Origin of the sequence: Comamonas sp. CAH-2 (genome assembly GCF_009668305.1) — a bacterium.
GTDB classification, from domain to species: Bacteria; Pseudomonadota; Gammaproteobacteria; order Burkholderiales; family Burkholderiaceae_C; genus Comamonas; species Comamonas aquatica.
The window spans coordinates 1-56,707 of record NZ_VSWF01000014.1 but is presented as its reverse complement, the minus strand read 5'-3'; the positions used below and the strand labels follow the sequence as shown (position 1 = coordinate 56,707).

Below are 56,707 nucleotides of genomic sequence, written 5' to 3'. Positions count from 1 at the left end.
GCGGGCAATCGTCTCACCCAGCTTCTGCACTTCCTTGGGCGACAGGTGCTTGAAAACCTCGGCCGCCTCTTCCTCGCCCAGGGACATCAGCAAAATGGCGGCGTCGTTCAGACCTCGATCATCCATAGCAAACTCTTTGTGTTCTGTAGATAGTTAGGTGCCAGCGGTCAGGATCAGTGGCTGCCATCGCTGCCATTGACCCAGGTCTTGACGATGTTGGCCACGGCAATCGGGTTCTGCTTGGCCAGGGCACGCGCCTGCTCCAGGCGCAGCTCCTCGGGGGTGGGCTCGCCCGGCTTGGGCGGCGCGGCCAGTGCTGGGCGCTCCAGCTCTTCGGCCTCCAGCAGATCCAGCTGCTGGGCCAGCTCCTTCTTCTTGCGGGCCTTGAGGATCGGACGCACCACGCCGAACATCAGGATCAGGGCCGCCAGCACCAGGCCCACCGGCCAGGCGATGGAGCGCACCAGATCGATCGTTTCGGGCTGCTGCCAGATCGGCAGGTCCGAAGCCAGGCGCAGCTCCTGCTGGAAGGGCGTGTTCATCAGATTGACCGAATCCCCGCGCTCCGCGTTGAAACCGATGGTCTCGCGCACCAGGGCCAGCATCTGTGCCTGCTGCGCCTCGGTCATGGCCTGGGGCGTCACGGCCGCGCCGGCCTCGGTCGCTGTGCCGGGCAGGTAGTTCACCACCACCGCAGCCGTCATGCGCTTGATGGAGCCCGTGCTGTTGCGGGTCACGCGCACGGTCTTGTCCACTTCATAGTTGGTGACCGATTCGCGCTTGCTGCCGGGAATGGCCATGATGTTGGTCTGCTGGCCATTGGCCGCCTGCAGCGTGGGGGCCGCGCCGTTGATGGGCGCAGCCGCGTTCTGCGGGGGCTGGTTGCTGACGGCACCGGGCACGCCGGTCGGGGGCACGGGCTCTTTCTCGCCGGTGCTTTCCAGCACCTGCTGGCTGCGCACCGCGCTCGCGGCCTGGCCTTGGTTGGGGGCATGCAGCTCCGAGGTCGATTCGGTGCGCGAAAAGTCCAGCTCGGCCGTCACCTGCGCCTTCACATTACCCTTGCCGACCACCGGCTCCAGGATGTCCAGGATGCGCTGGGTGTACTGCTTTTCCAGCTGTTGCTGGTACATCAGCTGCTGGACGTTGACGGGGCTGTCTTCAGGGTTGCCCGTCTGCGACAGCAGCTTGCCCGAGTCGTCCAGCACGCTGACCGCGCTGGGCAGCATTTCCGGCACGCTGGAAGAAATCAGGTGCACGATGCCCGCGATCTGCGTGCGGTCCAGCATGCGACCGGGGTACAGGGTCAGCAGCACGGAGGCCGAAGGCTTTTGCTGCTCACGGAAAAAACCATTCTGGTTGGGCAGGGCCAGGTGCACGCGGGCGTTCTGCACGGCCGACAGGCCCATGATGGAGCGGGTCAGCTCACCCTCCAGGCCGCGCTGGTAGTTCACGCGCTCCTGGAACTGGGTGATGCCGAACTTGCTGTTCTCCATGATCTCGAAGCCGGAGACTGCGCCCTTGGGCAGCCCCTGGGTCGCCAGCTTCAGGCGCACATCGTGCACCCGGTCCGCGGGGATCATGATCGAACCACCACCTTCGGTGTACTTGTAGGGCACGTTCATGGCCGCCAGCTGCGTGACGATGGCGCCACCGTCCTTGTCGCTCAGATTGGAGAACAGCACGCGGTAATCGGGCTGTCGGCTGAACATCAAGGCCGCCACCAGACCGGCGACCACCAGCGCGCCCACAGCGCCGATCAGGATGCGCTGATTGCGATCAAGGCTTGCCACCCGCTGCTGCCAGTTCATCGGGCTTGCGGCAGGGGGGTTCTCAGCAACAGGAATTTCAGCAACTGCAGACATGTTCTTTTCCAAATGGGAGCTCAGGCCCGACACGGAGCCCAACGTGCTGCCGATTATTCGGACTTCCCTTGCCAGCGTTCCCCCGATAAGGCGGCCGTTTCCCCATTTATTCGCACAGATGCCAGGTTTGCATTTGCCTACGATTGCGCCATCAATCAAGAACAACCTAGGGATGAACACCATGGACCTGCGCCTGCAAAGCACCAACTCTGCGCTGACACCCATTTCCAGCGATATGGCCCAACGCCTGACCAAGCCTGTGCAGCAGGCCGAAGCAGACGGCCATGGTTTCAGCCACGCCCTGGAAAACGCGCTGCGCTCCGTCAGCGCCGCCCAGAACCACTCCAGCCACCTGCAGCAAGAAGTGCAGATGGAAAATCCCTCGGTCAGCCTGGAAGAAACCATGGTGGCCATGCAGAAGGCGCAAATCGGCTTCCAAGCCACCCTGCATGTGCGCAACCGCCTGGTGCAGGCCTATACCGATGTCATGAACATGCAAGTCTGAGCACCTGCCTGTGCAGGACGAGTGGCCACCCCGGCCTGCGCCCTGCCCTAACGCTCGCCCCTTCAAAAAATCTTGATGACCGCACCCCTCGGGTTGCGGTCTTTTTTGCGCGCGAACCTGGCCACTGCCCATCGCCACGCAAGCAGGTCCACAGGCCTTTCAGCTCAGAAAAAATGAGCGAACCGCGCACATCCATCGGTCCCTTCAGGTCATTAATACCTTGAAGTTCTTCATAGACCAGCGCTAGCAGCTATCAAAAACATTGGGACTCAGCTCCTGGCGGTTTCAACGGCACCAACCACACCAACACCCAGATCTGACTGCCCCGGACGAGGCATGAAAAAAGCCGCATGCCTTACAGCATGCGGCTTGTGTCCCCACCAAGGACCTAACCACCTAGCAGGACGCAGCGCCCACCTCAGTGCAACACCGAGCTGGCCGGCACCTTGCCCAGGTGCTCCAGCGTCGCCAGCCACGGCTCGGCCAGCACCCGAATCTGCGCGTCATTGCGCAAGATGCTCTGCATGATGCGCGTCTTTTCCTTGCGCTGCGCCGGCGTCAGCACCAGCTCCTGCGACTGCACGCGCAGCTCGCCAATCAGCACGGCGCACGATTTCTCACACTCCACCACGCAGCCCCAGTTTTGCTGCATCGCTGCTGCCAGCATTTCGGCACTCTTGGCCTCAATGGCCTTGTAGTAATCGAGCAATCTGTTCTCCTGCACAGCACCCCCTCACATCACAGGGTTGGCTGCGGTTCCAATCTCTTTCCAGCCTTGCGCCACGGGCTGCAAAACCTTGATGACGTCTTCCACCAATGCCACATCATTGTGGATGTTTGCCTTGGTCAATTGGGCCACAGAATAGTCATACAGCAGCTTCAAATTAGCCGCCAATTCACCACCTTTTTCAAGGTCCAGACCCATGACCAAACCCTCTTGCAAAATGCGTACGGATTTGGAAATGTGGCGACCTTTTTCCTCCACTTCGCCACGCTCGATGGCACCACGCGCTGCGTTCAGCGACTGGAACAAGCCATCAAACAGCATCTGGATCAGTTGGTGCGGGGAAGCGTTCTCGACACCCGAGTGGGCACCCACCTGACGATAGGCATTGGCTGCCCCGTAGCCTGTAGAAGAAAACATGTGTTGTTCCTTACTCTAATTCGGACGCGTTCTGCTTGGATTGCACAGCCACACGCACGAACTCAAAAAATCCGAAAAATAACCTGGTACCCGAATCAGCTCGAGGACTTGTTCCACGTCGTCACCATCTGCGAGACGTAGGAGTTCAGGGCATTCAGCGAGGACATTTTTACGTCCAGCGCCGAATACTGTTTGTACAGCCGCTCCTCCAAGGCCGTGGCGCGCTCGTTGACCTTGGTCTGCTCTGCCGCATTGCTCTTGAGTTTCTTCTCCAGCGCATCCGACGTGTTATTCAGCGTGCCTTCGTAGGCCAGCAGCTTGTCCGTAAAACCCTTGAAGTTCACGGCAATACCACCGTTCTGGCCCAAGCTGTCCGCCTTGTGCGCAAACAATCCCTTCAGATCGTCCACCGAGGTCAGCGCCTTGTCCAGCTTGGTCGCATCCACCGACAATTTACCGCCTTCCAGCATCTGAATACCGATCTCCGACAAGCGCTTGAATGCGCCATCGGAACCCGAGATCCCCATGGTCAACATACGCAAGGAATTTTGCAAGCTCACTGTCGCGCTGTCCCCTTGTAGCACCCCAGCACCACTGCTTTGCGCGGACTCGTCAACCTTGCCATCCGCCGTGCGCACCGCCTTGGTCGATTTGGCCAGCAGATCGTTCAAGGCGTTGTAAGCATCCACAAATTCCTGGATGTTCTTTTTCATGGACTCGGTGTCTTGCTTGACCGTCAAAGTCGCAGGATTCGTAGTCACCTCCGACACCGTGAACGACAGACCTGGCAAGGTGTTCGCGAACGTATTGCTGGCTGACTCCACAGTCACTCCGTTCAGCTTAATGACAGCGTTTTGAGCAGGTTGCGCCTCCACTTGCCCCAGTTTTGCCAAAGCAGGGGCAATGTCCACGCTAAAGCTGTTGCTGGTCCCACTGTCTTTGGAGCGCAGCATAAGGCGCTCCTTGCCATTCACATCAGTCACCACAGAGGCCTGAACTCCCATGCCTGCATCGTTGATCTTGACAGCAATTTTGGTCAACGTGTCAGCACTGGAAATATCCAGCTCTTTGACCACCTGACTCGCACCCGCACCCATTTTGAGGGTGATTTTTCCGGATGCGCCCATTGTTTCATCTTTGGCCAAAGCCGCAGCCGCAGCCCCCCCCCACGATCGTGGTCTGCGCCTGGGCCAAGTGCGTGACACTGATGTTGTAGGCCCCCGGTGTAGCAATCCCCGTCATGCTTCCAGAAATTGTGGAATTGCTGGTGGAAATATTCACCCCATTCCAGGCACTGTCCCGAGACAGTTTGGAAACAATGTCACCCAAAGTCGATGTCAGCGACTTGATTTCACCATACGCCGAAATCTGGGTCTGAATGCCTTCCGCACGCGCTTCCAGCTTCTTGAGCGGCGTTTTTTCAGCAGTCACCATCTGTTCGACGATCTTGGCAACATCCAACCCGCTACCGATACCAGCCGATGAAATTGCCATGGTGAAACCTCCTGAATAACGTGCTGCGCATTGTTTGATGGTTGCCCCCTGCAAATACAGGCAAGACACACCACAGCAGATTGTGACGCTGACTACACCAATGCAAAAGCTTGAAAAAAACCTGTAGTACCCGTCAATCCAGTTGACCCGAGTACAACAACGCAGCTCTTACATGCTCCATCGGCAGTCGAAGACAAAACTTTAGAACTTTGAACCTCAACCTGCTTGTCATACCCACGTGGATGCACAAGCTTCTGCAGACAAAAATACCCCAAACGCGCTGCGTATATAAAAAAGACAGCCCTGCTTGCACAAGGCTGTCATCAAAAGCAAAACGTTCATCCGATCGTCCCGACCACCAGCAAGGGCAGGCCAGGACGCAGCCGTCTTAACGCAACAGGCTCAGCACCTGTTGGGGCAGCTGGTTGGCCTGGGCCACCATGGCTGTGCCAGCTTGCTGCAGGATCTGCGTGCGGCTCAGGTTCGCAGTCTCCTTGGCAAAGTCAGCATCGGTGATGCGGCCGCGGGCTGTCGTGATGTTCTCGCTCTGGATGTCGATGTTCTCCACAGCTTTTTCGAAGCGCGTCTGAATCGCACCCAGTTCGCCACGGGCCGTGTTCACCTTGTCAATCGCCTGGTCAATGCGCTGCAGCGCTTCCCAGGCACCGGCCTGGGTATCGATCTTGATCGCGTCGATGCCTTTACCGCCAGCAGCGGTGAAACCAGCCGTCACATCGACCGCAGCGATGCTGCTGCTGGTGTCGATCCGGATGTCAGCAATATCTTCACCGTCGCCCTGGTTCTCGGTCGCACGCAGCTCAATCTTGGTCTTGTCTTCGCTCAGGAAGGCCGTCACACCGGTATCAGCGGTCTTGGAGTTGATCGCAGCAATCACCTTGCCCAGTGCTTCGTCTTCTGTAACGTTGACATCTTTTTCGATCTTGGCGTCGACAGATTTGCCATTTGCACCGGTGATCGAGATGGTCACAGACCCTTGAGAGATCGAAGCCTGCGCTTGGGTCTTGACCGTTGCAGCAGTGATATCCGCACCCTTGCCATACGTGGAGTTGCCCAGCTCAGCCACCTTGGTGTTGGCCAGCGCACCCACGGTGATGTTGTCGCCGGAGTTGGCACCCACCTGGAACATCGCACCGGTGAATTGGCCGTCCAGCAGTTTCTGGCCGTTGAAGCTGGTGGTCTTGGCCACACGGTCCACTTCATCGCGCAATTGCGACAGCTCGGCTTGCAGGGCTTCGCGGTCAGACTTGCTGTTGGTGGCGTTGCTGGACTGCACGGCCAGCTCACGCATGCGTTGCAGCATGTCGCCCACCTTGCCCAGCGCCCCTTCGGCGGTTTGCGCCAGCGAAATGCCATCGTTCGCATTGCGCGAGGCCACGGCCAAACCACGCACCTGGGTGCTCATGCGCTCGGCAATCGCCAAGCCCGCAGCGTCGTCCTTGGCGCTGTTGACGCGCAGACCGGAAGACAGGCGCTGCATCGAAGTTGCCAGCGAACTGCCTGACAACCCCAGATTGCGCTGGGCATTGATGGACACAACGTTGGTGTTAATTGACATACCCATTTTGATTCCCCTTCGTGATGGATCGATCTTCAGTGATACGCCTTTGCCCAAGCTCTGAAATATGACTCTTCAAATGCATGGGTTTGGGCTTTTGGTGCGGAGGTTTAGGCGCCCCCGTTTCTTGCTGCATCGGCGGGTTGCTGTTTGAAGAGGTAAACAACCCGACGCTGCATAACTTTTACGACCTGGCTTATTTCAGCAGGCTCAGCACTTGCTGAGGCAGTTGGTTGGCCTGTGCCACCATGGCTGTACCCGCTTGCTGCAGGATCTGCGTGCGGCTCAGGTTCGCAGTCTCCTTGGCAAAGTCAGCATCGGTGATGCGGCCGCGGGCTGTCGTGATGTTCTCGGCCATGATGTCGATGTTCTCGATCGACTTCTCAAAGCGCGTCTGAATGGCGCCCAGCTCGGCACGGGCGGAGCTGACCTTGTCCAAAGCACTGTCAATGCGTTGCAACGCTTCCCAGGCACCGGCCTGGGTATCGATCTTGATCGCGTCGATGCCTTTACCGCCAGCAGCGGTGAAACCAGCCGTCACATCGACCGCAGCGATGCTGCTGCTGGTGTCGATCCGGATGTCAGCAATATCTTCACCGTCGCCCTGGTTCTCGGTCGCACGCAGCTCAATCTTGGTCTTGTCTTCGCTCAGGAAGGCCGTCACACCGGTATCAGCGGTCTTGGAGTTGATCGCAGCAATCACCTTGCCCAGTGCTTCGTCTTCTGTAACGTTGACATCTTTTTCGATCTTGGCGTCGACAGATTTGCCATTTGCACCGGTGATCGAGATGGTCACAGACCCTTGAGAGATCGAAGCCTGCGCTTGGGTCTTGACCGTTGCAGCAGTGATATCCGCACCCTTGCCATACGTGGACTGACCCAACTGATCCACCTTGGTGTTGGCCAGCGCGCCCACGGTGATGTTGTCGCCCGCGTTGGCGCCCACCTGAAACACCCCGCCAGAGAATTGGCCGTCCAGCAACTTCTGGCCGTTGAAGGTAGTGGTCTTGGCGACGCGGTCCACTTCATCGCGCAGTTGCGACAACTCGGCCTGCAGAGCTTCGCGGTCAGACTTGCTGTTGGTGGCGTTGCTGGACTGCACGGCCAGCTCACGCATGCGCTGCAGCATGTCGCCCACCTTGCCCAGTGCACCTTCAGCAGTCTGCGCCAGCGAGATACCGTCGTTCGCATTGCGCGAGGCCACGGCCAAACCACGCACCTGGGTGCTCATTCGCTCGGCAATCGCCAAGCCCGCAGCGTCGTCCTTGGCGCTGTTGACGCGCAGGCCGGAAGACAGGCGCTGCATGGAGACACCCAAAGAACCACCTGACAAGCTCAGATTGCGCTGCGCGTTGATGGAGACGACGTTGGTGTTGATGGTCATGGCCATGGTGCGATTCCTTTACGTTTGCGTATCGACGGTTGAATGTTTGCTTTGTCGAAACAAGCTAGAGGCCTCTTTGTGCCTTGGTATGCAGCTCTTTGTTTAGAACCGCACGCCTGCTCCGTACAAAACTGTTATCGGAGTACTTTTTTTTTTCTTTAGACTTTTTTTGGCAACACCACACACCCATGCTCTAAATCACCACGCACCACACCTCATCCGAAACCCAAAGAAGCTGGGAAAAGCACGTGCTTATTCAAGGTATGCACACCCCAGAGCCAAGGAAGAATCCTTCCTATCGCTAGCGTTGCCTGCTGCTCATTCGTGCCCATGGTGCCTGCAGCGATGCACAGCAACCCGCTTTTCCAAAGGAAACACAGCAATGGCCGCAACTATCAACACGAACCTTGCCTCGATCAACGCGCAGCGGAACCTGACGCTGTCGGGGCAGTCTCTGAACACCACCATGCAGCGTTTGTCGTCGGGCCTGCGTGTCAATAGCGCCAAGGACGACGCTGCAGGCTTGGCCATTTCCGAGCGCATGAATACCCAGATCAAGGGTTTGACCGTGGCCTCGCGCAATGCCAACGACGGAGTCTCGCTGGCGCAAACCGCCGAAGGCGCGCTGGGCAAGGTGGGAGACATGCTGCAACGCATGCGTGAGCTGGCCGTGCAAGCCGGCAACGCCACCAACAGCAAAAGCGACCGCGAGGCCCTACAGGCCGAAGTGGGGCAGTTGGCGGCAGAAATTGATCGCGTAGCCAAGCAAACCAATTTCAACGGCACCAAAATTTTGGACGGCAGCTTTGCCGGTGCCGTGTTCCAGGTGGGCGCCAACTCCGGCGACAACATCACCTTGGGCGCCCTGGTGGATACGCGCTCGTCGCAGCTGTCGTCGGTGTCGTACGCCACCTCTGGCGAAACTGCCGTTGAAACAGCCCAGCCCCTGGCTGTAACTGACCCTCTAGGCACATTCAGCGTTGCATCTGCCTCTGTGAGCATCACCGTGAATGGCGGCACACCGGTTTCCCTGGGCACGCTGCCCAAAGCCGACAGCCCTCAGCAACGCCTGGGCCAAGTGGTGGAAGCCATCAACCAAAAAAGCGCTGACACTGGCGTGACCGCCTATCTGACCAAGATCGAAGGCACGGAACAATACAAGGTAGAAGTTCTGTCTGAAAAGCTGGATGCGAATGGTGAGCCAGTCTCTGTGGCATTCACAGGCTTCACACCAGAAGAGACCGGACTAGACCCGGCAAATGTTGATATTACCGGCGGCGCTGGGAGCACCGGCTCTGTGGACAATGCACGCGGCATTGAAGATATTGATGTCAGCACACAAGCCGGCGCATGGATTGCACTGAAAAAGATTGACAGCGCCGTAGACCAGGTCAACAGCGCTCGCGCCACCTTGGGTGCCGTGCAGGCACGTTTTGAGAACACGGTCAACAACATCGACATCCAGGTGGAAAACCTGTCTGCCGCTCGCGGGCGCATTGTAGATGCCGATTTTGCGATGGAAACCGCCAACCTCAGCCGCACCCAGATCCTGCAGCAAGCAGGCACGGCGATGGTGGCGCAAGCCAACCAGATTCCACAAAACGTGCTGAAACTGCTGCAAGGCTAAGCAAGGGCAGCAGCAATGCCGCACTCACCGAAGCTATAAAAATACTAGCTGTTAGCGCTTGTTATTATTGAATTTCAGCTATTTTTTTAGCTGAAATCAATATGCAACAAGCGGTAGCAGCTATTTTTTTATGGAAACGCCGTGATCTGAACACACTGCGCTACCGCCGGCACGTGTTGCCCAGCATCTATGATGACTGACAGTTTTCTTCACATCTTGCAATAACGACACACCATGACGATTTCCATCGACCAATTTATCGAAAGCTTTTTGACTGCCGTAGACTTCCAGGAGGCCGTGGAAGTCACGCCAGACACCGTGCTCAAAGACCTGCCAGAGTGGGACTCACTGGCCGCGCTGGGCGTGATCGTGATGTTCGACGTGGACTTTGGTAAAACCATCACTGGTGATGATCTGAAGCACTGCACCACATTGACCGATCTGTACAAATTGCTCGGCTAAACCCGGACAGGAAAGGCATCACCATGGCGCTGTCCACACTGCATAACGTCCGCTTTGCGGGTATGGCAAGTTGCGTGCCCCGGCGGATTCTCGACAACCTGCTGGATTGCCCACCGCAACTGAAATCAGAGCGTGAACGGCTGGTGCGCAATATCGGCATCCAGAACCGCCGCATTTGTCATGAGTGGCAGTGTTTTTCCGATTTAGCTTTCAATGCCACGCAAAAGCTGCTCGACAGCTTGCAATGGCAGCGCGAAGAGATTGATGCCCTGATCGTCATTACCCAATCCCCGGACTACTTATCCCCCTCCACAGCCATCATCCTGCAGGATCGGCTGGGCCTACCCCAGACCGCCGTTGCCTTCGACGTAAACCTGGGTTGCTCCGGCTACCCATTTGGCCTGCACCTGCTGGGCAGCATGATTGCTGCCGGTGGCATCAAGAAGGGGTTGATTCTTGTTGGGGACAAGTGCGCATCCGTGCAAGATCCTCTCTTTTCCGACGCAGGCACAGCGACAGCTCTGGAGTTCGATGCCAGCGCCCCTCCCATGTACTTCGACCTGAACAGCGACGGCAGCGGCTACAAAGCCATCATGATGCCCGCAGGCGGGCACCGCGAGCCGTTCGGCCCCGAACACCTGATTCCCACACGTGATGAAAATGGCCTGAAGCAATGGCCAGGGGCGTTTCAACTGGACGGCCCCGCCGTGCTGAGCTTTTCGACACAGCGCGTTCCGCCAGCAGTCAACCGGCTGCTGGAATATGCGAACACGCCCAAGGATGCTGTGGATTACTTCGTTTTCCACCAGGCCAACCGCATGATCAACGACACCATCCGCAAGAAGCTGGGACTGACAGTAGAAAAAGTGCCGTCCACCCTGCATGACTTTGGCAATACCAGCGGCGCCTCTTTGCCCATCACCATCACGGCGCGGCTGCGCGAGGCATTGCGCAGCCAATCCAAGCACTTGTTGCTCAGCGGCTTTGGTATTGGTCTGTCATGGGGCTCGTGCCTGCTGGAAGTTGACGAGCACGTGCGATTTCCCGAACTGGTGGTGTCATGACATCCGCATTCAGCCTCAACGACAAAACCATTCTGGTCACCGGTGCAAGCTCGGGCATTGGCCGGCAAATTGCATTGAGCTGCGCCCAGGCCGGCGCCCATGTCATCGCCTCAGGGCGCGATGCCCAAAGACTGGATGACACGCTGCAAGCCATGTCCGGCACCGGGCATCGGGCTCTACCACTGGATCTGTGCGATGACGCCGCTGTCAAATCTGCGGTGACTGCACTCGGCAAGATCGATGGCGTGGTACATGGTGCCGGCATCTCATTGCTAGCGCCGCTGCGACTGGCCACACGCCCGCATATCGAAAGCCAACTCGCTGCTAATCTGGTCGGCCCTATGCTGCTGACACAGCAATTGCTGCTCAGAAATGCCATTCCGCAAGGCGGTGCCGTTGTTTTCATCTCGTCCATTTCTGCCCATATCGGCGTGCACGGTGTCTCGTCCTATTCCGCCAGCAAAGGAGCAGTGGAAGCCATGGCACGCAGCCTGTCCATGGAAGTCGCGAAAAAAGGCATCCGCGTCAACTGCCTGGCACCAGGTCTTGTGCAAACGCCCATGTTCGAAGCAGCACTCAGCACCACGGGTGGCCTTGATGAAACCATCAAAAATTACCCACTGGGGCTGGGACTGCCCGAAGACGTCGCCAATGCGGCTATCTTTTTTCTCTCGCCAGCAAGCCGCTGGATCACAGGCACAACGCTGATTCTCGACGGCGGCCATACCGTAGGCTGATATGTCCCATGCAACCACGCAAGAAACTGATCATCGTCGGAGCCGGCGGCCTGGGCCGCATCGTCCATGATGTGCTGAGCCAAGACGAAGAAGTTGCCCGCGAATACACACTGGCGGGTTTTCTCGACACCCGCACCAACTTGGAACTGCCCGCTGACCTGCAAAACAGCGTACTTGGCTCTCCTCTGACCTACCAGCCACAGGACGATGAAATTTTTATCCCTGCGATAGGAGACCCACGGTGGCGCAAAAATCTGCTGGAGCCATTGATCCAGCAAGGCGCCAGCTTTTATAGCTATACACGTCAAGCCTCGATCGCAGCCCGGGCCCGCATAGGTCAAGGCGTTTTCCTGACACCTGGCGCGGTCATCTCCACCGATTGCGAAATTGGCGACTACAGCTATATCGACACCTACGTCGTCGTCGGCCATGACGTAAAAATCGGAACCCATTGCATGCTTGGCGCCATGAGTTTTCTTTCGGGCAGCGTACGCGTGCAAGATGGTGTAGCGATTCATCCGCGTGCAACCATCGCCAAGGGTGTCACTTTGGGCGAGGAAAGCACCATAGGCATTGGAACAGTCGTGCTTAAAAACGTGCCGCCTCGGGTCACGGTATTCGGCAATCCAGCCAGAGTTATCTCCACTTAATCTCGCTGGCAGATCAGCCATCTCGAATGCATTTCATATGCATGCATTAAGTTAAGCATGAAAAAACATTCCATCGCCTTTTTCTTTGATTTTTTGAATCCACAGGACCATATATCAGAAGGCTTGCTGGATATCATCTATGCTCCTTTGCACATCGGCTTAGGTCTGAAGAGTCCAATATTCAACCCCAAAAACTTGCTGATTAACCTAGATGGGTTCAATCCGACCGAATTCAAGAATCTCATAAAAAATGAGACTTCTCTCCAGGAGGATGCTGATATATGGAGAATGACTTACCATGAGATGCCGCTTCAGGCATCCGAATATTTTTTTAGCTTTCTTCATAATAAATTCCTTATTTCCGCAGGCACTCCACCATGGCTTTCAAAAGGACTGAAAGCCCACGACATCAGCTTCATGGACATCAGCCTTTCTCCCATAGAATTTCCGAGAGACCGTCTTATAGCAATTTATACGAATCATGAGAAAATAAAACAAAACATAATCAAACGTTCAGTATCCGACGAAGAAATCCGCCTGGAGGCCAGCTTGCTTGGGGCGAATTTAAGAATGCACCGAAAAAGATTCGAAACTGAATTACGATTAAAATTTGACGTTACTGATTCACTTATTATTGACTATCAATACCCCGGATCCAAAGAACTTACTTTACCCACGGGAGAAACGGCCTGCCTTGCTGATTTCTCCAAAGATATTCTTAAAATTGCAGCCGAAAGAAAAATACTTTTACTCAGAGACACCTCCAGAGAGTACGAAAATAATTTCTTCGCAAAAGAACGCAAAAAACTAGAGACCTCTCTCAGCCGATCAATTCAATATTGCCCGCAGAACAAATATCAGCTACTGGCATCCCATGATCGTTTTGAGTTTCTTAGCATCAACGCTGCATCTCATCAAGAAGCCTTTTATTTTAACAAGAAATCTCGCTCTTTGAGAGAGCGCTCAGTAGATGTTATCGGCATAACAAGCAGCGATCACCACCATCAATTTTATCTAGAAGACCTCATTTCCCCATCATTCTGGAACGAAATTTTTGAGATCAAAGATGAACCCAAAATTCACCACATCAGAAACATATCCAGAAATTATGCTCGAGATATGATGAACCAGTGGGGAGATTTTGAAAGGGTCGTCAATTGGGAGCGTGCGCAGCCGGCAATGGCATACCTCAGGTCAGGAGGAATTGTTGTCAATCATCGACTGAGTGCCTTAAACGAAAGAATTGGAAAATTAGAAAACGCATTGCAAAATAGCACACCACTCAATTCTTCAGAGAGCTCCCCAATAGAAAAAATAAAGAATACCAAGCTAGGCCAAAAGGCATTTATATTCGGAAATTCAGCTTCCATTTTGGATCTTGAGTTGAATACTCTGATGAAGATGGATACGTTCTGGTGTAACAACGCATACAGAATGGACGAGCTCAAAATTCCATTCCATCCAAAATATTATTTTTTGAGCGATGTTATCGGAATCCACAAAGCTGGAAATCGTATTCTTGACTTGGATTTTGAGGTTGGCTTTTTTTCAAGAGTTGTAAAAAAAGAAATAGATAATCAAAGACCTGATTTTTCAAAAAAAACCATCACCTATCCAGACAACATTATAAAATTCTTCGAAAATCCTACTGACGATATAAAAATCAATCCGTCTCTTTATTTGCTTGACGGAGGAACAACCACCTTTGTAATGATCCAATATGCCTATTGGATGGGATACAAGGAGGTTTATCTGGCTGGCGTTGATTTAGACTACACCAAGCCTTATTTCTACGGGGAATTCAACCCAACGTGGAATACATCTTCCGAATACTTATCAGAATCAATGAAAATATCCATCGCCACGGCAGAAAAAATCTTTCGACAAGAAGGAAGAACCCTTGGAAAGATAACCAAATCTCCCAATCTTCCTCTAGATTTTTTTAGAATGGAAGATGTGATTTAAATCACAAGGCGGCACCCTTATTTAAAAAATATAGCACAACCTCATTAACTCATGAAAATTCATAAAGCCTGCTTATGCATAATCTTGCCTTTGAATTCGAGAAGTTGAATATTATTAATATTCAACGTTTGCAATCTTTTTATCCTCGCGTGCGGGATCGCAACGATATTGCCGTCCTGCGTGATCCCGTAACTAACGTGATAATGCTCTCTAGTTCAGAGCACATGTCATCTCGCTACTACGAGGAAAAGCAGGAACAAGCAGGATATGTCGTACAGGAGAGCATCGTCGAGTCTCCCTGCCTCTCTGACGATCTCCGGCGCGCCGAGGAATTTGGCTCCCTGCTGCACGGCAAGCGTTGGCTGGATTTTGGCTGTGGTCTTGGCGGATTGCTGCATGCCATGCAAAGACACCCCATCTCGGCGCAGGGGCTGGAGCCTAGTAAAGAGCGCGCGGCCATTGCAGCATCTAAAGGCCACAGTATCGTCTGCAATCTGGATCAAGTGCCCGTGCAATCGCTCGACATAATCACGATGTTCCATGTCCTAGAGCATCTGACCACGCCACTACAAACCCTAATCCAAATCCGAGAACGTCTGCGCCCCGGTGGCACCCTGTTGATCGAAGTGCCGCACGCACGCGATGCTCTCTTCACCTTGTACGACTGTGAGGCATTCAAGCGTTTCACGTTCTGGAGCGAGCACTTGGTACTGCACACACGACAGAGCTTAGAAATTTTGCTTGCGCATGCGGGTTTTTCACAGATTCAGGTCAGCGGGAAGCAACGCTACCCACTGTCCAACCATCTGCACTGGCTAGTTCGGCAAAAGCCCGGAGGACATGACGCCTGGGCACTCCTAAATTCAGCAGGCCTACACAGCGAGTACGAGGCCATGCTGTCCCGCCTAGACAGGACAGATACGTTGATTGCAACAACCCGCGTGCCAGAAAAGCAGTGACAGTGAAAGCGCATGACCACCCATAGCTGTATTGCCTTGATCCCCCTGCGCGGCGGCTCCAAAAGCATCCCGATGAAAAACATCCGCCCACTGGGCGGGCAACCTTTGTGCGCCTGGGTGCTACGCGCCGCAGTGGCCTGCCCTTTGATTGATGCCGTGTACGTATCCACGGACTGTGACGCCATCCGGCGCACCGTGCAAGACTTGGGGTTGGGGGTGCGTCTCATCGACCGGCCCGCAGAACTGGCCACCGACGAGGCCTCCACGGAATCCGTGATGCTGCACTGCATGGACCAACTGCCCTTCGAGTGCTTGGTCACCATTCAGGCCACCTCACCACTGTTGACCAGCCAGCACCTGCAACAGGCCCTGGTGCAATTCGACGCCGAGGGACTGGATGCCATGCTGAGCGCCGTGCGCACCAAGCGCTTTTTCTGGCATGACGATGGCACGCCCATCAACTACGACCCTTTGCATCGCCCCCGACGCCAGAATTTCCCGGGCACGTTAATGGAAAACGGTGCCTTCTACATCACGCGGCGGGCCATGCTGCAATCGAGCCGTTGCCGCCTAGGCGGCAAGATCGGCATCTTTGAGATGCCGGAACATACGGCAGTAGAGATCGACGAACCGCAGGACTGGGAGACAGTCTCCCGTCTCCTTCGTGCCCCCCACTCGGCATAGCCACAGCACAATAGCGTATGCGCATCGTCCGAAATTTCTCCAAGTTTGTCGTGTTCTCCGAGGACACTTTGCTCAGCGCCCTGCACAAAATCAATAGCAACGAAGCGCGCCTGATTTTTGCAGTGTCAGAAAGCGGAATTCTGGAAGGCGTGCTGACCGACGGCGACCTGCGCCGCTGGCTGACCTGTTGCCCCCAAATCGATTTAAGCGTATCGATGGCCTGCGTCATGAACCGCCAGCCCACCTGGGCATCGGAGACGGATACGCCCCAGCATATCCACAGCCTGCTGAGCCACAAGGTGCAGGCCATTCCGCTGGTCGATGCGCACCAGCGCCTGAAAGCCGTGGCCCTGACCGGCAAGATGCGTCTGGATCTGGAAGGCCGCATCATTGACAAACATGCACCCGTATTCGTGATCGCGGAAATCGGCAACAACCACCAAGGCGATTTGGCACTGGCCTGCAAGCTGATCGACGAGGCCGCCGCCGCAGGTGCGGACTGCGCCAAGTTCCAAATGCGCGATATGCAATCGCTGTACCGCAATGCAGGCCGACACGACGATGCCAGCGCAGATCTTGGCGCGCAGTACACGCTGGACTTGCTCAGCCGCTTCCAGCTCAATGATGCCGATCTCTTGCGCGCTTTCGACCACTGCCGCAAACGAGGTTTGGTGCCTCTTTGCACCCCCTGGGACCATGCCAGTCTGGACAAGCTGCAGGCCTACGGCCTGCCAGGCTACAAGCTCGCCTCGGCGGACTTCACCAACCATGACCTGATGGCGGCCATTGCCGCGACAGGCAAGCCCATGATCTGCTCCACAGGCATGTCCACGGAGTCGGAGATCCGCGACGGCGCTCGCCATCTGCAGCATCTCGGCGCAAGCTTTGCGCTGCTGCATTGCAACTCCACCTACCCGGCTCCGTTCAAGGACGTCAATCTGCATTACCTGCGCAACTTGCAAGAAATCAGCGGCGGGCCGGTGGGCTATTCGGGCCACGAGCGCGACATTCACGTGGCAATTGCGGCTGTTGCCCTGGGCGCCAAGATCATCGAGAAACACTTCACACTGGACAAGTCGCTGGAAGGCAATGACCACAAGGTCAGTTTGCTACCTGCGGAATTTGCGCAAATGGTGGCGGGAATCCGTCAGGTCGAGGAAGCTCTGGGAACGCAGGACGAGCGGCAGCTGTCGCAGGGCGAGTTGATGAACCGCGAGAATCTGGCCAAAAGCCTGGTCGCCGCGCGGGATCTGCCAGCGGGAACCATCGTCACGGCCGGCATGGTGCAAGTTCGCAGCCCCGGCCAGGGCCTGCAACCCAACCGCAAGAGTGAATTGATCGGCAAAACCCTGTCTGCAGCAAAGAAAGCCGGCGATTTTTTCTTTCCCTCCGACCTGGGCGAAACCCAGGCACAAGCACGCAACTATCGCTTTGCCCTACCCTGGGGCGTGCCCGTGCGCTACCACGATCTGCACACCATGCGCGTGCAGTCCAACATGGATTTGCTGGAGATTCACCTCAGCTACAACGACATAGAGCAGGACTTCCGTCGCTTTATCCCCGAGCCGCTCGACATGGATTTCGTGGTACACGCCCCAGAGCTTTTTGCGGGCGACCATACGTTGGATCTTTGCGCACAGGACGGCGGCTATCGCCAGCACTCTATTGCGCAATTGCAGCGCGTCATTAATCTGACGCGGGAGCTGGCACCTTATTTTCCACGCACACAGCGGCCGCGCATTGTCACCAACGTCGGTGGCCACACGCACACCGCCCATTTACCGCCCGATGCCTTGCCGGCTTTATACGAGCGGCTGGCGCACAGCCTGGCGCAACTCGACACGCAAGGCGTGGAAATCATTCCCCAGACCATGCCCCCCTTTCCCTGGCACTTTGGGGGACAACAATTCCACAACCTGTTCGTCGATGCCGATTCCATCGCGGCGTTCTGCCGCCAGCAGGGCATGCGCGTTTGTCTGGATGTTTCGCACTCCAAGCTGGCCTGCAATCACCGCCGGGAGTCTTTTGTCGGCTTTCTGCGTGCCGTGCTGCCTTACACGGCGCACATGCACCTGGCGGATGCCCAGGGGGTAGATGGCGAAGGCTTGCAGATTGGCGCCGGCGACGTGGATTGGGGTGAGTTGTTCCGCCTCGTCTTGGAACGCCCTCAGCCACCCAGTTTCATTCCCGAAATCTGGCAAGGACACAAGAATCATGGCGAAGGCGCATGGCGAGCCTTGTCGCTTTTGGAAATAGCCGCTGCCACCACGCAGAAAAACTAAGCATTTTTATCTATTTCACACTTGTAGGCTATGAATACAGAAGTCAATATCCGGGGAATGTCGTCATCCCAATCATGGGACTTTGAGAATGCTTTTTACTGGTTTTCCCACCCGTCACGCATTCACAAAATGCTGGCGCAATACGATCTCTACCAAAAAATAGTGGGGATTCCGGGGGATGTCTTCGAACTGGGTGTCTACAAAGCGGCGTCGCTGGTTCGTCTCGCCACCTTCCGGCAAACACTTGAAAATGACAATGCCAGAAAAATATTCGGATTTGATGCATTCGGAGAATTTCCACGCGATCAAATATCACTATCATCCGACCATCAATTCATTGAAGCATTCGAGAAGAACGGAGGCCAAGGGCTTAGCCTCGCAGAGGTATCGGCCATATTTGAAGCCAAGGGCATCAAGAATATCGAATTGATTGCAGGAAATGTTTTACACACCCTGGATGCATTTCTGGCTTCACACCCGGCCACCCGTATTGCTCTGCTGCATCTTGATATGGATGTCAAAGAGCCAACACAATATGCCTTGCAGCGTTTGTATGCGCATATCGTGCCGCAGGGTTTGATCGTCATCGATGACTACGGCACTGTGGCGGGGGCGACCGAGGCCGTTGACCAGTTCGCAAGCACACATGGCTTGCACATTCAAAAGACTCCACATTACAAGATTCCCGCATATATCCAGAAGCCGGCCTGATTGCTTCTTAGAAGGTTTTCACGATCTTGATGCAGCTGTTAAAAACCTAGAAATCAACAAAAAATAGCTTAATGCACTTGCCATTGCTTGATTTCAGATACAAAACGACCTGAAATTCAATACAAACAAGCGCTATGCGCTTCTTTTATTGAATTTTCACTGAAAGTGGTGCCGAGCTCGTAAACACGTTGCTTACCGCTTATTTTTCCCATGTCTCTGTATACAACGCCCGACGCGTCACAAGTTCTCATGCAGCCTGTTTTTCCTGTCATTTTGTGCGGCGGCGTTGGCGCGCGGCTCTGGCCTCTTTCCCGGGAACAGCATCCCAAACCGTTTCTCCGTTTGGCCGACGGTCAAAGTCTATTGCAAAAATCCTTGCTGCGCTGCATGCAACTGCCGGGGGCCCAGACTGCATATGTCGTCACGAACCGGGATTTGCGACTCAAGGTAGAAGACGATTGGAATGAATTGGCTGACGCTGCACTACCTCTGCATTTCATCCTGGAACCGTGTCCGCGCAACACAGCCCCAGCCGTTACCGTGGCAGCCGCACAGATTGCACGCCAGCATGGCGAAGATGCGCTCATGCTGGTACAGGCAGCAGATCACATCATCACCAACCAGCAGGCTTTTGCGCAAGCAGTGGCCACGGCCATGACACTGGCCCAAACAGGCAAACTGGTGACTTTCGGCATTCACCCCACGGCCCCGGAAACCGGCTATGGCTATATCGAGGCACAAGGCAGCAAGGCCATCCGCTTCGTGGAAAAACCCTCCGAGGAGAAAGCGCGCGCTTATATTGAAGATGGGAATTTTCTATGGAATTCCGGCATGTTCTGCTTTACAGCAGGCCATTTTCTTTCCGAAATGCGACAGCACTGCCCAGACATTTTAGAAGATGCGCTACGCAGCATTCCCGCACAGCCTGAAAACCCTGCATCACTCGAACTTGATGCCTTGAAATTTTCCCATGTACGCGAGGAATCTCTGGATTATGCACTGATGGAAAAATCGCATAAAGTGGCCGTAGTACCATGCAATATTGGGTGGAGCGATATAGGTTCTTGGAATGCCCTAGGCAATTTACAGCCAGCAGACATGGACGGAAATCGCCTGCTTGGAGATATACTGACACACCAAGTCCAAAATTGCACAGTCTTGGGAGAAAATCGGGTAATTGGCGCTGTAGGCGTTGAGGATTTGGTGATCGTGGACACAGCAGATGCATTGCTCGTTGCCCATAAATCAAAAACTCAAGAGGTCAAGCAGATTTTTAATCAGCTCAAATCTCTGAATCATGAAGCCCATAAGTACCACTACTGCGTACGCCGCCCGTGGGGGGCCTACAGTATTTTGGAAGAAGGTATCGGATTTAAGATCAAACGTATCGAGGTTAATCCAAGCCAGAGCTTGAGCCTACAGATGCACCACCATCGCAGCGAACATTGGATTGTTGTTGCGGGCATTGCACAGGTAGTGAATGGCGATAAGCAATTCTTGGTAAGGACCAATGAATCCACTTATATTCCGGCTGGGCAAATACACAGACTATCTAACCCAGGAAAAATACCATTGATCATTATTGAAGTCCAGAGTGGTGCTTATCTGAACGAGGACGATATTCTGAGAATCGATGATTGCTATGGTCGCCATAACTGAATTCATTCATAGTAACCACCTCATCGATTCATTATTTATTCAATCAAATCCTTCTAAAGGAAACATTGATTTTATTGGGAAGTGATAACGGACAAGACCCGCTGACGCTGCGGTTGCGTCATCCCTAAAAAAAATGGCAACCCCAGCAACGTTTGCCCAAGTAATTGAGCATCAGGTGTATCGAGCACCAAGCACCGCTGCTGCAGCACAGCCATGTGCGGCAGCAGCGGCTGGTACCAGCGCCGCGTCATGACGCGGGCTTGCTGGCAAGCGTGTTCCACCGTAGCTCGAACACTTTCATCCGGCAGCCGCATACATAGCAGCGTAGGTGCCTGCAACGGGCCACCAGGCCCTTTCGCCTGCCAAGCAAGGGGATATCTACTGGCCTGCTGTAACTCCTGCATCAAATCAGCCTGCAATGCCTGTCTTTGCTGCGCATGCAGCTCCCATTTTTGCAGAGATGCCAAGCCTATGGCCGCATGGTATTCGCTCATCTTGGCGTTGGTACCCAGACTGGCCAACGTGCCCACCGGCAAGGTGGTTGCGGGGTCGAGGTTGATCCCAAAGTTGGAGAGCTGGCGCACCTTGGCAGCCAAGCCGGGGCGCGTGGAGACGACCAGGCCGCCCTCGCCCGCCGGCAGGCTTTTGGTCGCATGCAGGCTGAAGACCAGCGTGCCTTCAGCGCCTTGTAGCCATTGACTGCCGTAAGCCGCTGCCGCATCAATAATGACGGGCAAGCCCGTGACCTGCTCGAATTGCTGCCAGGCTTGCATACCGTGCGGCATGCCGAAGGTGGCTACGGGCAGCACAGCATTTATGCACATTCGTGTGCACGCGCTGCGAGCAATTTCCGGCGTCAGCAGCCAAGTTGCTGCATCCACATCCGCGAGCACGGGAACATGGCCTGCACGCACCACGGCTGTAGCCGTGGCGACAAAGGTCAAGGCTGGCACCAGTACCCTAGAGCCCGGAGGCAACTCCAACGCCTGCAAAGCCAATTCCAAGCCTTGCGTGGCGTTGGCCACCGTAGTGACTTGCTCTGGCTCCAGACCGAATTTCTGCGCAAACGAATACTCTAACTCCTGCACCAGCGGGCCAAAATTAGAGTAATGCCGGGCGGCATGCATGCGTTCTAGCCAGGGCAACAGAGTTTCCGGCGACGGCATGTCGGGTACTAATAACGGCACCCATGGCAGGTTCTGCGCCAACATCATGCGGAAAAATCCATCTCGGCCAATGCATGCCCTATATCTGCATTGACGGTCAAGTTTTTGCGGTCTCCACGCAGATGGTTGAGCCACATGAAACGATAAGCCTTCTCCAGCTCTGCGGTGCGTGCAGGGTAGTCCATGAGCGCACTCTTGCTGAGGCGGTCACGTGACTCATGGCGCAGTTGCTGCAAGCGCTGCACAGAATTCATCAACTCCAAGACGGCATCGATATAGTCTTGCTCACTGGCGGCGACTTCACCGCAAGGAGCCAGAATGCCGCGCAACATGCGTGCTGTTGATGCAGAGACTCCGCGCTGCCCATCCAGCGTAACAATGGGAATGCCCATCCACAAAGTATGCAAAGTCGTTGTGCCACCCGAGATGGGCGAGGTATCCAGTGCTATGTCTGCAATATGTCCCATCTCCATGAAATTGCACAGCGGCTGTTGGTGCACCACAGACACGCGGTCAACCGGCATCCCTGCGGCCTCCACACGCGGCTGCATGTGTGCCAGGGCTGATTCAGCACTGTCTTCCTTGACCATGATGATGAGGCGCGCGTCATCGCGCGCATGCAGGATGTGCGCCCAGATGCGTAGCATCTCATCGGTGATCTTGGCAGAGCTGTTCAGCGACACCAACGTAGGGTAGCCATTGCGCAGCATTGGAGGCTCCTTGCTCAAGGGCGCATAAGCCGGCGGCGCGTAACTGGCCATGCTCTTGAGATAAAAAAGGGTTTCGCTGTAATGGGGCGCATGGCTGGGCGGTGCAATCCCAGCATCTACCAACCGGTAATCCATCGCCTTCATGCCTAGCGTATGCATGTACCCCAGCCACGTCACCTGCACGGGCGCGGCGCGGCGCGCAAATACGCCCAGGCGATGACCCTGAGTAAAACCGGACAAATCCACCAACACATCGATGCCGTCTTGCCGGATCTTTTCGCACAGCGCTTCGTCACTCATGCCCATCACATCCAGCCAATACGGCACAAGCGTGCGCATCTGTGTAGTGGTTTCATCGGCATAGCCGTTGGAGTAAACATGCACTTCCACGTTGTCAGGGTTGTGGTGTGTCAGCACGGGTTGCATGAAAAATGCCACGGAGTGCTGCCGGAAGTCCGCAGTCACATAGCCAATCTTGAGTTTTTTGCGTGGGTTGCGATCTTGTACTTTCAGCGGTTTGGCCTTGCGCGTCAGTGGATCTGCAAAACGTTTTCCCCAATCACGCGCCACCTGCAGGGCATGCATGGGGTCGCGGTTAGTGTGGGCGTGCAGGTACGCTCGCAGCATCCATTGAGCGCTGTTAGCCCCTTTCTGTTTGCACACTTGGTCAATCAACTGGCAGGCTTGCTCTTTTTGCCCCACGCTGAACAAGGCCAACGACAGCAGCTGCTTAGCTTGGTTGTCCTTGGGGTTGAGCTGCAAGGCGGTTTCCAGCGCGCCAATCGCAGGCTTCCAATGTGCAATACGGGTGTAGACCAGACCAACTAGCAACCAAAGCTGGGCGTTGCCGGCATGCTCTACAGCCAACAGCATCAATTGCCGCAAAGCCTCCAAAAATTGACCACCAGCCACCAGTGAGGTGTTGATACGGTGCAGCTCTTGCTCCACAGGTGCCAGAGCCTTAGGCGCAACAGACGAAATGGTTTCACTCATAACAGTGCTAAAGAAAACAAAGGGCTTTGCCGATCAGCATACATACACTTACGACCCATCCGAGCTTGACTCAGATGGCTTGACTCAAATCCAAAAAGAAACGCTGGCTTTTGTGCCAGTTCATTCTTTTGATCGGCATTCAGTCTGACAAAATCACCGCCATGCTTGTACTTATTGGTTACATCATCGCCTTCGGCTGCATCTTCGGCGTGTATGCCCTGCATGGCGGCAACATGAGTGTGCTTGCCAAAGCTCTGCCGTTCGAAATGGCCACCATCGGCGGCTCCGCCCTGGGCGCGTTCATCGTGACCAACCCGCCCAAGGTGCTCAAGGCGACGGCATCGGCGCTGGGCAGCTGCATCAAAAGCGCCAAGCACAACAAAGGCCGCTTCATGAACCTGTTGGCCTTGCTGTACGACCTGCTGCAAAAGGCCCGCAAGGAAGGCTTGATGGCCATCGAAATGGATGTGGAAGAGCCCCAAAATTCGGAAATTTTTCAGAAATATCCCGAACTGCTGGCAGACCAGCATCTAGTGGAGTTCATCACCGACTACCTGCGCATGATGGTGTCGGGCAACCTGAACTCGCACGAAATCGAGTCCCTGATGGAAAACGAAATGGATGCCCACCACCAGGAGGAGCACCGTGTGGTCACGGCGCTGCAGCGCCTGGCCGGTGCTCTGCCGGCTTTCGGTATCGTGGCAGCGGTGCTGGGCGTGGTGAACACCATGGGCTCCGTTGGGCAACCGCCTTCGGTGCTGGGGGGCATGATCGCCTCGGCGCTGGTGGGTACGTTCCTGGGTATTTTGCTGGCGTATGGCCTGGTGGAGCCCCTGGCCGGGCTGATCGAGCAGCGCAACCAGGACGCCGCTAAGGAATACGAGTGCATCAAGTGCACGCTGATTGCGAGCATGCAGGGCTACAACCCGCCCACGGCGATTGAGTTTGGACGCAAGGTGCTGTACTCGACCGAGCGGCCTGGCTTCCTGGAGCTGGAAGAGCACGTCAAGAGGAAGTAATCCATGCCGCCACCCAACCAGCCCGGCGGCGCAGCCGCGGGCGCAGCGAATGACAAGAAGCTGCAGCCCATCATCATCAAGCGCGTCAAGAAGGGTGAACACGGTCACCACGGCGGTGCCTGGAAGATTGCCTATGCCGACTTCATGACGGCGATGATGGCCTTCTTCCTGCTGATGTGGCTGCTGGGCTCGACCTCCAAGGGGGACCTGCAGGGGATTGCCGCGTACTTCAACTCGCCCCTCAAGGTGGCGATGGCCGGGGGCGACGGCTCGGGCAACAGCTCCAGCGTCATCCCCGGGGGCGGTAACGACCTGACCAAGGTGTATGGCCAGGTCAAGCGCTCGGAAGCCGAGAGCGAAAGCCAGCGCCGCCAGATGGACACCAAGCGCCAGCGCGCCCAGCTGGACGCCCAGCGCATTCAGGCATTGCGCGCCAAGATTGACGCCATGATTTCCAGCAATGCCACGCTGAACGAATACCGCTCGCAGATCCGCATGGACGTGACACCCGATGGCCTGCAGATCCAGATCGTGGACGACCAGAACCGCCCGATGTTCGACATCGGCAGCGCCATGGTCAAGCCCTACATGCGCGACATCCTGCGCGAGGTCGGCTCGGCCCTGGGCGGGGTGGAAAACCGCATCAGCCTGGCGGGCCACACCGACGCTGCGCCCTATGGCATGGGCGAACGCGGCTACAGCAACTGGGAGCTGTCGACCGACCGGGCCAATGCCTCGCGCCGAGAACTGGTGGCGGCCGGCATGCCCAACGACAAACTGGCCCGCGTGGTGGGGCTGGCAGCCAGCAACCTGCTGCTGCCGAACGAGCCACGCGCACCGCAGAACCGGCGCATCACCATCACGGTGCTGACGCATGAGGCAGAGGAACGCTTGCTGGGCAAGCAAACCCCGACTGTCCACCCAGACAGCAAATTGGAAACGGAAAAGCAGGAGAATCCCCCACCTGCGCCCCAAACTCCGTGACAATTTGTGAAAACAGGACGAAGCCCGTGCACGGCACAGGTTTCATTCAGAGCTTTTTTGACCGAAAGGGTCCCCCGTGGCCAACGACCTTCGCTTTTTGATTGTTGACGACTTCTCGACCATGCGTCGCATCGTGCGCAACCTGCTCAAGGAGAGCGGCTTCACCGAGGCCGATGAGGCCGAAGACGGCGTGGCGGCACTGCACAAGCTGCGCAACGGCAAGTTCGACTTCGTGGTGTCCGACATCAACATGCCGAACATGAATGGCTTCCAGTTGCTGACGGAAATCAAGTCCGACGACAAGCTCAAGCACCTGCCCGTGCTGATGGTGACCGCCGAAGCCCGCAAGGAAGACATCGTCGCAGCCGCCCAGGGTGGTGCAGCCGGCTACATTGTCAAACCCTTCACCAAGGCCACGCTGGAAGAGAAGGTGAACCTGATCCTGAAGAAGGTGGGCCTGGGGTAAAGCCATGGAACACACACCGCCCAACGCCGGCCCACCCGCAGCAGGCTTCGACCATGGCGAGGTGCACAACAAGATCGGACTGCTGACACGCCAGCTGCACGACGCGTTGCGCGAGTTGGGCTATGCCGACCGCCTGCGCGGGACGGCCCAAGAGCTCCCGGATGCACAAAATCGCCTGTCCTACATTGCCCGCCTGACCGGGCAGGCGGCCGAGAAGGTGCTGACCCTGGTGGACGACGCCAAGGAGCGCCAGTCCAGTATCGTGGCGCGCACCAAGCAGATGCGCCAATCCATGATTGCCGACCCGGTGGCAGCCGTGGCCAAGGGCCACATCATGAATTACCTGGAAGACATGGAAAAGGCCACCGAGATCGTGGACAACCAGTTGACCGACATCATGATGGCGCAGGACTTCCACGACCTGACGGGACAGGTGATCGCCAAGGTGGTGACCCTGGCCGGCACCCTGGAGAACCAGCTGATCGAGCTGCTGCTGCAGACCGCGCCGCAAGCCGCCGGCCACCAGCCGCTGCTGGATGCTGGCGAGGTCAGCGCCGCCGCCGCCATGGCCACCGGTGCGGCCGTGGCCGCCGACCAGGCGGACGATCTGTGGGCGGCCGCCCTGGCCGAGGCCGCCCCCGAGGAAGCGGCGCAGGACCCCAGCACGGCCGCCGGCCAGCCAGCGCACCCGGCCTTGCAAGGCCCCGTGGTGGACCCCAACGCCCAGGACGTGGTCACCTCGCAGTCCCAGGTGGACGATTTGCTGGCCAGTTTGGGCTTTTAAAAAAAGTGAGCTGCCAGCGCTTGCATTTCAAGCACTTTAGATAGTTTTCTTTCTGAAGTAATTGAAAAATAAGCGCTGACAGCTCTGGTATTTAGAGCATTGCTCGGGCACCTAGCAGATTGCCCGCCGCCCGCCACCGCCGCGGGCGTTGAAATAGCGCCACCTGTGGCGCGCTTTTCCCGCTTTAGCGTTCTGGCCGCTTGCGGACAATGGCATGAGACCTTTCCCTCATGCCGTCATGGAATCGAGCCAAGATAAATCCCTACCAGCCACCGCCAGGAAGCTGCAGAAAACCCGCGCAGACGGACAGACGTCGCGCTCGCGGGATCTCGGCCACCTGGCCGTGCTGGGGGTGGGCTCGCTGGTCGTGATCGTGGGCGGCCCGACGCTGATGCACCACATGCGCATCGCCCTGGGCCGGCAGCTGTCGTTCAATGCCGAGACCGTGCTGTCGCCGCAACTGATGATGGAGCGCCTGGTGGACATGGCCTGGATCGGCATCCTGGGCTGCGTGATCTTTGCCCTGGTGATCAATGCGGCCTCGATAGCGGCCACGCTGATGTCTGGCGGCTGGATCTACAGCCTCAAGCCCATCATGCCGCAGTTCAGCCGCATCAACCCGATCTCGGGCCTGGGCAACGTCTTCTCCAAGCAGCAGATCGTCACGGCGCTGAAGAACGTACTGCTGATGCTCATCCTGGGCACGGTGGGCTGGTTCCACATCAAGTCCGGCATCCCGGACATGGCCTCCCTGCCGACTTTGGGCGGTGCGGCCGCACTGGCGCGCGTGGGCGACTGGATCGTGACCGGCCTGCTGCTGCTGCTGCTGGTGGTGTTTGCCGTGGCGCTGATCGATGTGCCACTGCAGAAGTTCCTGTTCCTGCAGCGCCTGAAGATGAGCCACCAGGAAGTCAAGCAGGAACACAAGGAGTCCGAGGGCAGCCCCGAAGTCAAAGGCAAGATCCGCCAGAAGCAGCGCGAGATCGCCCAGCGCGCCAGCGTCAATGCCGTGCCCAAGGCCGACTTCGTGGTGACCAACCCCACCCACTACGCGGTGGCCCTGCGCTACGACGAAAGCAATATGGCGGCACCCCAGGTCGTGGCCATGGGCGCCGACCTGGTGGCCCTGAAAATCCGTGAAGTGGCCAAGGCCCACGACATCCCCGTGCTGGAGTCCCCCATGCTGGCGCGTGCCCTGTACGCACACGCCGAAATCGACCAGTCCATCCCGTCCACGCTGTACACCGCCGTGGCCCAGGTGCTGGCCTATGTCTACCGCCTCAAGGCCGCGATGCGCGGCGAGGCCCCTGCCCCAGGCGAGCTGGTTCAGCCCCTGGTGCCCCCAGAACTGGACCCGCACACCCGACGTGCTGCGGCCGCACAGTCTTAAGCGTTAGAAAGCACTGCCACCATGAGCACCGCCTTGTTCAAAAACCTGCAAGCCTGGAACGCCAAGAACGGCATGGCCCTCCAGAGCCTGGGCGCCCCCCTGCTGGTGATTGCCATCCTGGCCCTGATGGTCCTGCCCATGCCGCCGTGGCTGCTGGACACCTTCTTCACGCTGAACATCGCCACCGCGCTGATGGTGATGATGATCGCCGCCTACATGGTGCGGCCGCTGGACTTTGCGGTCTTCCCCTCGGTGCTGCTGCTGACCACGCTGATGCGCCTGTCGCTGAACGTGGCCTCGACCCGCGTGGTGCTGCTGGAAGGCCACACCGGCCCTGGCGCCGCAGGCGCGGTGATCGAGGCCTTCGGCCACTTCCTGATCGGCGGCAACTTTGCCGTGGGTCTGATCGTGTTCGCGATCCTGGTGGTGATCAACTTCGTGGTGATCACCAAGGGAGCCGAGCGTATCGCCGAAGTCTCGGCCCGCTTCACCCTGGACGCCATGCCCGGCAAGCAGATGGCCGTGGACGCCGACCTGAACGCCGGCCTGATCGATGAGCCCGAAGCCAAGCGCCGCCGCCTGGAAGTGCAGGAGGAAGCCAACTTCTTCGGCTCCATGGACGGTGCCTCCAAGTTCGTGCGCGGCGACGCCATGGCCGGCATCCTGATTCTGATCATCACCATCATCGGTGGCTTCATCATCGGCATGGCCCAGCACGGCCTGAGCGCCGGCGATGCCGCCAACAGCTACGTCCTGCTGGCCGTGGGTGACGCGCTGGTGGCCCAGATCCCCGCCCTGCTGATCTCCGTGGCGTCGGCCATGGTCATCTCGCGCGTCGGCAAGGACAACGACACCGGCAAGCAGATCGCCGACCAGATGCTGGCCTCGCCCCGCGCCCTGGCCATCACCGGCGCCATCCTGATCATGCTGGGCCTGATCCCCAACATGCCCCACACCGTGTTCCTGCTGATGGGCAGCCTGTTTGGCTACGGCGCCTGGATGGTGCACCGCAAGAAGCAGCAAAAGAGCCAGGCCGCCGCCAGCGGTGCCGCCGGCGCCGACAGCAGCGCACCCAGCGGTGCACTGGCCGCACCCGCCCAGGACAGCGAGGCTACCTGGGACGACCTGCAGCCCGTGGACCTGCTGGGCCTGGAGCTGGGCTACCGCCTGATCGCACTGGTGGACAAGAAGCGCCAGGGTGACCTGCTGACCCGCATCAAGGGCGTGCGCCGCAAGTTTGCCCAGGAAGTCGGCTTCCTGCCGCCGGCCGTGCACGTGCGCGACAACCTGGAGCTCAAGCCCAGTGCCTACCGCATCACCCTGCGCGGCGTGATGGTGGGCGAAGGCGAGGCCTTCCCCGGCATGTACCTGGCCATCAACCCCGGTGGCATCAGCACGCCGCTGATCGGCACCCCCACCACCGATCCTGCCTTTGGTCTGCCCGCCCACTGGATCGACGAACGCCAGAAGGAAGCGGCACAAATGGCCGGTTTTACGGTCGTTGATTCGGAAACCGTGATGGCGACACATTTGTCACACTTGATGCAAATGCATGCTGCCAAGCTGTTGAGCCGTAACGAGGTGCAACAACTGGTGGAGCACGTGGCCAAGTCCGCGCCCAAGTTGATTGAAGAAGTTATTCCGAAGATGGTCACCGTCACAACGTTCCAGAAGGTCCTGCAGCTGCTGCTGGAGGATGCTGTGCACATCCGTGACATCCGCACCATCATCGAGACGCTGGCGGAGAACGCCGGCACGACCCAGGATGCCGCCGAACTGGCGCGCCGCGTGCGCATCGCCCTGTCGCCGGCCATCGTGCAACAAATCTACGGCCCCACCCGCGAACTCAACGTCATTGCGATCGAGCCCGGTCTGGAACGCTTGCTGGTGCAAGCCCTGTCCAACCCGCAAGCGCCTTCGCTGGACCCCGGTGTGGCCGACATGCTGACCCAACGCGCGGCCGAGGTCGCCAACAAGCAGGAAGAGCTGGGCATGCCCGCCTGCCTGCTGGTGCCCGACGCGATTCGCAACGCCATCGCACGCCTGGTACGCCGTGTGGCCCCACGCCTGCAAGTGCTGGCGCACAGCGAAATCCCCGAGACCCACACCATCCGCATCGGCCCCATTCTTAAAGGTGCAAACGCATGAACATCCAACGCTTCTTAGCCCCCACGTCCCGCGAGGCCCTGGACAAGGCGCGAGCCGCTTTTGGTGACAGCACCCTGATCCTGTCGAACCGCCCCACGGCCCATGGCGTGGAAGTCATGGCCACTGCGGAAGATGCACTGGGCAACCTGGACAAGGGCCGCACCACCAGCCCCGGCCTGATGGCCGCCATCCAGGCGCGCGAGGCCGAAGAGACCCGCGCTCCCAAGCAGGCGCCCAAGTCCCCGCTGCGCGTGGAGCCGCAGCTGCAGCAGGCCAAGCCCGTGATCAAGGCCAGCGCACGCCAGAGCGTGGCCGAAGACACCGAGCAGCTGGCCATGAGCACCCTGTCCTTCCAGGACTATGTGCGCGAACGCATGCTGCGCCGCCGCAACGAAGAGATGAGCGACAGCGTCACCACCGAAGCGCTGCCCACCTTCGCCCGCAAGAACCGCCTGGATGCCGTGCGCGACAGCGCCCCGCTGCCCACCGCCCCGTCGGTCATCAAGCACAACCCGCTGCGCGGTCTGGCGGTGGAACTGCCCGCCGAACCCCGCAAGGCCAGCGCACCGGCCGCCGCCCCCGCGCTGATGCACGAGCTGCAGTCCGTCAAGGAGCTGATTGAAGAGCGCTTCAACACCCTGACCTGGATGAACCAGACCCGCGCCAATCCGCTGCAGAGCAACCTGATGCTCAAGCTGATCCGCGCCGGCTACTCGCCCGCCCTGTCGCGCGCCATGATGGAGCGCCTGCCCCAGGACCACGGCCCCGCCGAGGCCCTGAAGTGGCTGATGCAGGTGCTGGAGCGCAACCTGCGCACCGACAGTGCCGAAGCCCCCCTGTGGGACAAGGGTGGCGTGTTCGCCCTGGTCGGCTCCACCGGCGTGGGCAAGACCACCACGGCCGCCAAGCTGGCTGCCCTGTGCGCGGCCAAGCACGGCCCCCACAACGTGGGCCTGATCACGCTGGACACCTACCGTGTCGGCGGCCACGAGCAGCTGCGCGCCTATGGCCGCATGCTGGGCGTGGTGGCCCACCTGGCACACGACAAGGCCGCCCTGCAGGATCTGCTGGGCCTGCTGGCCGGCAAGAAGATGGTCATCATCGACACCACCGGCGTGGCCCCGCGCGACCCGCGCAAGGACGACATCCTGGAAGTGCTGAACCTGCCCGGCGTGGAACGCCTGCTGGTGGCCAATGCCGGCGCCCACGGCGATACGCTGGACGAATCGCTGGCTGCCTTCAAGCGCGACGGCTGCAAGCAGACCATCCTGTCCAAGCTGGACGAGGCCGTGAAGCTGGCCCCCGCCCTGGACGCCCTGATCCGCCACCAGATGGTGCTGCGCGGCATCACCAACGGCCAGCGCGTGCCCGAAGATTTCGAGCGTGCGAATGCCAGCGAGCTGGTCGCCACCTCCATGCGTGCCCACACCAAGTCGGCCTTCGATCCCTCGTCGCTGGACATGGACTTCTACTTCACGGAATCCTCCATCGGCAACGCCCAAGGGGCCTTGCATGCTTGAGAGCGTGTGGCACCAAGGTACCGGCCTGCGCTGGCAGGGCGTGCAGTCCTCGCTGCGCGTGCTGCCCGTGGTGCCCTCCGGTGACAGCGCCGACGCGGCCGCCCTGTGGATGGCCTGCGCCCAGCTGCAGCAACAGGGCTACCCCGTCGTGGTGCTGGATGGCACCGAACAGGAAACCCCCGCACTGCCCGGGCTGCAGGATCTGCTGCAGCCGCGCCTGGGCTATGCGCACACCGCCCTGCCGGCCGACACCGGCAATCCGCTGAGCGTCGCCACCCTGCCCGCGGCGCGCGGCATGGTGCAGCTGCAGCACAAGGCCTCGGTCACCGGCACCCGTCCGCTGGAGCTGCTGTACCGCTATGTGCGCAACCACGCCCTGGTGGTGCTGCTGGCCCCCGCCCCCCTGCTGGTGGGCATGCTGCAAGGCTGCCGCCAGGCGCCGCTGCAGCTGGTGCCGGCGCAGTCGCGCAACGTGGTCAGCAGCTACCGCGCCCTCAAGCAGGTGGTGGCCGGCAGCGGCCTGATGCCGCGCCTGGTGGCCATGCGCCCCGCCGACTACGGGCTGGACCCGGTGCTCAAATCGCTGTCGCAGTGTGCGCTGCGCCATTTGCAGGCCGAGCCACTGTGCGAACAATTCGATCCGCTGCAACCCCGGCACCTGCAACGCTGGGCCCTACAATGCCTGGAGCACGCCGAAACCGTGCAGCCGCCCCAAGAGATGGCGGCCCGCGAAGCGGCGTTTTCTTCTTCCTCGCCTGCTGTGTGGAGCCACTGAGTCGATGTACACCGCCCATGGTCAACTGGACCGCGATGCGCTGATTCGCCAGCATGCCCCGCTGGTGCGTCGCATCGCGCAACACATGATTGCCAAGCTCCCGCCCAACGTGGAGCTGGACGACCTGATCCAGGTCGGCATGATTGGCCTGGCCGACGCCTTGTCACGCTACGAGGCCAGCCAGGGCGTGCAGTTCGAGACCTTTGCCGGCCAGCGCATCCGCGGCGCCATGCTCGACGAGCTGCGCGAGAACGACTGGATGAGCCGCAGCTCGCGCAAGGGCCAAAAAGACATCGAGACCGCCATCCACCGGCTGGAGCAGCAACTGGGCCGTGCCCCCAAGGAATCGGAAATCGCCCAGTCCATGGACCTGGCGCTGGACGAGTACCAGTCCCTGCTGTCCAAGGTGCGTGGCACGCAGCTGGTCTACCTGGAAGACATCACCCCCGGCGATGACGACAACGGCAGCTTCCTGGACCGCCATGTGGCCGATGCCGATGCCGACCCCTTCAGCCTGCTGCGCGACGACCGCATGCGCACCGCCTTGGTGCAGGCCATCGAGAGCCTGCCCGAGCGCGAAAAGTACGTCATGGGCATGTACTACGAGCACGACATGAACCTCAAGGAAATCGCCGCCGTGCTGGAAGTCACCGAATCGCGCGTCTGCCAGTTGCACAGCCAGGCCATCGCGCGCCTGCGCACCAAGATGCGGGCCCACTGACGGCCCGGCACCGCCGGCCGCACCCCGCGCGGTATCGCAGTCCTCCCCGCCCACAAAAAAAGCGCCTCATGAGGCGCTTTAATTTTTTCAGGAGCGGTCACCGCAGGTGATTCCGGCACTTGCACGGCATTTGTGCCGCAAACACGCTAAAGACGAGCGCTATGCGCTCTCTTTTCTAGATCAACCGCTGATGTGGTACATGCGCGCCACCGAGGCTGCGCTGCCGGGCTGCTTGGCGCCGCCGTAGGTGTGGTGGGCCGATTGCTCGGGAATCAGCGATGCCAGCTGCTGGCCGGTGATGGCCGACACCTTGGAGATGTGGCCGCGCATCTGCGTCAGGCGGCCGGACATGGCCTGCATGCGCTGCACGTTCTCGGGCGTGAACTGCTCGGCGCCAAAGCGCTGGGCCAGACCGGCGAAGGCCTGCATGCCATCGCGCAGCTGGCGGATGGCCTGTTCGGTGGATTCGGGCTGGTTTTCCACGATCAGGGCGCTGACCAGGTCGATCATGCCGTCAATTTGTTCCAGGGCTTCGCTGAGTTGCATGGTACGGGCGCGACAGGCGCGGGTTGAGCGGGTTCAGATGGAGCTGGGGCGTTGGTCGATCCGTTCAGCCGAAGGTCGGAAGGCTGAGCGGCGGCCAACGCCCCGGGAAGGTTTCAGGCGCGGGACAGACCCAGCAGCGCCGAGGCGTCCACCAGCATCTTGTCGGCGATCACGCTGGCATTCACCTTGAAAGTACCGTTGGCGATGGCTTCGCGGATGGCATGCACCTTGGCCATGTCCACATCCGACGAGGTCTTGCTGTTCTGGTCCAGGGAACGTGCCGAATTCGACATGGTCACGGGCACCCCTGCCGCATTGCTGCGGGTTTGCTGCACCACCTCGCTGGCGGTGCCGTTTTGTTTTTGCTGGGCTTGTTGCGCAGCATTCTGCTGCAGCTTGGCTGCCAGCATTTCGACGTTGGTGTTCTGTCCGACCTTCATGTTTTTCTCCAATGTCCCCGCTCCGGGCTCTGTAGTCTTGCTATCGGCGGCTTGAAAGATAACTTGAGTATTTTCTTTCAAATCCGTCTGTATCACTGTGCAACCAAGACTTCCCCTTGCGGATTGACGGTTCCGGTGACGGTGCGCCCGTTGTCCATGCGCACCCGGATGTTCTGGCCGGCCGCGCCACCTTCCAGCGCCCGGCCGGTGCCGGTCACCATGAAGCCGCCGCCCTGGGCAATCACTTTGACGGTGGCACCCGGTTTCAGGATCTGCGCCGCCTTGACCATGGTCTGGCGCAGGGCCATCCCGGACGTCAGGTTGCGCGCCGCCGTCTGTCCCACCCAATCTTCGGGCATGGCGATGATGGCATGGGGCGACTCGGCCCAGTCCACTTCGGCCTGCATGGCGTGATCGTAAGTGAGCACTTCGCCCATGCTCACATTGTGGGTCAGCACCCAGGCAGGGCCGAAGGCCTGGATGGTGACCGGCAGGAACACATTCCAGGGCTTGGCGCCTTCCACGCAGCGCAGGCCGATGCGGGTGCGGCCCCACAGCTTGCTGCCGCTGGGCAGGTAGGGATCGACATTCTGGCAGGGCGCAAGATTCAGGCGCGGGTCCAGCCGGCCCACCTGCACTTCCATGCGCAGCGGCATGGTCTGCAGCTCGGCCGATTTGGACAGCGCACCCTGCAGCCACTCGCTGCTGATCTGCCCCAGGTCCTGTGCGGCGGCGCCCAGCGCTGCACCACCCACGGCCACGCAGGCCAGCGTGCGCGCCAGGGCGCGTGCAAGACGGAGAGGGGCGGCGGTCAAAAACAGGTCATGGGGCATGCCAGCCACTGTAGTCAGCCCTGCGACTTTTAAACCCCGAAAGTACCCACCCAAGCCTGCTTTCTTCGCGCTTTAGCGAATACGGCGGATTTCCATAATCACTGCACGTGCCAAAGTCCGCCCGACTGGGGCGCCCCGCATTACGTTTTTCACACCGCACAAGGATTCGCATGCTCAACAAAATGACCGGACGTTTGGACTTCCACAGCGACGCTCTGCTGTTGCGTGCGGAGCGCCAGCGGGTGCTGGCCAGCAACATCGCCAACGCCGACACCCCCGGCTATGTGGCACGGGACTTCAACTTCGCCAAGACGCTGCAGGCCGCCCAGGGCGACAACGGCTCGGTACGCCAGGCGCTGCAGGCCGCCAGCACCACGCACAGCCAGCACATGCCCCTGCCCACCGAGAAGTTCGGCACCGACAGCAAGGGCCGTCTGGGCTATTCGCTGACCTCGCAGCCCAGCCTGGACAACAACACGGTCGACCTGGACCGTGAACGTGCCAATTTTGTGGACAACGCCGTGCGTTACGAAGCCACGCTGCGCTTTCTGAACAGCAGCGCCAAAACCATGCTCACCGCCATCACCGGCCAGTAAGCGCACCGACTCTCAAGGAAACCACCGCCATGTCCATGTTCTCCATCTTCAGCGTCTCGGGCAGTGCCATCAGCGCCCAGTCGCAGCGCCTGAACGTTGTGGCCTCCAACCTGGCCAACGTCGACGCCGTCGCCGGCCCCGATGGCCAGGCCTACAAGGCCCGCGAAGTGGTCTTTCAGACCGCACCCATGGGCCCCGAAGGGGCGGCCGGCGTCAAGGTCAAGGACGTCACCGAAAACAACACCCCCGGTCGCCGCGTGCACAACCCCGAGCACCCGCTGGCCGACGCCCAGGGCTATGTGACCCATTCCAACGTCAATGCCGTGGACGAGATGGTCAACATGATTTCGGCTTCCCGCTCCTACCAGAACAACGTGGAAGTCATGAACACCGCCAAGTCGCTGCTGCTGAAGACGCTGCAGCTGGGCCAATAAGCGCACACAGAAAGTAGGCACGCATGATTTCCGGCGTTTCCAACAACACCTCGTCCAACAGCAACGGCTCGCCCAAGACCGCGGCGGACATGCAGGACCAGTTCCTGACCCTGCTGGTGGCCCAGCTGCAGAACCAGGACCCCACCAGCCCGATGGACAACTCGCAGCTGACCTCGCAGATGGCGCAGATCAGCACCGTCAGCGGCATCGAAAAGCTCAACAGCACCGTGGAAAGCGTGACCAGCCAGTTCGCGTCCATGCAGATGCTGCAGGGTGTGTCCATGATCGGCCACACCGTGCTGTCCGCCGGCAACCACCTGGGCCTGGCCGCCAAGGAAGCCGAAGACGGCACCAAGCACCTGACCGGCACTGCGGCCTTCGACCTGGATGCCTCGGCCTCCAACGTCACGGTCACCATCACCGATGCCAACGGCAAGCTCGTGGACACGATTGAAATGGGTTCGGCCAACGCGGGCCGCAACTACTTCACCTGGGACGGCAGCGACTACACCGGCGAGAGCATGGACCTGCGCTTCAAGGTCACCGCCACCAACGGCGAAGCCGCGGTCAAGTCCACCACGCTGTCGCCCAACGCGGTGGTCGCCACCAGCATCAGCAACGGCTCGCTCATGCTGGAGCTGGCGAACGGCGAAAGCATCAACTACAACAGCGTCAAGGCTGTGTTCTAAATTCGCAGGAGTCAACCATGGGTTTCTATCACGGTCTGTCCGGCCTGAACGCTGCCAGCAAGAACCTGGACGTCATCGGCCACAACATCGCCAACAGCAACACGGTGGGCTTCAAGCAATCCCGTGCTGAATTCAACGAAATGGTGGCCAGCGCCATGGGCGCATCCAGCAGCACCAACACCGGCATCGGTGTCAGCGTGGCCGCCGTGTCCCAGCAATTCACGCAAGGCGTCACCACGCCGTCCGCCAACGGCCTGGACATGGCCATCAACGGCGATGGTTTCTTTGTGGTGAACACCCCCTCCGGCATTGCTTACACCCGCAACGGCGCCTTCCAGCTGAACAAGACCGGCGAGCTGGTCACGGTCAATGGTGACAAGGTCCAGGGGTACACCGTCGACCCCACCACCGGCCTGCGCACCAGCGTGGCCCTGGGCAACCTGGTGTTCCCGGCCGGCACCCCCATCCCCGCCAAGCAGACCAGCACCGTGAACGCCACGCTGAACCTGGACGCGCGCGTGGACCAGAATGCCGTGCCCGCACCGGCACGTTCCACCTATGGCACATCGCTGGAAGTGTTCGACGAACAAGGCATGGCCACCCCGCTGTCCATGTACTTCCAGAAGTCGGGCGCCAACACCTGGAATGTGTACGACAGCCTGGACCCCAATGCCATGCCCATCGGCCAGATGGTGTTCAGCTCCACGGGCAAGCTGCAAACCGTGGCCGCCTACAGCGGTGCGACCGACCCCGGCGGCCTGAACCCCGGGGATCCCGGCTATGTGCCCCAGTTCGCAACCCCCACCGGCACCACGCTGACCACCACCGTCACCACCACCAACCCCAACAACCCCAACCCCGGTCCCTGGCCGGTGGACATCGACCTGGGCAAGGTGACGCAGATGGGCAGCGCCTTCTCCGTGGCCAAGCTGACCCAGGACGGTTATGCGACCGGTGAACTCACCGCGGTGAACGTGGCCTCGGACGGTACGCTGATGGCCACCTACTCCAACGGCGTCACCCGCGCAGAAGCACAGCTGGCCCTGGCCAAGTTCACCAACAGCCAGGGTCTGCAGTCCTCGGGCAACAACAACTGGGTCGCCTCGAACGACTCCGGCCCACCGGTGTACGGCTCGGCCGGCAGCGGCAGCTTCGGTGTGGTCCAGGGCAATGCCCTGGAAGAGTCGACTGTGGACCTGACCAACCAGCTGGTCGGCATGATGACCGCCCAGCGCGCCTACCAGGCCAACGCCCAGACCATCAAGACCCAGGACCAGATCTTCTCGACCCTGGTCAACCTGCGCTAAGCGCAGCCGACACGCGCAATTAGGAGTTTGTAATGGACCGCATCATCTACACCACCATGACCGGCGCCAACGCGGCCGCGCAGCGGCAGGCGGTGCTGTCGAACAACCTGGCCAATGTCTCGACCACGGGTTTCCGTGCCGAGCTGAGCACCTTCCGCTCGGTGCCGCTGCAAGGCCAGGGCTCCACCACGCGCGTGTTCGGCCTGGATGCCACCTCCGGCCACCTGGAGCAGGCCGGCCCCGCCATCCACACCGGCAAGAGCACCGACCTGATGGCGCGCGGCAATGCCTGGTTTGCCGTGCAGGGGCTGGATGGCCTGGAGGCCTACACCCGCAACGGCGCCCTCGAAGTCACGGCCGAAGGCCAGCTGGTCACGGCCACCGGCCTGCCCGTGCTGACCGATGGCGGCGCGCCGATCGACATTCCGCAGAACGCCAGCATCAGCTTTGGCGGCGACGGCACGGTGGTGGCCACCCTGGCCGGCCAGGACCCGATCAATGTGGGCCGCCTGAAGATGGTGACCCCCAACCAGGAACAGACCTTGAAGCGTGGCGATGACGGCCTGTTCCGCTCGCCCCAGGGCGACCTGCCGGCCGATGCCAACGCCACCATGGTGGCAGGCTCGCTGGAAGGCTCGAACGTGAACGCCGTGGAAGCCATGGTCGGCATGATCGCCGCCTCGCGCCAGTTCGAGCAGCAGATGAAGCTGCTGACCACCGCCGAAACCAACGACAAGAGCGCCAGCCAGCTGCTGAGCCTGAACGGCTAAAACCGGCCCCTGAATTACGGAAGGACACTTCGCCATGATGAATTCCCTGTGGATTGCCAAGACCGGCATGTCTGCCCAGCAAACCCAGATGGATGTGGTTTCGCACAACCTGTCCAACGTCTCGACCACCGGCTACAAGCGCCAGAGCGCGGTGTTCGAAGACCTGATCTACCAGAACCTGCGCCAGGTCGGTGCCCAGGCCGACGAACAGAACGTGCTGCCCACCGGCATGCACCTGGGCCTGGGTGTGCGCACCGTGGCCACCACCCGCAACTTCACCCAGGGCACGCCCCTGGAAAGCGGCAAGGAACTGGATGTGGCCATCAGCGGTGACGGCTTCTTCCAGATCCAGATGCCCGATGGCACCACGGCCTACACCCGTGACGGCACCTTCAGCCGCAGCGCCACCGGCCAGCTGGTGACCGCGGGCGGCTACCCACTGCTGGACGGCATCACCGTGCCCCAGGACGCCACCAAGCTGAGCATAAGCAAGAGCGGCGTGGTCAGCGTGACCGTGCCCGGCAACGCCCAGCCCCAGCAGATCGGCCAGCTCAACACCGCCTCCTTCATCAACCCGGCCGGCCTGGAGCCAATCGGTGAGAACCTGTACCGCGAAAGCGCCGCCTCCGGCGCCCCGCAGGCCGGCACCCCCGGCACCAACAACCTGGGCACGGTGATGCAGGGCTTCCTGGAATCGTCCAACGTGAACGTGGTGGAAGAGCTGGTCCAGATGATCCAGACCCAGCGCGCCTACGAGATGAACTCCAAGGCCATCTCCACCAGCGACCAAATGCTGGCCAAGCTCTCGCAGCTGTAATTCACACCTCTATTCAGAGCGCCTGGCGCTTGTTCAGCCAGGGTTTCAAAGCAAAAAGCATTGCAAACCCAGTCTGCACCAGCGCAAGCCGCTCCTGTTTTGCATTTCCCGGAGCGCTTATGTCCGCCGCCTCTCGCCCCTCCTCCCAAGTTTTCGCTTTGGCCCAGCGCACGCCCCGCATCGCGCTGTGGGGCGCGGCCAGCCTGGTCATCAGCGGTTGCGCCTTCAACGACCCGCCCCCGGTCGACCTGCAAAGCCAGACCCACCCGCTGCCTGCCACGGCGATTGCCGTGCCCCAGCAGCAGGCCCAGGCCACGGGCGGCCTGTTCCAGGCCAACCGCTACCGCCCACCATTTGAAAGCCGCCGCGCCCGCCTGGTCGGGGACATGGTCACCATCCAGATCGCCGAACGCGTGACGGCCAGCCAGCAGTCCTCGTCCACGGTCAACCGCGACAGCAGCATGTCGGCCGGCATCACCGACCTGCCGGTGCTGACCGGTGGTGCCCTGGCCACGGCACAGAAGTTCGGCAAACTCGGCGTGGGCAGCAATGCCGACTTCGAAGGCGGCGGTGGCACCACCAGCGCCAACACCTTCACCGGCTCCATCACCGCCACCGTGGTCGAGGTGCTGCCCAACGGCCACCTGGTGGTCACCGGCGAGAAGCAGATCGGCGTGAACCAGAACGTCGATGTGCTGCGTTTCACCGGCACCGTCGACCCCTACCAACTGCAGCCCAACAGCGTCATCAGCTCCACCCAGGTGGCCAATGTGCGCGTGGAATCGCGTGGCCGCGGCCAGCAAAATTCAGCGCAGGCAATTGGCTGGTTGTCGCGCTTCTTTTTGAGCTTTATCCCTTTCTAAAGCTCTCCAGAATTGGGCAGTATGAAAGTACTGTCCACGCTCCCCACATTCCGCACCGCACGCCTCGCCCTGGCGTTGCTGGCCCTCAGCGGCGGCATGCTGGCCGCTCCCGCCCACGCCTTGCGCATCAAGGAAGTGGCCTCGGTTCAGGGCGTGCGGTCCAACCAATTGACCGGCTATGGCCTGGTGGTCGGCCTCGATGGCACGGGGGACCAGACCACCCAGATGCCTTACACCACCCAGACGCTGTCCAACTACCTGCAGCAGATGGGCATCACGCTGCCGGCCACGGCCAACACCAACAACCTGCAGCTCAAGAACGTCGCGGCCGTGATCGTGACCGCCGAGCTGCCCGCCTTTGCCCAGCCCGGCCAACAAATCGACATCAACGTCTCGTCCATGGGCAACGCCAAGTCGCTCAAGGGCGGCACGCTGATCACCACACCGCTGCGCGGCGCCGATGGCGAGATCTACGCCCTGGCCCAGGGCAACCTGGTGGTCGGTGGCGCCGGGGCCTCGCAAGGCGGCTCCAAAGTCCAGATCAACCACCTGAGCGCCGGCCGCATCCCCCAGGGCGCGCAGGTCGAACGGGCCGTGCCCACGCCCATCAATGACGGCGACACCATCAAGCTGGGCCTCAACGACACCGATTTCCAGACCGCCAGCCAGGTGGTCAAGGCCATCAACGGCCGCCACGGCATGGGCACCGCCATGGCCCTGGATGGCCGCACCGTGGAAGTGCGGGCGCCCGTGAACCCCGGCGCCCGCGTCGGCTTCATCGCCGACATCCAGGAGCTGACCCTGCCGATCAACAAGCCGGCCGCCAAGGTGGTGATCAATGCCCGCACAGGCTCCATCGTGATGAACCAGGCCGTGACCCTGGGCCCCTGCGCGATTGCCCACGGCAACCTGGCCATCACCATCGACTCCACGCCCGTGATCAGCCAGCCCGGCGCCTTCTCGCAGGGCCAGACCGTGGTGACCGAGAAGACCAACATCAACGTCACGCAGGAGCCCGGCAAGGTCATCCGCGTGCCGTCCTCGCCGCAACTGACCGATGTGGTGCGCTCGCTGAACACCCTGGGCGCCACGCCCCAGGACCTGCTGGCCATCCTGCAGGCCATCAAGGCCGCCGGTGCCCTGAACGCCGAGCTGGAGGTGATATGAGTCTGTCTCTGTCGGCCAACAATGCGCTGGCCACCGACATCAATTCGCTCAACAGCCTGAAGAGCCAGGCCAACGCGAACAACCCGCAAGCCGCCCGCGAAGCCGCCAAGCAGCTCGAGTCGCTGTTCATGCACGAGATGATCAAGAGCATGCGCCAGGCGACCATGAAAAGCGGCCTGCTGGACAACGACAGCTCCAAGCTGGCCGACTCGATGATGGACCAGCAGCTGTCCGTCTCCATGGCGGGCATGCCCGGCGGCCTGGCCGATGCCATCACGGCGCAGATTGCGCGCTCCATGGGCATCGATCCGTCCGAGGCCGGCGTCAATCCCGCAGCGGCCCTGGGCGGCACCGAACGCAATTTCAGCATCCCCTCCACCGTCAGCTTTGCCGGCCGCACCCCGCGCTATCCGGGGCTGTCGGGCAATTCGGGCGTGGGCAGCACGGCCTTTCTGGACGCCTATGCGCCATCGCCCAAGGGGCGTGACAACTTCGTCCAGGCCCACAGCAGCGCGGCCGAGCGCGTGGCCCGCGACAGCGGCATTCCCGCCAGCTACATGCTGGGCCAGGCCGGCCATGAAACCGGCTGGGGCAAGAGCGAGATCCGCGGCGACAACGGCAGCAACTCCTTCAACCTGTTCGGCATCAAGGCCACGGGCAACTGGAAGGGCAAGGTGGCCGAGATCACCACCACCGAATACGTCGACGGCATTCCCCGCAAGGTCAAGGCCAAGTTCCGCGCCTACGACTCGTACGAGGACTCCTTCCGCGACTACGCCCGCCTGATCACGGAGAACCCGCGCTACGCGCAGGCCGTGGAAAGCACGGGCAACGCCAAGGCCTACGCCACGGCCCTGCAGAACGCGGGCTATGCCACCGACCCTCTTTACGCCAGCAAGCTGTCCCGCGCGATTGAAAGTGCCCGCGCCGCGCAGCAGGGCACCCAAGGTTAAAGCTTTAGAAAGACCTCCACCATGAGCTTGATGAACGTCGGCGTTTCCGCCCTGGTTGCCAACCAGCACGCCCTGACCACCACCGGCCACAACATCGCCAACGCGAATTCGGCCGGCTACTCCCGCCAGACCGTGGCCACCAGCGCCCTGATCGGCCAGAACGTGGGCAACGGCTTTGTCGGCAAGGGCGTGCAAGTGGCCACCGTCATGCGCCACTACAACGAGCTGCTGGGCAAGCAGTCGAACGCAGCGAATGCCGCCAGCGCCGCCGACGCCATCCGCTACCAGTCGCTGATGCAGATGCAGGACGTGTACTCGGGTGGCGACAGCAGCCTGGGCGCCGCCATCAACAGCGTGATGAATGCCTTTGCGGACGTGGAGGCCGCACCGTCCGACGGCACCGCACGCAACGTGGTGCTGACCCGCATGAGCGAGCTGACGGCGCGTTTCCGCGCGGCCTCGGCCACGCTCAAGGAACAGGACTACAGCACCCAGCAGCAGCTGGGCAACAACGTCACCCTGGTGAACAACCTGGCAGGCCAGGTGGCCGCGCTGAACACCCAGATCAGCCGCGCCGTGGCCTCGGGCCACCAGCCCAACGACCTGCTGGACGCCCGCGAGCAGCTGATCCGCGAGATCAACCAGTACGTGCAGACCAGCCAGGTGGACGCCGACAACGGCGGCATCAACCTGTTCGTCGGCGGCAGCCAGCCGCTGGTGCTGGGCAGCAGCGCCGGCCAGCTGAGCGTGGCCGAAACCACCGAATACCCGGGCAGCGGCAAGCTGTCGCTGTACTTCAGCCAGCCCAATGGCGAGCAGGTCGAGCTGACCGCCAACATGGTGGGTGGCGGCGAGATCGCCGGCCTGCTGAAATTCAACAACGACGACCTGGTCGTCGGCCGCAACCTGCTGGGCCGCCTGGCACTGGCCATCGGCTCGGAGCTGAACCAGCAGAACAAGCTGGGCCTGACCCTGTCGGGCAACTACGGCACCGACCTGTTCAAGCTGACCACGCAGACCCAGGGCTGGAGCAACATCACCGGCTACGACGTCAGCAACCCGGCCACCAGCGCCACGGCCACCGTGACCGACACACGCAGCCTGGTCGCCTCGGACTACAAGATCTTGTTCGACGGCAGCAGCAACGCCCAGCTGATCCGCATCTCCGACGGCAAGACCACCAACCTGCCCATCGACCCGGTGAACGGCATCGATGCCCAGGTCGATGGCCTGCAGTTCTCCGTGCCCGCCACGGTCACCGCCAGCGCCACCCAGGGCCAGAGCATCCTGTTCCAGCCCTTCAGCGCGGCCGCCGACGAAATCCAGCCGCTGGTGCACAACGCCGGCGACCTGGCCGTGTCCAGCGCCGTGACCGCCAAGATCAACCAGGGCAACCAGGGCACGCTGCAGATGAGCAGCCTGCGCGCCACGGACCTGGCCGGCGTGCCGGCCCAGAACGCCCCGGTGCGCATCACCTTCGACGGCGCCGGCAACTACAGCTACCAGACCTACGACCCGGCCACCAGCAGCTGGAGTGCCGCCTCGGCCGCCGCGCCCTACACCTCGGGCCAGGCCATCCAGATCAACGGCTGGAACATCACACTGACCGGCACCCCCGGCAGCGGTGACAGCGTCGACGTGGGCAACGCCCTGGACCTGGGCGACGGCTACAAGCTGAACGCCGGCAACGCCTCGGCCTTCCTGGCCCTGCGCGATACCACCATCTTCGACGGTGGCACCACGCTGAGCGACGGGTTCTCCTCGGCCATGGCCGTGATCGGCACGCGCACCCAAAGCGCCAAGTACGCGGCCCAGCTGTCCCAGACCGTGGCCAACAACCTGAATGCCGACCGCACCGCCGTGTCCGGCGTCAACCTGGACGAGGAAGCCGCGCGCCTGCTGCAGTACCAGCAGGCCTACCAGGCCTCGGCCAAGATCATTCAAACCGCGCAATCCTTGTTCGACAGCGTGCTCAACGCGGTCGGCGGCTGATTCATCAAGGTTTAGGAGTTCTCCATGAGCATTACACGCCTGGGTACGGCCAACATGTATGACCGCACCATCAGCAACATCAGCAAGCAGCAAGCGGAGCTGGCCAGCCAGATGGAACACACCACGGCCGGCAAGCGCGTGCTGCGCGCCAGTGACGACCCCGTGGCGGCCGCCCTGGCCGAACGCGCCCGCACCCGCCTGGACCGCATCGAGACCGACAAGCGCATGCTGGATGCGCAGACCGCCACCGTCGAGTACGCCGAAGGCACGCTGGGCGAAATCAACAGCGCCGTGCAGGAGCTGCGCACGCTGCTGGTGCAGGCCGGCAACGGCACCTACAACCAGACCCAGCGCGACACCCTGGTCGAGCAGCTGACCAGCCTGCGCGCCCAGATCCTCAAGTACAGCAACCGCACGGACAGCAACGGCCTGCCCCTGTTCCGCGGTCTGGACACCCAGGCCAACACACCGTTCCCGAATGGCGGCAACGGCATCCAGTCCGGCCAGCCCAACAGCAGCGAATACACCATCACCAACTCGCTGGATGGTGCCCTGGCCTTCTTCAGCGGCAAGACTGGCAACGGCGTGCTGGCGGTGGACGCCAACCCGGCCAACCAGGGCAAGGCCCACACCGACGCTGGCGTGATCAAGGACCCGGCCACCGCCACCGCGCTGACCGTGCCGGTGACCATCAGCTTCCACGACGACAACGGCGTGCTGTCGTACAGCCTGGATGGCGGCACCACGATGCTGCCCTACAAGGCGGGCGACGCCATCGATGTCGCCGGCATGGCGCTGACCATCAGCGGCGAACCGGCCGTGGGCGACAGCTTCACCGTCAAACCCAGCGAAACCATTTCCGTCTTCGATGCCATCGACCGCGCCATCTCCACGGTGCGCAACGGCGGCAACCCCGACGGCAGCACCAACTCCGGCGCCCTGGCCCATGGCATCGCCCAGTCGCTGGCCGAGCTGGACACCGCGCTGAACCGCATCTCCACCGTGCGCGGCGTCGCCGGGGACCTGCTGAACCAGGCCAAGCGCATGAACAACACGCTGGACGCCCGCGACGAGCAGGTGCAGGCCCAGCGCGTGGCCGCAGAAGACTACGACTCCGAAGGCATGGTGAAGGCGATTGCACAGCTCAAGACCCAGGAGACCGCGGTCTCGGCGGCGCTGCAGTCCTACGCCTCCATCCAGAAGCTGTCGCTGTTCGACTACATCCGCTGAGCGCTGCCCCCACTAGCCTGGGTGCGTGGTCCCGCAACGGCGGGACCACCCGGTCCCGGGCGGCTGGCAACGGCAGCCCTCCCTAGACCTCAACACGGAGCGCTTGCGCTGTGGAATTCGTTCTGAATGCTTTGGTGATGGGCTATCGCCCGCTGTGGAATGCACAGCGCCACTTGGCGGGCGTGCAACTGTTCCTGCACGACACGCCCGACAACCCGGCCGACACGGCCCACCTGCTGCGCATCCTGCAGGAGATGTGGTCCCCCCACGCCCCCCTGCTGCTGCTGTCGCCACAATCGCCGGCGCTGCTGCAAGGCCTGCTGGCCCAGATCGGCCCCAACCCCTCCTGGGCGCTGGAAGTGCGCGCCGAGTGGCTGAACGCCAACGCCCTGCTGCGCGCCCTGGCCACGCGCGCCGCCGAAAAGGGCGTGCGCCTGGTCTGGCGCGGTAGCATGGAACGCCTGCCCTCGGCCCAGGAAGCCAGCAACTTCGCCTGCAGCCTGCTGCACCTGGAACCTCAGGATGCACTGGCGCTGATGCACGCCACGGCCGACCAGGCCGTGCCCCAGCGGCTGTCGCTGCTGGAAGGGCAGATGTACGAGGACATCCACAGCCAGGCCCTGGCACGCCGCTGCCTGGAGCACTACCACGCCAGCGCCATCGCCGGCTGGCCCGACGAGGACGTGCTGCACAAGCTGCGCGGCGCCCGCGTGCTGCACCCCTCGCACGAGCACGTGCTGCGGCTGCTCAAGGCCGTCGATGCCGACCAGTCGCTGGAAACCTTCGAAGAAATCCTCAGCGAGGACCCGCTGCTGGCCTACCGCTTCATGCTGTACGCCAACTCGGCCGCCCTGGGCGCGCGCAACCCCATCAACTCGCTGCGCCGTGCGCTGGTGATGCTGGGCTACGGCACGCTCAAGGAATGGCTGGGCACCCAGCTGATCCACGCCAGCCACGAAAAGGACCTGCAGCCCATCCGCCTGTCGATGGTGATGCGCGCCGCGCTGACCTCGCACCTGCTGGATGCCGGCGTCAGCCAGGAGCTGCGCAGCGAGGTCTACCTGTGCGGCCTGTTCTCGCGCCTGCACGAAGTGCTGGACGAGCCGCTGGAGACCACGCTCACGCGCCTGCCGCTGTCCGAGCGCATCCCCCAGGCAGCCGTGCAGGGCGAAGGCCCCTACGCCCCCAGCCTGCAGCTGGCCCAGGCGCTGGAAAGCGAGGACGGCGCCCACGCCATCCGCGCCCTGTGCGAGGAGCACGAGATCAGCCTGGAGCACGTCAACCGCACCCTGCTGCGCCTGGTGTGCGAATGGCCCAACCAGCGGCCCAGCTGGTAAAGCCATCAAAAATCAAAGCAACTGGCGCTCATCTGGCAAGTTTTTCGGATCGAAAAGCCCTCGAACACCAGACAAGACCAGCGCCAGCAGCTTCGGTTTTTGACAAGCTCCCCATGCCGTCGGTGAAAACGCGCTGGCGCGGCACCCCGCAGCGGCCTACAGTTCGCCCCTGTTGACCCCGCCCGCCATGCCCCTGCACGAATTCACCGCCCTGCTCATCCTGGCCACGGCCATGAGCTTCACCCCCGGCCCCAACACCACCTTGTCGACCGCCATGGCGGCCAACCACGGCCTGCGTCACAGCCTGCGCTTCGTGCTGGCCGTGCCCGTCGGCTGGACCTTGTTGCTGGGTCTGTGCGCCCTGGGCGTGGGCGCATTGATCACCGGCCTGCCCCCCCTGCGTGCGGGCATCAAGGCCGTGGGCATCGGCTACCTGCTGTGGCTGGCCTGGAAGCTGTCGGGCAGCGGCCAGCTGGCCCAGGCGCGGCCCGCACAGCTGCAAATCAGTTTTGCCCAAGGGGTTTTGCTGCAATTCATCAACATCAAGGCATGGTTTTTGGCGTTGACCATCGTCGCAGGATGGGTCGCTGGCCAGGCCAACTTTGCCGAGCGCATGCTTGTCGTGCTGCCCGTCATGGCGAGCTACGCCTTCTGCAGCAACCTGTGCTACGCCTGCATCGGCGCTGCCTTGCGCCAGTGGCTGGCCCACGGCCGGCGCCTGCTGTGGTTCAACCGCCTGATGGCCGCCCTGCTGGTGGGCACCGCCGTCTGGATGTTGCGCGCCTGAAGCGGCGGTGATTTTTTCGGCCCGGCCCCTGCAAGCCCCGGCGCTTCGCCCCACAATAGCTGCACCGGCGCCGCCGCCCATCCCGTGCCCGACGCCCATTGCCGCAGCGCCCGGCTATGCGTAGTTTCCGGGTGACACGGCCATGCCCCACAACGGTATGCTCTTTGCACCACGCCTTGTCCGGCACGCGCACAGTGCGCGCGCCGCTTCTAGAGATTGAGTAGTTATGACGAATTGGACCCTGGCTGCACGTGCCGCCAAGATGAACTCCTCCGCGATCCGCGAGATTCTGAAACTCACCGACCGTCCCGGCATCATCAGCATGGCCGGTGGCCTGCCCTCGCCCGCGGGCTTCCCGATCACGGCCTTCACCGCCGCCTGCAACGCGGTGATGGAGCGTGACGGCGCTGCGGCGCTGCAGTACTCCACCACCGAAGGCTTCCCTGCGCTGCGCCAGGCGATCGCCGACTTCCTGCCCTGGGACGTCAACCCCGACCAGGTGCTGATCACCACCGGCAGCCAGCAGGCGCTGGACCTGATCGCCAAGATCTTCATGGACAAGGGCAGCCGCATCCTGGTGGAGAAACCCACCTACCTGGGCGCCCTGCAGGCCTTCACCCCCATGGAACCAGTGGCCGTCGGCGTGGACAGCGACGACGAAGGCATGCTGGTCGAGGACTTCGCCGCCAAGGTCGGCACCGGTGCCGACAAGGCCCGCATCGCCTACGTGCTGCCCAACTTCCAGAACCCCACCGGCCGCACCATGAGCGAGGCGCGCCGCCAGGCCCTGGTGGAAAAGGCCAAGGAACTGGACATCCCCCTGATCGAGGACAACCCCTACGGCGACCTGTGGTACGAGGGCGAGCCCCCCCTGCCGCTGGCGGCACGCAACCCCGAGGGCGTGATCTACATGGGCTCCTTCTCCAAGGTGCTGGCCCCCGGTCTGCGCGTGGGCTTCATCGTGGCGCCCAAGTCGGTCTACGGCAAGCTGACCCAGGCCAAGCAGGCCGCCGACCTGCACAGCCCCAGCTTCAACCAGCGCGTGGTCGCCGAGGTGATGAAGGACGGCTTCCTCCAGCGGCACATCCCCACCATCCGTGCCATGTACAAGGCCCAGCGCGATGTGATGCTGGTGGCCCTGGAGCGCGAAATGGAAGGCCTGGACGTGAGCTGGACACGCCCCGTGGGCGGCATGTTCCTGTGGGTGCGCCTGCCCAAGGGCATGAACGCCCAGGACCTGCTGCCCGAAGCGGTCGAGCGCGGCATGGCCTTTGTGCCCGGCGCGCCCTTCTTTGCCGATGAGGCCGAGCACAACACCCTGCGCCTGTCGTACGTGACCGTCTCGCCCGCGCAGATCAACCAGGGCATTGCCGCCCTGGCCGCCGCCATCCGCGCGCTCCAGGCCAAATAATCGCCTGGACGCCACCCCGGGTGGCGTATCGTGCACAGCGCATAGCTTCCCGCAAGCTATGCGCTTTTTTGTTCGCTCTGATTGGGAATCCCCGCCATGTCCGCCCATTGCCCACCCCTGACCACCCGCCCGTTCATGACCGTGGACGTCTTCACCGCCGAGCCCTACCGGGGCAACCCGGTGGCCGTGGTGCTGGATGGCCAGGGCCTGGACGAGGGCCAGATGCAAAGCTTTGCGCGCTGGACCAACCTGTCCGAGACCACCTTCGTGCTACCGCCCACCGAAGCCGGCCGCGCCCAGGGCGCCGACTACCGCGTGCGCATCTTCACCCCGGCCGCTGAAATGCCGTTTGCCGGTCACCCCACCCTGGGCACCTGCCATGCCTGGCTGGCCCAGGGCGGCACGCCCCAGGACCCCACGCGCATCGTGCAGGAGTGCGCCAAAGGCCTGATCCCCATCCAGCCCTCGGCCGCCGGGCTGGCGTTTGCCACCCCGGCCACCCGCGCCCTGCCGCTGCCCGCCCACCTGCACCTGATCTACGAGGCCCTGGGCATCACCAACGAGCAGGTGCTGGATGCCGCCTACCTGGACAACGGCCCGCACTGGCTGTGCCTGCTGCTGGACAGCCCAGACACTGTGCTGGGCCTGGAGCCTGACCTGGCGCGCATCAAGGCCCTGGGCCACAAGGTCGGCGTGGCGGCGCGCTACAAGGCCGACGACGCCACGCCGCTGATCGGCCGTGCCTGCCGCGAGGCCGAGGCCTTTGCCACCGGCCTGCGCGCCGCCCCGGTCGCCGCCCAGGCCCAGCTGGAAGTGCGGGCCTTTTCCACCACGGGTGTCGAAGACCCGGTCACCGGCAGCCTGAACGGCAGCCTGGCCGACTGGCTGATCGCACAAGGCCACCTGCAGGCGCCCTACATGGCCAACCAGGGCGCCTGCGTGGGGCGCGACGGCTGGGTGTCCGTGCAGCAGGACGCGCAGCAGCAACTGTGGATCGGCGGGCAGACCGTGACCTGCGTGCAGGGCACGGTGCTGCTCTGAGCGAAGGCCCCTCAGGCCACGGCCCGGTAGCGTTGCGATAAAGCAAATAAAAATAATTATCAATCGCGTAAAATCCGCGCATCTTTGATTCTGCCTTGTGCCACTGCCTGCCTTATGTATCGCTATCTGATTGCCAGTGCCCTGACCCTCGGTACCCTCGCGGCCACACCGGCCTCCGCCGCCCAACCCGCTGCGGCCAGCGCCCGCCCCAGCGCGCTCCAGGCCTCGGCCGTGGTGCAGCACTACAGCACCCTGGTGTATGCCAACTACAGTGACACCATCGCAGCCGCGCAGCAGATGCAAAAGGCGATCCATGCCTTCCTGGCCAAGCCCAGCCCCGCCACCCAGAATGCGGCGCGCAAGGCCTGGCTGGATGCCCGCGAGTTCTACGGCCAGACTGAGGCCTTCCGCTTCTACGACGGCCCCATCGACAACGCCGACGGCCCCGAGGGCCAGATCAACGCCTGGCCGATGGACGAGTCCTATGTGGACTATGTGGTGGGCGATGACAACGCCGGCCTGATCAACAACCGCAAGCTGCCCATCACCAAGGAACGCCTGGCCGCGCTGAACGAGCACGACGGCGAGGAGAACATCTCCACCGGCTGGCATGCCATCGAGTTCATGCTGTGGGGCCAGGACCTGGACGACCACGGCCCCGGCGCGCGCCCCTACACCGACTTCGTGGACGGCAAGAAGCCGAATGCCGACCGCCGCCGCGCCTACCTCAAGGTGGTGACCGAGCTGCTGCTGGACGACCTGCAATCCGTGGCCGACCAGTGGAAGCCCGGCGTGAAGAACAACTTCCGCGCGGCCTTCGACCAGGGCGGCGACGAATCCCTGCGCAAGGTGTTCATCGGCCTGGGCTCGCTGTCGCGCGGCGAACTGGCGGGCGAGCGCCTGGAGGTGGCCATGGCCAGCCGTGACCAGGAAGACGAGCACTCCTGCTTCTCGGACAACACCCACCGCGACGCGGTCACCAACGCCCAGGGCATCCAGAATGTCTGGCTGGGCCACTACCAGCGCCGCAACGGCACGGTGCTGCAAGGCCCCGGCCTGCGCGACTGGGTGGCAGCGCAGGACCCGGTGATCGCCGAAAAGACCTCGCTGCAGATTGCCAAGTCCGTGGCCTCGGCGCAAGCCATTCCGGCCCCGTTCGACCAGGCCATCCAGGGGGCGCGCGACAGCGCCGCACGCGCCAAGATCCAGGCCACGATCGACTCCCTGACCCAGCAAAGCAAAGACCTGGTGGACGCGGCCAAGGCCGTCGGCTTCGAACAGCTGAACCTGGTCGAGCCCTGAGCGGCAGCCACGGCTGCCTGTCATCCTGCACCGCGGCCTGGCCGCGGTGCCTGTTTCCGGGCCTTCGGCCCCCTGCCTATGACCTTCTTGCTCCGCACCAGCAGCGTGCTGGCCACCGCCCTGGCCTTGGCCGCCTGCACCGCCCGCCCGGCCCCTGGCGACACAGCCGCAGATGCCGCGCAGGCCCTGTTTGCGCGCCCTGCCGCCGATGCCCAGCCCGGTGGCAAGACCACCGTGTTCTCCAACGGCCGCAACGCCTTCTCGCTGCCCGCCGCCAACCTGAATGACGCCGAACGCACGCGCTTCGTGGTGGGCAACTCCTTTTTCAAGCGCAACTGGGTCCAGGCCCCGGCCTCCACCACTGCGCGCGACGGACTGGGTCCGCATTTCCTGGCCCGCTCCTGCGGCGGCTGCCACGTGCAGGACGGGCGCGCCCAGCCGCCCGACTTCCACAACCCGCTGGCGCCCCAGCCGTTTGCCGGCCTGCTGCTGCGCCTGTCGGTGCCCGGCACCGATGCCCACGGCGGCCCCAAGCACGAGCCCGTGTACGGCGATCAGTTCAACACCATGGGCATCCACGGCGTCCAGGGCGAGGGCAAAGTGCACCTGAGCTACGAGCGCATCGAGGGGCAGTACGCCGACGGCACGCCCTACACCCTGGAAAAACCCCGCTACCACCTGCGCAACCTGGCCTATGGCCCCATGGCCCCCGACGTCATGGTCAGCCCGCGGATTGCCCCGCAGGTGATCGGCCTGGGCCTGCTGGAAGCCATCCCCGAGGCCGAGATCCTGGCCAATGCCCAGGCCCAGGCGGCCAACACCGGCCCCATCAAGGGGCAGCCCAACTACGTCTGGGATGCCTACGCCGAGCGCATGGTCCTGGGTCGCTTTGGCTGGAAGGCCAACGTCGGTAGCCTGGCGCACCAGACTGCCGGCGCCTTCCTGGGCGACATCGGCATCACCTCCAGCCGATTCCCGCAGCAGACCTGCACCCCCGCGCAGAAAGACTGCCTGGCCGCGCCGAATGGGAATGCCAAGGGCCAGCAGGGGGTCGAGATCGAGGACTATGCGCTGGACGATGTCATCTTCTACCAGTCGACCCTGGCCCCGGCTGCGCGCCGCAACGCCCAGGACGAGGGTGTGCTGCGCGGCGAAGCCCTGTTCCATGCCGCGCAGTGCGCGCAGTGCCACCGCCCCAGCTACCGCACCGGCACCGCGCTGTTTCCGCGCCTGAGCAGCCCAGCCCTGTCCGGCCAGGACATCACCCCCTACACCGACTTGCTGCTGCACGACATGGGCGAGGCGCTGGCCGATGGCCGCCCGGACTTTGCCGCCAACGGCCGCCAGTGGCGCACCCCCCCGCTGTGGGGCATCGGCCTGCTGCCGGCGGTGAACGACCACCAGCGCCTGCTGCACGACGGCCGTGCCCGCGGTGTCGCCGAGGCCATCCTCTGGCACGGTGGCGAAGCCGAGGCGGCGCGGGAACAATTCCGCCACCTGCCGGCACCGGACCGGGCGGCCCTGGTTCAATTTGTGGAATCTCTGTGATGCGTTGCTCTTTCTTCTCTCTGGGCCTGATCGGGCTGCTGACCGCTGGCCATGTCCTGGCCGCCGCACCGCCGGCCCCACCCCTGACCTCCGGGGCCGCCGCCCAAGCGCTGTACGCACAATGGTTTGTGCCGCACTCGGCCCAGGCCAGTGCCTCCGCACAGCAGCTGCACGCCCAGGTGCAGCAGTACTGCGCCGGCCAGGCCAGCCTGGCGGCGGCGCGCGCCCAGTTCACCCAGGCCAGCCAGGACTGGGAGCGCCTGTCGGCGCTGGCCATGGGCCCGCAGATCGAACGTCGCACCGCCCGCATGGTCGACTTCCAGCCGCTGCGCCTGCCCCTGCTCAAGACCGCGCTGCGCAAGGCCCCCCAGGATCTGGCCGCCATGGAGACGATTGGCGCACCGGCCAAGGGCTTCCCGGCGGCCGAGCATTTGCTGTGGGTCGACGTGGCCCAGCCGCACACCCCGGCCTGCCACTACGTCGGACTGGTCGCTGCCGAGCTGACCCAGGAAATGCGCGACCTGCACCAGGCCAACCTGGCCGCCAGCGCCAGCACCGCGCTGGATTTCCACAGCACCGCAGAATTCCTGAACCAGTGGATCGGCGGCCTGGAACGGCTGCGCTGGCAGTCCATGGACAAGCCGCTGCGCAGCGCCAGCCCGGGCAAACAGGCCGCCGTCACGCGCGCACCCAGCCAGGGCACGCTGGCCAGCTGGCAGGCGCAATGGGGCTCGCTGCGCCACCTGGCCGTGGGCGACGCCCGCCAGCCGGACCACGTGAGCATTGCCCGCCTGGTCGAAGCCCAGGGCTGGACGCGCCTGGCCGACGAGCTGCGCGCCGCCGTGCAGCAGGCCGATGCCGCCATGCAGGCCGTGGACCGTGTCGAGCTGGCACGCACCACCCCCGCCAGCCGGGCGCTGAGCCAGCTCAAGCACCTGGTGGAAAACGACGTCGCCCTGGCCCTGGATGTCACCATCGGCTTCTCGGATGCCGACGGTGACTGAGCCCGCCTCGCGCACGCGCCGGCAGTGGCTGCAGGGCATGGCGCTGCTGGCAGCCTGGCCCACGCGCCCCTGGGCGCAGGCCGCCCAGCCTCCCCGCTGGGCTGCGGCCTGGGCCGTCGGACCCGACCTGTTTGTCGGCGTGCTGCAGGCCCCGGCCACCGCCACGGACCGCCTGCAGGTGGTCCAGGCCCACGCCATCCCCACGCGGGCCCACGGCATGACCCAGTTGGCCGATGGCCGCCTGCTGTTTGCCAGCCGCCGCCCCGGCGACTGGCTGCTGCAGCTGCACCCGGATGGCCGTGCACACTGGCACTGGATCGAGCCCGACCGCGCCTTCAACGGCCACGTGATCGCCAGTGCCGACGGCCGGCAGCTCTACACCACCGAAACCGACCTGGCCGACAGCCAGGGCCTGATCGGCGTGCGCGACGCACAGACGCTGGAGAAGATCGCCGAATGGCGCACCGGCGGCATGGACCCGCACCAGCTGCTGCTGGACCGCGATGGCAGCCTGGTGGTGGCCAACGGCGGCATTCCCACGCAGCCCGAAACCGGGCGCCGCAAGCTGCGCATGGACCACATGGACTCGTCCATCGTCCGCCTGCGGCCCCAGGACCAGGGCGCACTCGCCGGCCAATGGCAGTTGCCCGATCCGCGGCTGAGCCTGCGCCACCTGGCGTGGGGGCCGGCCGTGGCCTGGGACCCGGGCCAGCGCTGGCTGGGCATTGCCCTGCAGGCCGAGCACGACCTGGCCGAGGACAAGCTCCACGCCCCGGTGCTGGCCCTGTTCGACGGCCAGCGGCTGCACACCGCCCCCCGCCCCACCGGCGCGCCCTGGCAGGGCTATGGCGGCGACATCAGCAGCGACGGCCACCTGTTTGCCGTCAGTTGCCCGCGCGCCGACGTGCTGAGCTGGTGGCAGCCCCCGGCAACGCCGGACGCTGCGGCGCACTGCCTGCGCCACGATGCCCAGGCCGGCGTGTACAGCCTCAGCAACCCCAGCGTGATCCAGCCGCTGCAGCCGCCGCGCGCGCCCGTGTGGTCCGCAGGCACGCAGCAAGTGCTGCAGTGGCCCGGCCAGACGGCCATCGGCCGCAGCGACCACCTGGCCCTGGACAACCACTGGGTGCAGCTGCCACCGCAGCTGTGAATGAAAAGTGGCTGTAGCGCTCACCCCATCAGCGCTGACAGCTATCAAAACCTTCTCTCCACCCCGTCCACGGTGCCCCAGCCTGCAGGCACACGCGCCTGCGGGCCGGCCTGGCCTGCCCCGGAACTGCGGCCCGGCCACCACCATCGTCTCCGATAGGACAGGCATTCCGCATCGACCGCTTCCACAATCTGCGGCCATGGGAACCCTCTACCTTGTACGCCATGGCCAGGCTTCATTTGGCGCCGATGACTACGACCAGCTCAGCCCCCTGGGGCTGCAGCAGTCCCAGCAACTGGGCCGCTACTGGCGCGAGCGCGGCCAGCGTTTCGACGCGGTCTGCACCGGCACGCTGCGCCGCCATGTACAGACGCTGGAAGGCATCCAGGCGACCTTGCCCGGCCTGCCCGCAGCCCAGGCCCTGCCGGCCCTCAACGAGTACGACAGCCACGCGCTGATCCGCTGCATCCACCCCGACCCGCTGCCGCCGGCAGACACCCCGGAGCGCTACCGGGCGCACTTTCGCCTGCTGTGCGATGCCATCGCGCAATGGATGTCCGGCGTGATCAGCCCTGCCGGCATGCCCACCTGGGAAGGCTTTGCCGACGGCATCCGCCAGACCCTGGACCAGCTGCGCCGCCAGCACCCGGACGGGGACGTGCTGGTCGTCAGCAGCGGCGGCCCCATCTCCACCGCCGCGGGCCTGGTGCTGGGCGCGCCGGCCGAGGTGTCGATCGCCCTGAACATGCGCATCCGCAACACGGCCGTGACCGAGCTCAGCACCAGCCCCAAGCGCCTGATGCTGCAGACCTTCAACACCCTGGGTCACCTGGATACGCCTGCCACCCGCGACTGGGTCACCTTCGCCTGAGGCCCTCTGCCGCCACCCTGCGGCGGCAGTAGCGCCGGTGGCCAGCCCCCTGCGACGGACCGCCACCGCGCACCGGCCACGCTGCGTACGCTGCAGGGGCATTGGAATGGGCTTACAACCAAGGCTTTGCACCCCCACGGCAGCAGACCACCATGTCCGGAATCCCCCGCTCCCC

54 protein-coding genes (1 of these 54 cut by a window edge) are annotated in these 56,707 nt (G+C 61.8%); 41 read left to right on the top strand and 13 right to left on the bottom strand.

Features of this window, described 5'->3' with window-relative positions; translation table 11 throughout:
- Positions 1-126 carry the 5' end (the start) of a flagellar motor switch protein FliG gene (fliG, locus tag FYM52_RS10095; RefSeq protein WP_042413549.1) on the bottom strand. It extends 870 nt beyond the left edge of the window, so the window shows 126 of its 996 coding nt (coding positions 1-126); its start codon is at positions 124-126; its stop codon lies beyond the left edge, outside the window.
- Positions 127-173: 47 nt separating this feature from the next.
- Positions 174-1,865 (bottom strand): flagellar basal-body MS-ring/collar protein FliF, encoded by a 1,692-nt coding sequence (fliF, locus tag FYM52_RS10090; RefSeq protein WP_154163987.1) that lies wholly within the window; start codon positions 1,863-1,865, stop codon positions 174-176.
- Between the two features lie 181 nt (positions 1,866-2,046).
- Here fliF and fliE point away from each other — a divergent pair, with 181 nt between their 5' ends.
- Complete coding sequence (gene fliE, locus FYM52_RS10085) at positions 2,047-2,370, top strand: flagellar hook-basal body complex protein FliE (protein ID WP_042413820.1); 324 nt, start codon at positions 2,047-2,049, stop codon at positions 2,368-2,370.
- Positions 2,371-2,788: 418 nt separating this feature from the next.
- Here fliE and FYM52_RS10080 read toward each other — a convergent pair whose 3' ends face one another.
- The 6 genes from FYM52_RS10080 to FYM52_RS10055 all read right to left on the bottom strand — a co-directional run bounded on the left by FYM52_RS10080 (position 2,789) and on the right by FYM52_RS10055 (position 7,974).
- Positions 2,789-3,037 carry a flagellar protein FliT gene (locus tag FYM52_RS10080; RefSeq protein WP_154164004.1) on the bottom strand — a complete coding sequence of 83 codons (249 nt, stop codon included), beginning with the start codon at positions 3,035-3,037 and terminating at the stop codon, positions 2,789-2,791.
- A 66-nt stretch (positions 3,038-3,103) separates the two neighbouring features.
- A complete protein-coding gene (gene fliS / locus FYM52_RS10075; protein ID WP_154163986.1) occupies positions 3,104-3,514 on the bottom strand; it encodes a flagellar export chaperone FliS in 411 nt (136 codons plus the stop codon).
- Positions 3,515-3,609: 95 nt separating this feature from the next.
- On the bottom strand, positions 3,610-4,659 hold the full coding sequence (gene fliD / locus FYM52_RS10070; protein WP_154163985.1) for a flagellar filament capping protein FliD: 1,050 nt from the start codon (positions 4,657-4,659) through the stop codon (positions 3,610-3,612).
- Complete coding sequence (locus FYM52_RS10065) at positions 4,646-5,008, bottom strand: flagellar cap protein FliD N-terminal domain-containing protein (protein WP_154163984.1); 363 nt, start codon at positions 5,006-5,008, stop codon at positions 4,646-4,648. The genes fliD and FYM52_RS10065 overlap by 14 nt, the downstream gene beginning before the upstream one ends.
- Positions 5,009-5,396: 388 nt before the next feature.
- Positions 5,397-6,590 (bottom strand): flagellin, encoded by a 1,194-nt coding sequence (locus FYM52_RS10060; protein ID WP_154163983.1) that lies wholly within the window; start codon positions 6,588-6,590, stop codon positions 5,397-5,399.
- Between the two features lie 190 nt (positions 6,591-6,780).
- Complete coding sequence (locus tag FYM52_RS10055) at positions 6,781-7,974, bottom strand: flagellin (RefSeq protein ID WP_154163982.1); 1,194 nt, start codon at positions 7,972-7,974, stop codon at positions 6,781-6,783.
- A 376-nt stretch (positions 7,975-8,350) separates the two neighbouring features.
- On the opposite strand from FYM52_RS10055, the gene FYM52_RS10050 reads away from it, so the two are divergent.
- From FYM52_RS10050 to FYM52_RS10000, 11 genes are all read left to right on the top strand, one after another.
- Positions 8,351-9,595, top strand: a complete 1,245-nt coding sequence (locus tag FYM52_RS10050; protein ID WP_154163981.1) for a flagellin — start codon at positions 8,351-8,353, stop codon at positions 9,593-9,595.
- A 234-nt stretch (positions 9,596-9,829) separates the two neighbouring features.
- A complete protein-coding gene (locus FYM52_RS10045; RefSeq protein ID WP_154163980.1) occupies positions 9,830-10,057 on the top strand; it encodes an acyl carrier protein in 228 nt (75 codons plus the stop codon).
- Positions 10,058-10,080: 23 nt separating this feature from the next.
- On the top strand, positions 10,081-11,121 hold the full coding sequence (locus tag FYM52_RS10040) for a ketoacyl-ACP synthase III (protein WP_154163979.1): 1,041 nt from the start codon (positions 10,081-10,083) through the stop codon (positions 11,119-11,121).
- A complete protein-coding gene (locus tag FYM52_RS10035) occupies positions 11,118-11,858 on the top strand; it encodes an SDR family NAD(P)-dependent oxidoreductase (RefSeq protein WP_154163978.1) in 741 nt (246 codons plus the stop codon). The genes FYM52_RS10040 and FYM52_RS10035 overlap by 4 nt, the downstream gene beginning before the upstream one ends.
- A gap of 8 nt (positions 11,859-11,866) precedes the next feature.
- Positions 11,867-12,508: an acetyltransferase gene (locus FYM52_RS10030; protein ID WP_154163977.1), complete on the top strand. Its 642-nt coding sequence runs from the start codon at positions 11,867-11,869 to the stop codon at positions 12,506-12,508.
- A 57-nt stretch (positions 12,509-12,565) separates the two neighbouring features.
- Entirely contained in the window at positions 12,566-14,473 is a 1,908-nt protein-coding gene (locus tag FYM52_RS10025; RefSeq protein WP_154163976.1) for a hypothetical protein, read from the top strand.
- A 74-nt stretch (positions 14,474-14,547) separates the two neighbouring features.
- Positions 14,548-15,432, top strand: a complete 885-nt coding sequence (locus FYM52_RS10020) for a bifunctional 2-polyprenyl-6-hydroxyphenol methylase/3-demethylubiquinol 3-O-methyltransferase UbiG (protein WP_154163975.1) — start codon at positions 14,548-14,550, stop codon at positions 15,430-15,432.
- 12 nt (positions 15,433-15,444) lie between these two features.
- Positions 15,445-16,116, top strand: a complete 672-nt coding sequence (locus FYM52_RS10015) for a cytidylyltransferase domain-containing protein (protein WP_154163974.1) — start codon at positions 15,445-15,447, stop codon at positions 16,114-16,116.
- Positions 16,117-16,133: 17 nt separating this feature from the next.
- Positions 16,134-18,398 (top strand): N-acetylneuraminate synthase family protein, encoded by a 2,265-nt coding sequence (locus FYM52_RS10010; protein WP_154163973.1) that lies wholly within the window; start codon positions 16,134-16,136, stop codon positions 18,396-18,398.
- Positions 18,399-18,428: 30 nt separating this feature from the next.
- Complete coding sequence (locus tag FYM52_RS10005; RefSeq protein WP_154163972.1) at positions 18,429-19,109, top strand: TylF/MycF/NovP-related O-methyltransferase; 681 nt, start codon at positions 18,429-18,431, stop codon at positions 19,107-19,109.
- 249 nt (positions 19,110-19,358) lie between these two features.
- Complete coding sequence (locus tag FYM52_RS10000; RefSeq protein WP_154163971.1) at positions 19,359-20,768, top strand: mannose-1-phosphate guanylyltransferase/mannose-6-phosphate isomerase; 1,410 nt, start codon at positions 19,359-19,361, stop codon at positions 20,766-20,768.
- A gap of 71 nt (positions 20,769-20,839) precedes the next feature.
- On the opposite strand, the gene FYM52_RS09995 is transcribed toward FYM52_RS10000, so the two are convergent.
- Positions 20,840-21,982, bottom strand: coding sequence for a DegT/DnrJ/EryC1/StrS aminotransferase family protein (locus FYM52_RS09995; protein ID WP_154163970.1), 1,143 nt, complete (start codon positions 21,980-21,982; stop codon positions 20,840-20,842).
- The gene (locus FYM52_RS09990) at positions 21,979-23,637 is read right to left on the bottom strand and encodes a glycosyltransferase (protein ID WP_154163969.1); all 1,659 of its coding nucleotides are present in this window, start codon (positions 23,635-23,637) and stop codon (positions 21,979-21,981) included. The genes FYM52_RS09995 and FYM52_RS09990 overlap by 4 nt, the downstream gene beginning before the upstream one ends.
- A 161-nt stretch (positions 23,638-23,798) precedes the next feature.
- Here FYM52_RS09990 and motA point away from each other — a divergent pair, with 161 nt between their 5' ends.
- The 9 genes from motA to FYM52_RS09945 all read left to right on the top strand — a co-directional run bounded on the left by motA (position 23,799) and on the right by FYM52_RS09945 (position 33,444).
- Positions 23,799-24,656: a flagellar motor stator protein MotA gene (gene motA / locus FYM52_RS09985; RefSeq protein ID WP_043382790.1), complete on the top strand. Its 858-nt coding sequence runs from the start codon at positions 23,799-23,801 to the stop codon at positions 24,654-24,656.
- Positions 24,657-24,659: 3 nt separating this feature from the next.
- Positions 24,660-25,640, top strand: coding sequence for a flagellar motor protein MotB (gene motB / locus FYM52_RS09980; RefSeq protein WP_154163968.1), 981 nt, complete (start codon positions 24,660-24,662; stop codon positions 25,638-25,640).
- Between the two features lie 76 nt (positions 25,641-25,716).
- The gene (gene cheY / locus FYM52_RS09975) at positions 25,717-26,106 is read left to right on the top strand and encodes a chemotaxis response regulator CheY (protein ID WP_042413586.1); all 390 of its coding nucleotides are present in this window, start codon (positions 25,717-25,719) and stop codon (positions 26,104-26,106) included.
- A 4-nt stretch (positions 26,107-26,110) separates the two neighbouring features.
- Positions 26,111-26,890: a protein phosphatase CheZ gene (locus FYM52_RS09970; protein ID WP_154163967.1), complete on the top strand. Its 780-nt coding sequence runs from the start codon at positions 26,111-26,113 to the stop codon at positions 26,888-26,890.
- A 238-nt stretch (positions 26,891-27,128) separates the two neighbouring features.
- Entirely contained in the window at positions 27,129-28,280 is a 1,152-nt protein-coding gene (gene flhB, locus FYM52_RS09965) for a flagellar biosynthesis protein FlhB (RefSeq protein ID WP_154164002.1), read from the top strand.
- A 21-nt stretch (positions 28,281-28,301) separates the two neighbouring features.
- Positions 28,302-30,428, top strand: a complete 2,127-nt coding sequence (flhA, locus tag FYM52_RS09960; RefSeq protein WP_045265611.1) for a flagellar biosynthesis protein FlhA — start codon at positions 28,302-28,304, stop codon at positions 30,426-30,428.
- Positions 30,425-31,948 carry a flagellar biosynthesis protein FlhF gene (gene flhF, locus FYM52_RS09955; RefSeq protein WP_154163966.1) on the top strand — a complete coding sequence of 508 codons (1,524 nt, stop codon included), beginning with the start codon at positions 30,425-30,427 and terminating at the stop codon, positions 31,946-31,948. Before flhA ends, flhF begins: the two co-directional genes overlap by 4 nt.
- Positions 31,941-32,723, top strand: coding sequence for a hypothetical protein (locus FYM52_RS09950; protein ID WP_052369844.1), 783 nt, complete (start codon positions 31,941-31,943; stop codon positions 32,721-32,723). The genes flhF and FYM52_RS09950 overlap by 8 nt, the downstream gene beginning before the upstream one ends.
- 4 nt (positions 32,724-32,727) lie before the next feature.
- Positions 32,728-33,444, top strand: coding sequence for an RNA polymerase sigma factor FliA (locus FYM52_RS09945; RefSeq protein ID WP_154163965.1), 717 nt, complete (start codon positions 32,728-32,730; stop codon positions 33,442-33,444).
- 180 nt (positions 33,445-33,624) lie between these two features.
- Here FYM52_RS09945 and FYM52_RS09940 read toward each other — a convergent pair whose 3' ends face one another.
- The 3 genes from FYM52_RS09940 to flgA form a co-directional block, all read right to left on the bottom strand.
- Positions 33,625-33,990, bottom strand: a complete 366-nt coding sequence (locus FYM52_RS09940; protein WP_154163964.1) for a hypothetical protein — start codon at positions 33,988-33,990, stop codon at positions 33,625-33,627.
- Positions 33,991-34,103: 113 nt separating this feature from the next.
- The gene (flgM, locus tag FYM52_RS09935; protein WP_042413606.1) at positions 34,104-34,430 is read right to left on the bottom strand and encodes a flagellar biosynthesis anti-sigma factor FlgM; all 327 of its coding nucleotides are present in this window, start codon (positions 34,428-34,430) and stop codon (positions 34,104-34,106) included.
- Between the two features lie 92 nt (positions 34,431-34,522).
- Positions 34,523-35,263 carry a flagellar basal body P-ring formation chaperone FlgA gene (flgA, locus tag FYM52_RS09930; RefSeq protein ID WP_154163963.1) on the bottom strand — a complete coding sequence of 247 codons (741 nt, stop codon included), beginning with the start codon at positions 35,261-35,263 and terminating at the stop codon, positions 34,523-34,525.
- 170 nt (positions 35,264-35,433) lie between these two features.
- Here flgA and flgB point away from each other — a divergent pair, with 170 nt between their 5' ends.
- The 20 genes from flgB (at position 35,434) to FYM52_RS09830 (ending at position 56,532) form a co-directional block, all read left to right on the top strand.
- Positions 35,434-35,859 carry a flagellar basal body rod protein FlgB gene (gene flgB / locus FYM52_RS09925; RefSeq protein ID WP_154163962.1) on the top strand — a complete coding sequence of 142 codons (426 nt, stop codon included), beginning with the start codon at positions 35,434-35,436 and terminating at the stop codon, positions 35,857-35,859.
- A 29-nt stretch (positions 35,860-35,888) separates the two neighbouring features.
- Positions 35,889-36,293 (top strand): flagellar basal body rod protein FlgC, encoded by a 405-nt coding sequence (gene flgC, locus FYM52_RS09920; protein WP_042413612.1) that lies wholly within the window; start codon positions 35,889-35,891, stop codon positions 36,291-36,293.
- A gap of 23 nt (positions 36,294-36,316) precedes the next feature.
- Positions 36,317-36,982 carry a flagellar hook assembly protein FlgD gene (locus tag FYM52_RS09915; RefSeq protein WP_043382769.1) on the top strand — a complete coding sequence of 222 codons (666 nt, stop codon included), beginning with the start codon at positions 36,317-36,319 and terminating at the stop codon, positions 36,980-36,982.
- Between the two features lie 17 nt (positions 36,983-36,999).
- Positions 37,000-38,289, top strand: coding sequence for a flagellar hook protein FlgE (gene flgE, locus FYM52_RS09910; protein ID WP_154163961.1), 1,290 nt, complete (start codon positions 37,000-37,002; stop codon positions 38,287-38,289).
- A gap of 32 nt (positions 38,290-38,321) precedes the next feature.
- Positions 38,322-39,059, top strand: coding sequence for a flagellar basal-body rod protein FlgF (gene flgF / locus FYM52_RS09905; protein ID WP_042413620.1), 738 nt, complete (start codon positions 38,322-38,324; stop codon positions 39,057-39,059).
- 34 nt (positions 39,060-39,093) lie between these two features.
- On the top strand, positions 39,094-39,876 hold the full coding sequence (gene flgG, locus FYM52_RS09900) for a flagellar basal-body rod protein FlgG (RefSeq protein ID WP_042413623.1): 783 nt from the start codon (positions 39,094-39,096) through the stop codon (positions 39,874-39,876).
- Between the two features lie 119 nt (positions 39,877-39,995).
- Positions 39,996-40,739, top strand: a complete 744-nt coding sequence (locus tag FYM52_RS09895) for a flagellar basal body L-ring protein FlgH (protein ID WP_081770697.1) — start codon at positions 39,996-39,998, stop codon at positions 40,737-40,739.
- 21 nt (positions 40,740-40,760) lie between these two features.
- Complete coding sequence (locus FYM52_RS09890; protein ID WP_154163960.1) at positions 40,761-41,906, top strand: flagellar basal body P-ring protein FlgI; 1,146 nt, start codon at positions 40,761-40,763, stop codon at positions 41,904-41,906.
- The gene (flgJ, locus tag FYM52_RS09885) at positions 41,903-42,859 is read left to right on the top strand and encodes a flagellar assembly peptidoglycan hydrolase FlgJ (RefSeq protein ID WP_045265621.1); all 957 of its coding nucleotides are present in this window, start codon (positions 41,903-41,905) and stop codon (positions 42,857-42,859) included. The genes FYM52_RS09890 and flgJ overlap by 4 nt, the downstream gene beginning before the upstream one ends.
- A 21-nt stretch (positions 42,860-42,880) precedes the next feature.
- Entirely contained in the window at positions 42,881-44,851 is a 1,971-nt protein-coding gene (flgK, locus tag FYM52_RS09880) for a flagellar hook-associated protein FlgK (RefSeq protein WP_154163959.1), read from the top strand.
- 24 nt (positions 44,852-44,875) lie between these two features.
- Positions 44,876-46,081, top strand: coding sequence for a flagellar hook-associated protein FlgL (flgL, locus tag FYM52_RS09875; RefSeq protein WP_043382754.1), 1,206 nt, complete (start codon positions 44,876-44,878; stop codon positions 46,079-46,081).
- A gap of 110 nt (positions 46,082-46,191) precedes the next feature.
- Complete coding sequence (locus tag FYM52_RS09870) at positions 46,192-47,418, top strand: HDOD domain-containing protein (protein ID WP_370513829.1); 1,227 nt, start codon at positions 46,192-46,194, stop codon at positions 47,416-47,418.
- A 187-nt stretch (positions 47,419-47,605) separates the two neighbouring features.
- Positions 47,606-48,205, top strand: a complete 600-nt coding sequence (locus FYM52_RS09865) for a LysE family translocator (RefSeq protein WP_154163958.1) — start codon at positions 47,606-47,608, stop codon at positions 48,203-48,205.
- Positions 48,206-48,431: 226 nt separating this feature from the next.
- Complete coding sequence (locus tag FYM52_RS09860) at positions 48,432-49,616, top strand: PLP-dependent aminotransferase family protein (RefSeq protein WP_045265624.1); 1,185 nt, start codon at positions 48,432-48,434, stop codon at positions 49,614-49,616.
- 96 nt (positions 49,617-49,712) lie between these two features.
- Positions 49,713-50,657: a PhzF family phenazine biosynthesis protein gene (locus tag FYM52_RS09855; protein WP_238826169.1), complete on the top strand. Its 945-nt coding sequence runs from the start codon at positions 49,713-49,715 to the stop codon at positions 50,655-50,657.
- Between the two features lie 114 nt (positions 50,658-50,771).
- A complete protein-coding gene (locus FYM52_RS09850) occupies positions 50,772-51,959 on the top strand; it encodes an imelysin family protein (protein ID WP_154163957.1) in 1,188 nt (395 codons plus the stop codon).
- 78 nt (positions 51,960-52,037) lie between these two features.
- Positions 52,038-53,507, top strand: a complete 1,470-nt coding sequence (locus FYM52_RS09845) for a di-heme oxidoredictase family protein (protein ID WP_154163956.1) — start codon at positions 52,038-52,040, stop codon at positions 53,505-53,507.
- A complete protein-coding gene (locus FYM52_RS09840; protein ID WP_154163955.1) occupies positions 53,507-54,511 on the top strand; it encodes an imelysin family protein in 1,005 nt (334 codons plus the stop codon). Before FYM52_RS09845 ends, FYM52_RS09840 begins: the two co-directional genes overlap by 1 nt.
- Positions 54,495-55,661, top strand: a complete 1,167-nt coding sequence (locus FYM52_RS09835) for a DUF1513 domain-containing protein (RefSeq protein WP_154163954.1) — start codon at positions 54,495-54,497, stop codon at positions 55,659-55,661. Before FYM52_RS09840 ends, FYM52_RS09835 begins: the two co-directional genes overlap by 17 nt.
- A gap of 199 nt (positions 55,662-55,860) precedes the next feature.
- Positions 55,861-56,532, top strand: coding sequence for a histidine phosphatase family protein (locus FYM52_RS09830; RefSeq protein ID WP_154163953.1), 672 nt, complete (start codon positions 55,861-55,863; stop codon positions 56,530-56,532).
- The last annotated feature ends 175 nt before the right edge of the window (positions 56,533-56,707 follow it).

Excerpts from the sequence above, each read along its gene's own strand:
- FYM52_RS10000 (WP_154163971.1), top strand. The coding sequence starts at position 19,359 with ATGCAGCCTGTTTTTCCTGTCATTTTGTGCGGCGGCGTTGGCGCGCGG.
- FYM52_RS10030 (WP_154163977.1), top strand. The coding sequence starts at position 11,867 with ATGCAACCACGCAAGAAACTGATCATCGTCGGAGCCGGCGGCCTGGGC.
- FYM52_RS10015 (WP_154163974.1), top strand. The coding sequence starts at position 15,445 with ATGACCACCCATAGCTGTATTGCCTTGATCCCCCTGCGCGGCGGCTCC.
- FYM52_RS10025 (WP_154163976.1), top strand. The coding sequence starts at position 12,566 with ATGAAAAAACATTCCATCGCCTTTTTCTTTGATTTTTTGAATCCACAG.
- flgC (WP_042413612.1), top strand. The coding sequence starts at position 35,889 with ATGTCCATGTTCTCCATCTTCAGCGTCTCGGGCAGTGCCATCAGCGCC.
- FYM52_RS09890 (WP_154163960.1), top strand. The coding sequence starts at position 40,761 with ATGAAAGTACTGTCCACGCTCCCCACATTCCGCACCGCACGCCTCGCC.
- flgA (WP_154163963.1), bottom strand. The coding sequence starts at position 35,263 with ATGCCCCATGACCTGTTTTTGACCGCCGCCCCTCTCCGTCTTGCACGC.
- FYM52_RS10040 (WP_154163979.1), top strand. The coding sequence starts at position 10,081 with ATGGCGCTGTCCACACTGCATAACGTCCGCTTTGCGGGTATGGCAAGT.
- FYM52_RS10045 (WP_154163980.1), top strand. The coding sequence starts at position 9,830 with ATGACGATTTCCATCGACCAATTTATCGAAAGCTTTTTGACTGCCGTA.
- flhB (WP_154164002.1), top strand. The coding sequence starts at position 27,129 with ATGGAATCGAGCCAAGATAAATCCCTACCAGCCACCGCCAGGAAGCTG.
- FYM52_RS09865 (WP_154163958.1), top strand. The coding sequence starts at position 47,606 with ATGCCCCTGCACGAATTCACCGCCCTGCTCATCCTGGCCACGGCCATG.
- FYM52_RS09995 (WP_154163970.1), bottom strand. The coding sequence starts at position 21,982 with ATGATGTTGGCGCAGAACCTGCCATGGGTGCCGTTATTAGTACCCGAC.
- FYM52_RS09855 (WP_238826169.1), top strand. The coding sequence starts at position 49,713 with ATGTCCGCCCATTGCCCACCCCTGACCACCCGCCCGTTCATGACCGTG.
- flgB (WP_154163962.1), top strand. The coding sequence starts at position 35,434 with ATGCTCAACAAAATGACCGGACGTTTGGACTTCCACAGCGACGCTCTG.
- FYM52_RS10050 (WP_154163981.1), top strand. The coding sequence starts at position 8,351 with ATGGCCGCAACTATCAACACGAACCTTGCCTCGATCAACGCGCAGCGG.
- fliS (WP_154163986.1), bottom strand. The coding sequence starts at position 3,514 with ATGTTTTCTTCTACAGGCTACGGGGCAGCCAATGCCTATCGTCAGGTG.
- flgE (WP_154163961.1), top strand. The coding sequence starts at position 37,000 with ATGGGTTTCTATCACGGTCTGTCCGGCCTGAACGCTGCCAGCAAGAAC.
- fliE (WP_042413820.1), top strand. The coding sequence starts at position 2,047 with ATGGACCTGCGCCTGCAAAGCACCAACTCTGCGCTGACACCCATTTCC.
- FYM52_RS10035 (WP_154163978.1), top strand. The coding sequence starts at position 11,118 with ATGACATCCGCATTCAGCCTCAACGACAAAACCATTCTGGTCACCGGT.
- FYM52_RS10065 (WP_154163984.1), bottom strand. The coding sequence starts at position 5,008 with ATGGCAATTTCATCGGCTGGTATCGGTAGCGGGTTGGATGTTGCCAAG.
- flgJ (WP_045265621.1), top strand. The coding sequence starts at position 41,903 with ATGAGTCTGTCTCTGTCGGCCAACAATGCGCTGGCCACCGACATCAAT.
- FYM52_RS09970 (WP_154163967.1), top strand. The coding sequence starts at position 26,111 with ATGGAACACACACCGCCCAACGCCGGCCCACCCGCAGCAGGCTTCGAC.
- FYM52_RS09895 (WP_081770697.1), top strand. The coding sequence starts at position 39,996 with ATGTCCGCCGCCTCTCGCCCCTCCTCCCAAGTTTTCGCTTTGGCCCAG.
- FYM52_RS09835 (WP_154163954.1), top strand. The coding sequence starts at position 54,495 with ATGCCGACGGTGACTGAGCCCGCCTCGCGCACGCGCCGGCAGTGGCTG.
- FYM52_RS10020 (WP_154163975.1), top strand. The coding sequence starts at position 14,548 with ATGCATAATCTTGCCTTTGAATTCGAGAAGTTGAATATTATTAATATT.
- FYM52_RS09945 (WP_154163965.1), top strand. The coding sequence starts at position 32,728 with ATGTACACCGCCCATGGTCAACTGGACCGCGATGCGCTGATTCGCCAG.
- FYM52_RS10080 (WP_154164004.1), bottom strand. The coding sequence starts at position 3,037 with ATGCTGGCAGCAGCGATGCAGCAAAACTGGGGCTGCGTGGTGGAGTGT.
- flhF (WP_154163966.1), top strand. The coding sequence starts at position 30,425 with ATGAACATCCAACGCTTCTTAGCCCCCACGTCCCGCGAGGCCCTGGAC.
- FYM52_RS09840 (WP_154163955.1), top strand. The coding sequence starts at position 53,507 with ATGCGTTGCTCTTTCTTCTCTCTGGGCCTGATCGGGCTGCTGACCGCT.
- FYM52_RS09830 (WP_154163953.1), top strand. The coding sequence starts at position 55,861 with ATGGGAACCCTCTACCTTGTACGCCATGGCCAGGCTTCATTTGGCGCC.
- FYM52_RS10005 (WP_154163972.1), top strand. The coding sequence starts at position 18,429 with ATGAATACAGAAGTCAATATCCGGGGAATGTCGTCATCCCAATCATGG.
- flgG (WP_042413623.1), top strand. The coding sequence starts at position 39,094 with ATGATGAATTCCCTGTGGATTGCCAAGACCGGCATGTCTGCCCAGCAA.
- motA (WP_043382790.1), top strand. The coding sequence starts at position 23,799 with ATGCTTGTACTTATTGGTTACATCATCGCCTTCGGCTGCATCTTCGGC.
- flgF (WP_042413620.1), top strand. The coding sequence starts at position 38,322 with ATGGACCGCATCATCTACACCACCATGACCGGCGCCAACGCGGCCGCG.
- FYM52_RS10055 (WP_154163982.1), bottom strand. The coding sequence starts at position 7,974 with ATGGCCATGACCATCAACACCAACGTCGTCTCCATCAACGCGCAGCGC.
- FYM52_RS09850 (WP_154163957.1), top strand. The coding sequence starts at position 50,772 with ATGTATCGCTATCTGATTGCCAGTGCCCTGACCCTCGGTACCCTCGCG.
- fliF (WP_154163987.1), bottom strand. The coding sequence starts at position 1,865 with ATGTCTGCAGTTGCTGAAATTCCTGTTGCTGAGAACCCCCCTGCCGCA.
- FYM52_RS09940 (WP_154163964.1), bottom strand. The coding sequence starts at position 33,990 with ATGCAACTCAGCGAAGCCCTGGAACAAATTGACGGCATGATCGACCTG.
- flgM (WP_042413606.1), bottom strand. The coding sequence starts at position 34,430 with ATGAAGGTCGGACAGAACACCAACGTCGAAATGCTGGCAGCCAAGCTG.
- FYM52_RS09860 (WP_045265624.1), top strand. The coding sequence starts at position 48,432 with ATGACGAATTGGACCCTGGCTGCACGTGCCGCCAAGATGAACTCCTCC.
- FYM52_RS09950 (WP_052369844.1), top strand. The coding sequence starts at position 31,941 with ATGCTTGAGAGCGTGTGGCACCAAGGTACCGGCCTGCGCTGGCAGGGC.
- flhA (WP_045265611.1), top strand. The coding sequence starts at position 28,302 with ATGAGCACCGCCTTGTTCAAAAACCTGCAAGCCTGGAACGCCAAGAAC.
- motB (WP_154163968.1), top strand. The coding sequence starts at position 24,660 with ATGCCGCCACCCAACCAGCCCGGCGGCGCAGCCGCGGGCGCAGCGAAT.
- FYM52_RS09990 (WP_154163969.1), bottom strand. The coding sequence starts at position 23,637 with ATGAGTGAAACCATTTCGTCTGTTGCGCCTAAGGCTCTGGCACCTGTG.
- FYM52_RS09845 (WP_154163956.1), top strand. The coding sequence starts at position 52,038 with ATGACCTTCTTGCTCCGCACCAGCAGCGTGCTGGCCACCGCCCTGGCC.
- FYM52_RS10060 (WP_154163983.1), bottom strand. The coding sequence starts at position 6,590 with ATGGGTATGTCAATTAACACCAACGTTGTGTCCATCAATGCCCAGCGC.
- flgK (WP_154163959.1), top strand. The coding sequence starts at position 42,881 with ATGAGCTTGATGAACGTCGGCGTTTCCGCCCTGGTTGCCAACCAGCAC.
- FYM52_RS09915 (WP_043382769.1), top strand. The coding sequence starts at position 36,317 with ATGATTTCCGGCGTTTCCAACAACACCTCGTCCAACAGCAACGGCTCG.
- FYM52_RS10010 (WP_154163973.1), top strand. The coding sequence starts at position 16,134 with ATGCGCATCGTCCGAAATTTCTCCAAGTTTGTCGTGTTCTCCGAGGAC.
- flgL (WP_043382754.1), top strand. The coding sequence starts at position 44,876 with ATGAGCATTACACGCCTGGGTACGGCCAACATGTATGACCGCACCATC.